This is a genomic window from Pseudoalteromonas sp. CnMc7-15 (assembly GCF_022347925.1).
Taxonomy (GTDB): domain Bacteria; phylum Pseudomonadota; class Gammaproteobacteria; order Enterobacterales; family Alteromonadaceae; genus Pseudoalteromonas; species Pseudoalteromonas ruthenica.
In genome coordinates, this window is the sequence record NZ_JAKRFT010000002.1 from 57,672 (window position 1) to 115,342 (window position 57,671).

General features: G+C 47.8%; 46 protein-coding genes and 1 pseudogene (2 of these 47 cut by a window edge). 27 read left to right on the plus strand and 20 right to left on the minus strand.

Annotation, left to right across the window (positions count from 1 at the left end):
- The 4 genes from MHM95_RS04035 to MHM95_RS04050 form a co-directional block, all read left to right on the plus strand.
- A protein-coding gene (locus MHM95_RS04035) for a 5-oxoprolinase subunit PxpA (RefSeq protein ID WP_239384345.1) crosses the window boundary here: on the plus strand, positions 1–212 show its 3' end. It extends 517 nt beyond the left edge of the window; only the last 212 of its 729 coding nucleotides appear in the window; the start codon falls outside the window, past its left edge; it ends in the stop codon at positions 210–212.
- A 41-nt stretch (positions 213–253) separates the two neighbouring features.
- Positions 254–1,072 carry a glutamate cyclase domain-containing protein gene (locus MHM95_RS04040; RefSeq protein WP_239384347.1) on the plus strand — a complete coding sequence of 273 codons (819 nt, stop codon included), beginning with the start codon at positions 254–256 and terminating at the stop codon, positions 1,070–1,072.
- Entirely contained in the window at positions 1,069–1,926 is an 858-nt protein-coding gene (locus MHM95_RS04045) for a D-amino acid aminotransferase (RefSeq protein ID WP_045980096.1), read from the plus strand. Before MHM95_RS04040 ends, MHM95_RS04045 begins: the two co-directional genes overlap by 4 nt.
- Positions 1,927–2,127: 201 nt before the next feature.
- Positions 2,128–3,348, plus strand: a complete 1,221-nt coding sequence (locus MHM95_RS04050) for an MFS transporter (RefSeq protein WP_239384348.1) — start codon at positions 2,128–2,130, stop codon at positions 3,346–3,348.
- Positions 3,349–3,351: 3 nt separating this feature from the next.
- On the opposite strand, the gene MHM95_RS04055 is transcribed toward MHM95_RS04050, so the two are convergent.
- On the minus strand, positions 3,352–4,023 hold the full coding sequence (locus MHM95_RS04055; protein WP_239384350.1) for a FadR/GntR family transcriptional regulator: 672 nt from the start codon (positions 4,021–4,023) through the stop codon (positions 3,352–3,354).
- Positions 4,024–4,269: 246 nt separating this feature from the next.
- On the opposite strand from MHM95_RS04055, the gene MHM95_RS04060 reads away from it, so the two are divergent.
- Both MHM95_RS04060 and MHM95_RS04065 read left to right on the plus strand, forming a co-directional pair.
- Positions 4,270–5,742, plus strand: a complete 1,473-nt coding sequence (locus tag MHM95_RS04060; protein ID WP_239384918.1) for a dipeptidase — start codon at positions 4,270–4,272, stop codon at positions 5,740–5,742.
- A 200-nt stretch (positions 5,743–5,942) separates the two neighbouring features.
- Entirely contained in the window at positions 5,943–6,815 is an 873-nt protein-coding gene (locus tag MHM95_RS04065; RefSeq protein WP_022945468.1) for a LysR family transcriptional regulator, read from the plus strand.
- Between the two features lie 144 nt (positions 6,816–6,959).
- Here MHM95_RS04065 and MHM95_RS04070 read toward each other — a convergent pair whose 3' ends face one another.
- Together MHM95_RS04070 and MHM95_RS04075 are read right to left on the minus strand one after the other, a co-directional pair.
- Positions 6,960–7,214: a hypothetical protein gene (locus MHM95_RS04070; RefSeq protein WP_052698265.1), complete on the minus strand. Its 255-nt coding sequence runs from the start codon at positions 7,212–7,214 to the stop codon at positions 6,960–6,962.
- Positions 7,215–7,427: 213 nt separating this feature from the next.
- On the minus strand, positions 7,428–8,033 hold the full coding sequence (locus MHM95_RS04075; protein WP_052698264.1) for a DUF2306 domain-containing protein: 606 nt from the start codon (positions 8,031–8,033) through the stop codon (positions 7,428–7,430).
- A gap of 365 nt (positions 8,034–8,398) precedes the next feature.
- Between MHM95_RS04075 and MHM95_RS04080 the strand changes: the two genes are divergently transcribed.
- Positions 8,399–8,884, plus strand: a complete 486-nt coding sequence (locus MHM95_RS04080; protein ID WP_022945464.1) for a hypothetical protein — start codon at positions 8,399–8,401, stop codon at positions 8,882–8,884.
- A gap of 137 nt (positions 8,885–9,021) precedes the next feature.
- Here the strand turns inward: MHM95_RS04080 and MHM95_RS04085 are convergent, their stop codons facing one another.
- The 3 genes from MHM95_RS04085 to MHM95_RS04095 all read right to left on the minus strand — a co-directional run bounded on the left by MHM95_RS04085 (position 9,022) and on the right by MHM95_RS04095 (position 10,050).
- Positions 9,022–9,399: a hypothetical protein gene (locus MHM95_RS04085; protein ID WP_152441809.1), complete on the minus strand. Its 378-nt coding sequence runs from the start codon at positions 9,397–9,399 to the stop codon at positions 9,022–9,024.
- Positions 9,399–9,761, minus strand: coding sequence for a hypothetical protein (locus tag MHM95_RS04090; protein ID WP_171036783.1), 363 nt, complete (start codon positions 9,759–9,761; stop codon positions 9,399–9,401). The genes MHM95_RS04085 and MHM95_RS04090 overlap by 1 nt, the downstream gene beginning before the upstream one ends.
- Before the next feature lie 115 nt (positions 9,762–9,876).
- Positions 9,877–10,050, minus strand: coding sequence for a hypothetical protein (locus MHM95_RS04095; RefSeq protein ID WP_239384352.1), 174 nt, complete (start codon positions 10,048–10,050; stop codon positions 9,877–9,879).
- 86 nt (positions 10,051–10,136) lie between these two features.
- On the opposite strand from MHM95_RS04095, the pseudogene MHM95_RS04100 reads away from it, so the two are divergent.
- The 8 genes and pseudogenes from MHM95_RS04100 to MHM95_RS04135 all read left to right on the plus strand — a co-directional run.
- Positions 10,137–10,424: pseudogene (locus MHM95_RS04100) on the plus strand (integrase core domain-containing protein); the annotation flags it as partial.
- Between the two features lie 346 nt (positions 10,425–10,770).
- On the plus strand, positions 10,771–11,364 hold the full coding sequence (locus MHM95_RS04105) for a restriction endonuclease subunit S (protein ID WP_239384354.1): 594 nt from the start codon (positions 10,771–10,773) through the stop codon (positions 11,362–11,364).
- Between the two features lie 4 nt (positions 11,365–11,368).
- On the plus strand, positions 11,369–12,637 hold the full coding sequence (locus MHM95_RS04110) for an N-6 DNA methylase (RefSeq protein ID WP_239384356.1): 1,269 nt from the start codon (positions 11,369–11,371) through the stop codon (positions 12,635–12,637).
- A gap of 17 nt (positions 12,638–12,654) precedes the next feature.
- The gene (locus MHM95_RS04115) at positions 12,655–13,095 is read left to right on the plus strand and encodes a hypothetical protein (protein ID WP_239384357.1); all 441 of its coding nucleotides are present in this window, start codon (positions 12,655–12,657) and stop codon (positions 13,093–13,095) included.
- A gap of 105 nt (positions 13,096–13,200) precedes the next feature.
- A complete protein-coding gene (locus MHM95_RS04120; RefSeq protein ID WP_239384359.1) occupies positions 13,201–14,871 on the plus strand; it encodes a class I SAM-dependent DNA methyltransferase in 1,671 nt (556 codons plus the stop codon).
- Entirely contained in the window at positions 14,868–16,130 is a 1,263-nt protein-coding gene (locus MHM95_RS04125; RefSeq protein WP_239384360.1) for a restriction endonuclease subunit S, read from the plus strand. Before MHM95_RS04120 ends, MHM95_RS04125 begins: the two co-directional genes overlap by 4 nt.
- A gap of 101 nt (positions 16,131–16,231) precedes the next feature.
- A complete protein-coding gene (locus MHM95_RS04130) occupies positions 16,232–19,603 on the plus strand; it encodes a type I restriction endonuclease (protein ID WP_239384362.1) in 3,372 nt (1,123 codons plus the stop codon).
- A 31-nt stretch (positions 19,604–19,634) separates the two neighbouring features.
- Positions 19,635–20,336: a SprT family zinc-dependent metalloprotease gene (locus MHM95_RS04135; RefSeq protein WP_239384363.1), complete on the plus strand. Its 702-nt coding sequence runs from the start codon at positions 19,635–19,637 to the stop codon at positions 20,334–20,336.
- A gap of 139 nt (positions 20,337–20,475) precedes the next feature.
- Here MHM95_RS04135 and MHM95_RS04140 read toward each other — a convergent pair whose 3' ends face one another.
- The 6 genes from MHM95_RS04140 to MHM95_RS04165 form a co-directional block, all read right to left on the minus strand.
- Positions 20,476–21,435, minus strand: a complete 960-nt coding sequence (locus MHM95_RS04140) for a hypothetical protein (protein WP_239384365.1) — start codon at positions 21,433–21,435, stop codon at positions 20,476–20,478.
- A gap of 17 nt (positions 21,436–21,452) precedes the next feature.
- Complete coding sequence (locus MHM95_RS04145; protein ID WP_239384366.1) at positions 21,453–21,602, minus strand: hypothetical protein; 150 nt, start codon at positions 21,600–21,602, stop codon at positions 21,453–21,455.
- Between the two features lie 45 nt (positions 21,603–21,647).
- Positions 21,648–23,858 (minus strand): catalase/peroxidase HPI, encoded by a 2,211-nt coding sequence (gene katG / locus MHM95_RS04150; RefSeq protein ID WP_239384367.1) that lies wholly within the window; start codon positions 23,856–23,858, stop codon positions 21,648–21,650.
- A gap of 184 nt (positions 23,859–24,042) precedes the next feature.
- Positions 24,043–25,608, minus strand: coding sequence for a sugar porter family MFS transporter (locus tag MHM95_RS04155; RefSeq protein ID WP_239384369.1), 1,566 nt, complete (start codon positions 25,606–25,608; stop codon positions 24,043–24,045).
- Positions 25,605–26,609: a LacI family DNA-binding transcriptional regulator gene (locus tag MHM95_RS04160; RefSeq protein WP_022944808.1), complete on the minus strand. Its 1,005-nt coding sequence runs from the start codon at positions 26,607–26,609 to the stop codon at positions 25,605–25,607. Before MHM95_RS04160 ends, MHM95_RS04155 begins: the two co-directional genes overlap by 4 nt.
- Positions 26,610–26,660: 51 nt before the next feature.
- Positions 26,661–27,995, minus strand: coding sequence for a GH1 family beta-glucosidase (locus tag MHM95_RS04165; RefSeq protein ID WP_239384370.1), 1,335 nt, complete (start codon positions 27,993–27,995; stop codon positions 26,661–26,663).
- Positions 27,996–28,148: 153 nt separating this feature from the next.
- Here MHM95_RS04165 and MHM95_RS04170 point away from each other — a divergent pair, with 153 nt between their 5' ends.
- Both MHM95_RS04170 and MHM95_RS04175 read left to right on the plus strand, forming a co-directional pair.
- A complete protein-coding gene (locus MHM95_RS04170) occupies positions 28,149–29,390 on the plus strand; it encodes a sugar MFS transporter (protein WP_239384919.1) in 1,242 nt (413 codons plus the stop codon).
- A gap of 2 nt (positions 29,391–29,392) precedes the next feature.
- Complete coding sequence (locus MHM95_RS04175) at positions 29,393–31,945, plus strand: exo 1,3/1,4-beta-D-glucan glucohydrolase (protein ID WP_239384372.1); 2,553 nt, start codon at positions 29,393–29,395, stop codon at positions 31,943–31,945.
- A gap of 42 nt (positions 31,946–31,987) precedes the next feature.
- Here MHM95_RS04175 and MHM95_RS04180 read toward each other — a convergent pair whose 3' ends face one another.
- Complete coding sequence (locus MHM95_RS04180; protein ID WP_239384374.1) at positions 31,988–32,539, minus strand: isoprenylcysteine carboxylmethyltransferase family protein; 552 nt, start codon at positions 32,537–32,539, stop codon at positions 31,988–31,990.
- Between the two features lie 278 nt (positions 32,540–32,817).
- Between MHM95_RS04180 and MHM95_RS04185 the strand changes: the two genes are divergently transcribed.
- Together MHM95_RS04185 and MHM95_RS04190 are read left to right on the plus strand one after the other, a co-directional pair.
- Positions 32,818–33,009 (plus strand): DUF3185 family protein, encoded by a 192-nt coding sequence (locus MHM95_RS04185; RefSeq protein WP_022944803.1) that lies wholly within the window; start codon positions 32,818–32,820, stop codon positions 33,007–33,009.
- Positions 33,010–33,320: 311 nt separating this feature from the next.
- The gene (locus MHM95_RS04190; RefSeq protein WP_239384375.1) at positions 33,321–37,700 is read left to right on the plus strand and encodes a putative Ig domain-containing protein; all 4,380 of its coding nucleotides are present in this window, start codon (positions 33,321–33,323) and stop codon (positions 37,698–37,700) included.
- A gap of 268 nt (positions 37,701–37,968) precedes the next feature.
- Here the strand turns inward: MHM95_RS04190 and MHM95_RS04195 are convergent, their stop codons facing one another.
- Positions 37,969–39,315, minus strand: coding sequence for a PLP-dependent aminotransferase family protein (locus MHM95_RS04195; RefSeq protein WP_239384377.1), 1,347 nt, complete (start codon positions 39,313–39,315; stop codon positions 37,969–37,971).
- Positions 39,316–39,473: 158 nt separating this feature from the next.
- Between MHM95_RS04195 and MHM95_RS04200 the strand changes: the two genes are divergently transcribed.
- The 6 genes from MHM95_RS04200 (at position 39,474) to MHM95_RS04225 (ending at position 47,368) form a co-directional block, all read left to right on the plus strand.
- Positions 39,474–40,070 (plus strand): LysE family translocator, encoded by a 597-nt coding sequence (locus MHM95_RS04200; protein WP_239384378.1) that lies wholly within the window; start codon positions 39,474–39,476, stop codon positions 40,068–40,070.
- Between the two features lie 308 nt (positions 40,071–40,378).
- Positions 40,379–41,566: an HlyD family efflux transporter periplasmic adaptor subunit gene (locus tag MHM95_RS04205; RefSeq protein WP_239384380.1), complete on the plus strand. Its 1,188-nt coding sequence runs from the start codon at positions 40,379–40,381 to the stop codon at positions 41,564–41,566.
- Between the two features lie 12 nt (positions 41,567–41,578).
- Positions 41,579–42,310: an ABC transporter ATP-binding protein gene (locus MHM95_RS04210; protein WP_235418428.1), complete on the plus strand. Its 732-nt coding sequence runs from the start codon at positions 41,579–41,581 to the stop codon at positions 42,308–42,310.
- On the plus strand, positions 42,307–44,736 hold the full coding sequence (locus MHM95_RS04215; protein WP_239384382.1) for an ABC transporter permease: 2,430 nt from the start codon (positions 42,307–42,309) through the stop codon (positions 44,734–44,736). Before MHM95_RS04210 ends, MHM95_RS04215 begins: the two co-directional genes overlap by 4 nt.
- Positions 44,737–44,783: 47 nt before the next feature.
- Positions 44,784–46,094: a sigma-54 dependent transcriptional regulator gene (locus tag MHM95_RS04220; protein ID WP_239384383.1), complete on the plus strand. Its 1,311-nt coding sequence runs from the start codon at positions 44,784–44,786 to the stop codon at positions 46,092–46,094.
- Positions 46,094–47,368: an ATP-binding protein gene (locus tag MHM95_RS04225; protein ID WP_239384385.1), complete on the plus strand. Its 1,275-nt coding sequence runs from the start codon at positions 46,094–46,096 to the stop codon at positions 47,366–47,368. Before MHM95_RS04220 ends, MHM95_RS04225 begins: the two co-directional genes overlap by 1 nt.
- On the opposite strand, the gene MHM95_RS04230 is transcribed toward MHM95_RS04225, so the two are convergent.
- Positions 47,355–48,227, minus strand: a complete 873-nt coding sequence (locus MHM95_RS04230; RefSeq protein WP_239384386.1) for a cyclase family protein — start codon at positions 48,225–48,227, stop codon at positions 47,355–47,357. The genes MHM95_RS04225 and MHM95_RS04230 overlap by 14 nt on opposite strands.
- 148 nt (positions 48,228–48,375) lie before the next feature.
- On the opposite strand from MHM95_RS04230, the gene MHM95_RS04235 reads away from it, so the two are divergent.
- Positions 48,376–50,376: a fused MFS/spermidine synthase gene (locus tag MHM95_RS04235; RefSeq protein WP_239384388.1), complete on the plus strand. Its 2,001-nt coding sequence runs from the start codon at positions 48,376–48,378 to the stop codon at positions 50,374–50,376.
- A gap of 34 nt (positions 50,377–50,410) precedes the next feature.
- Here the strand turns inward: MHM95_RS04235 and MHM95_RS04240 are convergent, their stop codons facing one another.
- Entirely contained in the window at positions 50,411–52,210 is a 1,800-nt protein-coding gene (locus MHM95_RS04240; protein WP_239384389.1) for a PKD domain-containing protein, read from the minus strand.
- 189 nt (positions 52,211–52,399) lie between these two features.
- Between MHM95_RS04240 and MHM95_RS04245 the strand changes: the two genes are divergently transcribed.
- On the plus strand, positions 52,400–53,689 hold the full coding sequence (locus tag MHM95_RS04245; RefSeq protein ID WP_239384391.1) for a hypothetical protein: 1,290 nt from the start codon (positions 52,400–52,402) through the stop codon (positions 53,687–53,689).
- Positions 53,690–53,744: 55 nt separating this feature from the next.
- On the opposite strand, the gene MHM95_RS04250 is transcribed toward MHM95_RS04245, so the two are convergent.
- The 4 genes from MHM95_RS04250 to MHM95_RS04265 all read right to left on the minus strand — a co-directional run.
- Positions 53,745–54,458 carry a hypothetical protein gene (locus tag MHM95_RS04250; RefSeq protein WP_239384392.1) on the minus strand — a complete coding sequence of 238 codons (714 nt, stop codon included), beginning with the start codon at positions 54,456–54,458 and terminating at the stop codon, positions 53,745–53,747.
- Positions 54,459–54,483: 25 nt separating this feature from the next.
- Positions 54,484–55,209 (minus strand): hypothetical protein, encoded by a 726-nt coding sequence (locus MHM95_RS04255; RefSeq protein ID WP_239384400.1) that lies wholly within the window; start codon positions 55,207–55,209, stop codon positions 54,484–54,486.
- Complete coding sequence (locus MHM95_RS04260; protein ID WP_053909495.1) at positions 55,209–56,078, minus strand: hypothetical protein; 870 nt, start codon at positions 56,076–56,078, stop codon at positions 55,209–55,211. Before MHM95_RS04260 ends, MHM95_RS04255 begins: the two co-directional genes overlap by 1 nt.
- 257 nt (positions 56,079–56,335) lie before the next feature.
- Positions 56,336–57,671, minus strand: the final stretch of a protein-coding gene (locus tag MHM95_RS04265) for a TonB-dependent receptor (protein WP_239384402.1). Its footprint extends 1,619 nt past the window's final position; the window shows 1,336 of its 2,955 coding nt (coding positions 1,620–2,955); its start codon lies off the right edge, out of view — the gene reads right to left on this strand; it ends in the stop codon at positions 56,336–56,338.

Genomic DNA, 57,671 nt, shown 5'->3' on the forward strand with positions numbered 1-57,671 from the left:
ATCAAGGCACCCTTACCCCACGCTCACAATCAGGCAGTGTGTTGGATAAACAAGCTATGCTTGAGCAAGTTCAATTATTGGTGGCCGAGGCCAAAGTCATCACCGACAGTGGCCAAAGCCTCGCGCTCAATGCCGATACCTTGTGTGTTCATGGCGATAATCTCGAAGCCGTCAATGCCATCAAAGAGATCCGTGCACTGTGTGCCCGCTAACACCGCAACTACAACTCAGTCGACACATTGAAGACTGCCTGGTGGCGCAGAATTTGCGCGGCATGGCGCAGGTACAAAAGGCGCTGCAACCCGGCTTTGTCTATCGCGCCGCTAAGCAGTTATTTGCGGCCCAAGAGCAAATTTTAATTGCTACAGGCTTCCCCGTAGCGGGGACCTTTGAAACCGATGGCCCGGTCGGCGCAATGGCGCTATATCAGGCGCTAACCACACTCGGCAAAGAAGTTAAATTAATCTGCGCAGATCCGCTATACAGGAAGATCGCCGAGGATTATAACTGTATGCCGCTGCCTTTAAATGATGTCGTAGGCGCTCATCAACAAGCCCAGGCCTACTACCACCATCACCGGGTCAGCTGTGTGCTCGCCATCGAGCGTCCTGGGCTCAACGCGCAAGGACGCTACACCAATATGCGCGGTGAAGATATTAGCTCCGGCTGCGCCAGCTTTGACCCCTATATGACGTTGGCCCCTTGTCCAACCTTGGCCATTGGCGATGGCGGCAATGAAATTGGCATGGGTAAGGTAAGCGAAGCCCTTGAACAACTCGCAATTACCCCCAGTGTCACCAGTTGTGATGAGTTGGTTGTGGCCGACGTGTCGAACTGGGGCGCATATGGCTTAATTGCTTTTCTGGGGTTGTGGCAGCAACAAGACCTGTTAGGTGATATTGATAGCCCGGCGTTATTGCGCTACTGCAGCGAGCTTGGCAGTGTCGATGGCGTCACTTTACGCAATGAGCTGACCGAAGACAGTCTCGATGCCAGCCATGGCCAAGGTATCATCAACCAATTACGACAGTTAACGGGCTTTTTGCCCCAAGAGAATGAGGAAACCCCATGAGCCTTGTGTATTTAAATGGCGATTACATGCCACCAGAGCAGGCTAAAATCTCACCGATGGATCGCGGTTTTTTATTTGGTGACGGCATTTATGAGGTGGTGCCCGCCTACCACGGTAAGATGCTCGGGTTTGATGCCCATATCCAACGCATGCAATCGGGGTTAGCGGCCATTGATATTGAGCTTGACTACACGGCGCAGCAATGGCGGCAAATCTGTGACACCTTGATTGCCAAGAACCCGGGCCCAAACCAAGGTATCTATCTGCATGTTAGCCGTGGGGCCGATAGCAAACGCAACCACGCCTACCCGCAAGGTATCACGCCCACGGTTTTCGCCTTTTGTTTTGAGCTGCCCGGCGAGCCGGTTTGCGATCCGGAGTTAGCCACCAGCTACCATGTTTCCCTCGAGCAAGATAAACGTTGGCAACGCTGTAACATTAAGTCCACCGCCCTGCTTGGCAATGTGATGCATTATCAAAGCGGCGCGGCGGCAGGTAACAAAGAGACCATCTTATTCAATAGTGATGAGCAGATTACCGAAGCAAGCTCCAGCAATGTGTTTATCGTCAAAGATGGCGTGATCAGCACCCCGCCGTTAGATCACCAGATTCTGCCTGGGATCACCCGCTGGCTGATCCTCACCATTTTAGCCGAGCACAGCGACTTTGCCGTGCAACAACGCGTGATCAGCAAAGCGGAATTACTTAACGCCGATGAAGTATGGATCACCTCAGCAACCAAAGAAGTCGGGCCGGTGGTTAAAGTCGCCGATCAAGTCATTGGCAGCGGCCAACCCGGCCCGGTATGGCAACAAGTGCAAAGCCTGTTTAGCCAACATAAGTTCGACTACTAACAACAACCTCTTATAGCGCCGGTGTGAGGCTGGCGCTGCATTCGAATTCAAGGTACAAACCTAAGCTCAGCCCTTGCTTGAGGGTGCCACTTTAAATTATCATACAAATAGGCGTCGTACAGTCTCAGACTCAATCTCTCTCCTGTTTTTCTGTCTCCATTGGCGCCGATAATCACAACCAATTACTACAAAAGGGTTCTTATGCACCACCTTGATAGTCAGGGCCGCCAACCTATTGGCGTTATTTTACTCGTGTTGGCCTTGGGGACCTTTATTTTAGGTCTGACTGAATTTTCGATGATGCCCATGTTACCTTTGATCAGTGAGACCTTTGCGGTAACCCCCGGGCAAAGTGGCTATGCCATTAGCGCCTATGCCATCGGCGTCGTGATTGGCGCACCGGTGTTTATGCTCGTGTGCGCAAACATGAATAAGCGAAACGCGCTGGCCATATTCGTTGCCATTATGTTTGTTGCCAATGGCCTCAGCGCAATGGCCCAAACGCTGGAGCAGCTCGTGCTATTTCGGTTGTTAAGCGGCCTCCCTCATGGCGCATATTTTGGTACTGCGCTGTTGCTGGCGGCTCAGCTGGCCCCCGCTCATCGCCGCGCAAGCTTTATGGCTAAGGTATTTATGGGGCTGACCATCGCCACTATTGTCGGTGTGCCGCTCGTTACCTTAATAGGCCAATCACTCTCATGGCGCTATTGTTTAGCTCTGGTGGCCCTACTGGCCTTAATCGCTTTTGTGCTGGTGTTATGGCTGGTGCCAAACCAAGCCAACAAAGAGCACACTCATTTAGGCGATCAGTTAGAGGTGCTTAAGAATCCACTTGTTTGGTCTATTCTCGGAATCATTATCATAGGTTTTGGTGGCGTCTTTTGTATTTATACCTATATCGCCGACACCATTTTACAGGTTACGCAAAGCGCTGCCGTCACCATTTCCATCGCTATGGTGATGTTCGGTATAGGTTGTACCTTAGGCAATTATGTACTGGGTAAAGCCGCCGACCACTCTGCGCTTATCACCACAGGTGCAGCGCTGCTTGGCGCGACCTTGTTTGCGTTGCTGTATGTTAATGTAGCCACAAATATTTATCTGCTGTGTGAGGTGATCTTCTTTATTGGCTTTAGTGTTGGTTTAGGCACGGTGATCCAGTCGCTGCTTATGCAGGTCTCGCCGCAAGGCCATGCCATGATTGGGGCGCTAGTGCAATGTGCCTTTAATACTGCCAATGCAATCGGTCCGTGGGCTGGGGGCATGGCCCTTACTTATGGTCTACAGATGAACGAAACAGGCTATGTCAGTGCAAGTTTGTTTGCCGGTGGCTTGGTGATGTGGGCGCTGAGCGTAGTGTTACTGCGACGTAAAGCTGCGGCACCTGTAGATTACCAACAATATGCGACTCGACGCCTGTAAACGTTACCTGTTAACTTGTTCAATTAATGCAATCGCCTCTTCAATCATACTCACCGATAAAGCCCTTGCCTTGTCGACTTCGCCATTTGCAACGGCAAGGAAGAGGTTTTTGTGCGCCTCAACAACCATATGCGTGTCGCCCTTAATCGGTGTAGTGTAACGAACACTGACATTAAGTGCGGTACTGGTAAAGTCTCTGAGCTGACGAAGAAAGCGGTTGCCACTTGCGTTAAGTAACTCTAGGTGAAAATCTATATCGTAGCGATGAAAGTTACTGTCGCAATCCACAGAGGCTGCCATGTTTTTCCAAGCGTGTTCTATTTTAGCGATAGACTCACTATCAGCACGCTGAGCCGCTAAAGCTGCGGCTTGTGGCTCAATAGCGAGCCTCATTTCCAAGAACTCCTTGAGTATCGATAACGAAGGGTTGCTGTCTAGCATCCAAGTAAGAACCTGCGGGTCGTAAAGATTCCAGTTATCAGCGTCTTCTATGCGTATTCCTTGGCGTGGACGAGAAGAGATTATTCCTTTTGCCGCCAGCATTTTTACTGCTTCACGTACGGCTGTACGACTAATATTGTATTGCTCACATAATTTAGCTTCAGTAGGCAAAGCGTGGGCGCTATTGTAGTGTCCAGATATTATTGCTTTTCCCAGTTCATCGGCTAATTGCATGGACAAACTGGTCTTTCTTAGTGGTGCCATAAATTGAAATGTTACTTATAACTAGTTAAATAAGAGTGTGTGAGATATACCCACGATACAGGTGTTAAGTGTTTAAGTGTACTTGCTTTTGCGCCTTTTGTTTTTTAACTTCAACTCAGTATATTACTGGTTCATATTTTCACTAAAGGTTACCATATACTTCAAAACCTTATCTTAACGGGATCTGCTTTGAAGTCATCACTTTTCGCTGCCGCATTGGCACTGCTAAGCCACGCGAGTTTAAGTCACGCCACCCCCACTTACCACGACGCACTGGCACAGTACGCTGTCGATGAATACCAAGACGCACAAATTCACACTCTCGCGAATATGGTGTCGTTCGCTACGGTTAATACAAGTGCATATAAAACACCTGATAACCCTGAGTTTATTGGCTTCAAACACCTTTTGAAAATGAAGGCTGCGCAGCTCGGCTTGGATTATCAAGATTTAGGCTACACCGTGCTTATTGGCATGGGTGAGCAGCGGGACAAGGTGACTATAGTGACCCATGGCGATGTGCAACCAGCCGATGCATCAAAGTGGGCCAAAAGCCCGTTTGTGCTTGATAGCACGAGCGAGCCGGGCAAACTAATCGCCCGGGGTACCGAGGACGACAAAGGCGCAATCGCCACCGCGTTGTATGCCATGAAAGCCATTAAAGACCAGGGCATACAATTAGATAATCGCATTGAACTGATGATTTATTTGGCTGAAGAGTCCGACTGGCAACCGCTACGCACCTTTATGCAAAGCTATCAGCAGCCTAAATATGCGGTGACCATTGATGCCAGTTACCCTGTGGTGGTAGCCGAAAAAGGCTGGAGCCTAGTGGCCCCCACTTTTAGCGGTACTTATCAGGGCTCACAGATGTATGTCAGTGAGTTAACAGGAGGCGCGTTTGTAAGCCAAATTCCTGAAGATGCCAGCGTGCGTGTGCACAATGCCAGTGCCGAAGTGATAGCTACGCTGCGTGCCAATGCGGCAAAGCTCAGTGACGTTGAGGTTCAAATTGAAGAGCTGGCCGATAATGAAGTGTTAGTGCGCGTCAAAGGCACCTCAGCGCATTCGTCGGAGCCCGAGTCTGGAGTCAATGCCATTGCCCACTTAGGCGCGGTGTTTAATGATCTGGAGCTGGCAACCAATGCCGATGGCCAAGCCTTGCTGTTTATTAATGAGCTTATTGGCTTAGATCTCTATGGCAAGCAGTTTGGCGACATTGCCTATAGCCATGACTTTATGGGCCCAATGACGGTAGCACCGACCTTAATTGAACGCCAAAACGACACGCTCACCCTCTCGGTAAACTTACGTCGGCCAGAGGGCAAGCCTGAGTCGCAGCTGCGTACAGAAATTAACAGCGCTTTGACCAGATGGCAGCGTCATCACCAAGTTGAGCTGGCAGCGGTTGATATCGAAATTGGCACCCCTATGCTATTGGATGACGCTCCGCACGCCGACGCCCTGCTAAATATTTTCAAACACTACACAGGCGATAAGCAGGCGGAATTTGTCTCCATTGGCGGTGGCACCAATGCCAAGCTGTTTGATAACGCCGTGTCTTTCGGCCCATCCATGCCTGGCAAAGCCTATACCGGTCACTCCGAGCATGAGTTTATGACCCCTAAGCAGCTACGTCTCAACCTCAAAATGTACACCGCCATGATGGTGACCTTAGGTAATATGTAGTGCTTCAATGGCAGCCGTTATGGATGACGGCTGCTTGAATGCCAGGTGCACAATAACGATTCGCGCTGCACCGAGTTAGTGCAGCAAGCACATTTTAATTAAGCAATAGCAAAGGCTGCGTGCGCTATACCCTAGTTTAAACACAAGTGTATAGTTGGTTTATAAATTGCTTCTTCTCTATTTTACTCAAAAAAATACTTATGCAGACACCCATTAGAGGACTTCGCGCATTCTGTTTCGCAGCTCGCTGCTTGAGCTTCAAACAAGCGGCTGAGCAACTCTACCTCACCCCCTCGGCTGTCAGTCACCAAATAAAACAACTCGAGCAGCAGCTTGGCTTCGCACTTTTTCAGCGCCGTACCCGGGCAATAATACTGACCAACGAAGGTAAAAACTTCTTCGATGCCATAGAGCCTATTATCACTGATCTTGAGCAGACTATTCGCACCTTTAGTCACAAAGATAATAACGTCACCATTAGCATTGCCTTGCCAGAGTTTTTCGCCAGCGAGCTATTGATGCCAGTGCTCAGTGAATGGACTTCACAGCATCCCGATGTCAATTTAGAGGTCGACACTTTGCGCACCCGCACACAAAAAGTGCGCAGCACCGATTTATCAATTGTTCTCTCGCATGACACTCCGGTCAGTGGCATTGCCACTGAATTATTTGCGTTGGAATATATTCCCGCTTGTAACCGCACTACCTACGAGCAGTGGCAACATAATAGCGAGCAGGCATTAAGTGAGCTGCCACTAATCGTCCATCAGTCGCGACCTTGGTCTTGGCATCAATGGGCTGAATACCATTATGCAGGGGATTTCGCGCCCAAGCAGATCATTCAACTTGATAGTATGTTTGGGGTTGCCCGCGCGGCGCAGCAAGGAATGGGGGTGGCGTTAATCCCCATGCCGATTAGCCGCACTTGGTTTAATGAAGGATTACTATGGCCACTGGTCAACAAGCCCTTATGGACCAAGGATAAATACTATTTAGTTGAGCATGAAGTGGCTGAACCTGACTCACCACTGGCTGATTTTACCCAGTGGGTGATCAATACCTATAAACAGTAACGCGATAAGTCCTCTGGTATCGACAACCAAAGTAGCGTGTTATATCAATAAGTGAGCTGCTAACACTGTTAAGCCATCGCTTAAAAAAACGGGTGCATATTGTGTCAGCAAGCTCGCCTAAAACTTCAATTTATCTTGATAAGATTAAACAACAGCATGGCCTATGGTGATATTGATGGTATTTCCAGCAAAGGCCCACACGCCCAACAGGTAGCCGAAGTGATACATATTGCCATTGTTATTCGTTTCGTAGATGCTGACACCATCTTTAAATAAACTGACAATGAAAAACACAGGCATTAATAAACCATGCCACAGCCCAGATAAAAATCCGGCTTGTGAGGCATCCTCTGCTTTGTATTTTGATTGAAATCCTGGCATTGATAGCGCATAACTCATCGTTTACATCTTCCTTATTATTGTTGTTATCTCAAAGCGGCTCTTACATCAAAAGCAACAACCTTTCGCTTTGTCCTGATATCATTACTTTTACCAAACCTGAGTGATGCTTCCAACGACAGAGTTGTTACAAACTTTGTAAGTGTGTCTGTGCTGTACACAAGATGAGATTGATGCCTTGGATAGGTCAATTAGGGTTGAGAATTTTTGATTTTATCTGGGCGCAGGATGGCGATTGAATAGCCAATCCGCTATGAGAAGATTAGGTACCCAGCTTAACCAGGCAAGTAGCGGATAAAAATCAGTAAAAGGTATGCCTGACGCCATAAACGCCCCCAGATAAATGCGCAAGGTGACAGCAGAGAAAGTGACAGAGAAGTTGCGTATCATCCAACGTCGATGAGCATCAAAATCCTTTTTCATAACACAGAAAAAGGCCATAAACCCAGTGATTAACCACACCAAAGCTGAACCAGTAAACCCAACGATAGACACTAAACCACCAAACGCAGTTTGTGCCAATGCCAAGCCAGCGAGCCCACCTAGCAGTACACCGACTAGTAAATAAACACGGCCAAACCAACGGTGCAGCTGCGGGTAACGCGAACGCAGAGTAGACAAAAATTGCCACGGTCCCAGCGCTAAAGCCGTTAGCGAGCCAAACACATGCACATAAATAGCCAGTTGATGTTGGTTAAACACCACTTGCATATCGGGGTGCACCAACGAGCCGAGAGGCAAAAAGCTGTATGCGTATAACGCATAACCAGCTACACCTAATGAACAAAGTAACAACGCCCACCAGCTTAAAGTTTTCACGGTTGTATCTGCCTCAATTGCAAAAAGTCAGCGCTTAACAGATACCGCGTCAAGCTAGGGTCAAAGCATAGTCCTTAATTTAGGTAAAAACCACCATGCTGATAATTGCTATTTTCAACATTTTTAGCAGGCAATAAAATCCAGACGCGACCATCTAGACAACGGCGATAGCCTAATCAGGGGCTAATTAATTGATTGTATTTATATTATCAGCTTCGCATAGAATTCCGGCTGCACAATGAACTCGCGGACTCATCTATAGATAAATTTTTTTCATTTAACGGTGCGATTTATATCGTTTGTAGAGTAAAAGCTTTAAACCTACAGTTAATACCGAAGCAAACACACAACCCGAGGATAGCACCGTGAAAACGCTCAAATTAGCTCTAGCCATTACGACAGCCACATTTTTAACGAGTAGTTACGCCGCTGACTACAAATTAGCCGTCATCGATGACAACGACACATCAAAAGCAGTACTTGCAGGGCAATACGACCAGGTAATCAACTTAGGCAATGTCACTGAGTTAGACCAGCAAGCTGCATTCGAGAAGTCGGTGAACCAGTGTGCTGCGCACATCCAAGTAGGTAAGGCAGACGAAGCGCTTTCAATGTGTAGCCTCGCGATTGAACTGATCAGTGAGATAGATGTAAATGCCAACAAGCGTCGCGAGCTTACTGCTTACGCCTATGGCAACCGTGGCATCGCCCACTCTTTGAAAAACGAATACCAGGCCGCGCTGGACGATTTCAGCGCCGCATATAAAACAAAGCGCAATACCATTACCCGTGCAAATCTAAAAACGGCGCAATCTAGCCTCAAGCAATTGCAAGGCCATGTAGCACCGTAAGACCCTTCTCATAGTGTGTTGTTCCTGCTCAAAGGAACCCCCAAAAGCGTCCATCTGGGCGCTTTTTTATATTATCAGCCCCGCTCTAAATACTAATAATATTCGCGGACAACTTCACGCAAACCATAGCGTGTAGCCTACCCACTTTTACGGCTGCGCGGTGCGCCGAGCACAATAGCCAGCTGACATAAGCACACACTGAGAAACGCGCTGACCCCGAGGGCGCCGCCATAACCGTGTAAATGCGGCACCAAGTAATGAAATAGCAATGCAAACAACACGGCCGCACTGGTTAAGGTATAGTAGCCAAAGCGCGCCGGGGTACTCATACCCACAAAGGTGCCGCCAAAGAAAACCACTGAATACAGCTCTGCATGAGTGCTCATCAATGAAAACAGCGCATACGCGATAAGAGACAACAAACTAGAGGCACGTAGCGCGTTGAAGTAACGCAGCTTGGAAAGGAAATAGGTGGCAAACGCAGCAGTCACCGCAATAACAATAGTGAGCACCATTAACCTACCCCTCCTTGCACTAACATAAATAGCGCCACACTGACAAAGGCCACGCTTCCAAGTTTACCGCCGAAGCCAGTAAAAAGATTCATCGTCAACGCGTACAACGTTGTGCCAATAAAGGCGATAACGGCTAGTTGCCAGTAACCCGAAATGAGCTCAGCTGAACACATACCCGCAAAGCTCCCAGCATACACAGCGGCATTAGGGTGGCCTGCAAAGCGTTTTGGAAAGGGAATAACGGAGCCTATTAACCCAGTTGCAGCGGCAGCGGGAACGAGCGGCACAGCCCAATGGCTATGTAAAATAAAGCAGCTTAAACAGCCCGATAGAAAAGCAAGGTACTTAACGACAAAAAACAACCACAGCGCCCTTGGATAAAATAAGGTGGGGCATTATGCCACACCTTATCGTTTACCTCGACATCACCTAGTTAAGCAGGCCACCACCGCACAGGAGAGCAGCGATGAGCAAGCACTAGTGTACTTTCTGCCCTTGTTGGTATTGATTGAGCCCGGTGAGCGCATTATACAAACCCGCCGTCATGGTTAGATCATGGGGGGTGTCTGTAAACTCTTCTAATTGCAAAATTAAATCAACAGAGCGATTGCGAGCAATGGTGTTGGTAAAGCCACTATACACACTTTTCATTTCCCCCGCCTCATTGCCGATGCTTAGGTATAAGAAGCTCGGGGTGGTTATTCCGGAAGCTCGGAGTACGAGATGCCCCCACTTCAATAGTGTGTGATAACAGCCCAGAGTTTACGAGTAGAGCTACTCTCTTTTGGTCAAGAGAAACAAGCGTAAAGCTCAGCTTTATCCAGCCAGGGAAGCCAACTCAAAACACATTTGTTTGAAAGCTTAAACGGCACATTCAGGAATGAGTGTTTAAACCAGCGCTGGGTTAGGACGATGGAAGAAGCAAGGTATGAAATCAATTTGTGGCGAGACCAGTATAACCATGTTCGACCACGCAGCTCGCTGAATTTTTATCGCCTGTTGAGTTTGCTAAACGGGCCGCCTAATATGAACTATCTTATTGAATGAATGGTACTAATTCAGAAGAAAGGCCAAGATGCATAGAAACGCTCGCAACTAAGCTTTCTTTAATACGGCCCCATCCGAAACTACCAAGTCCGCAGCTTAACAGCCAACACTGCCCTGCTACCACGACACTCAGAAGGTAGCAGGGAATATCCCCTATCAAATCATAATCTTACTTAATTCGAATGAGAGCCTCCCACTCACAATCATTATTCATACACAAAAATCGTAATTTAATTAGTATTTACTAGTTGACTATTAGCAATGTGATGTCTAATATACTTTTAACACATAAATACTAAGCGATTTACGATTTTAGGAGGTGGTATGTTATCTAAGCAATGTGCAGCTATGTTTGCAGGCGCTCCCAACTCTTTCTTCAACAAAGAGGTATCAGGAACACGTGAAACCTATAAAGCACTCCGCGCATCAGATCTTAGCTCGGATGGCTATATAGCGACTGAAGGGTTACAAGATATCGAAATCAAGGAAGGGAAACAGATCGGTAAATTCCTGCTCAAAGCAGGGGATGTCGTCTTGCTAGCTCGTGGTCAGTCAATGCGTTGTTGTATTGTCGATGAAGACGCAGCGAAACTAAACCTTGTGGTTACTGCAAACTTCATAGTCTTGCGCTTGAAGGAAGAGCAATCTGGTGAGTTTTTGGTTACTTACTTTAACTCTCCTATCGGAAAGCAAGCTTTAAATAGTCCGAGCATTTCCTCTTCAACTAATGCGGTCAAGAGTATTTCATTAGGCTCGTTAAAGAAGCTGGAACTACCTTTCCCATCGATCGTTAAACAGCATCAAATCTCTACTTTGTTTCATTCGCATGTAAAGGCGAAAAGAGCTGCGACGTCTTTAATTGAGGAACAAGAGAAAGCCGTACAGGCGAAGGTTCTTAATTGGATGTGGGAGGAATAACGTAATGGTTAACTATAAGAAATCGCTATGGAAAATGTTAGACCACTGCCGAGGCTCTGTAGAGGTACGTGATGGTTTAGATGTCATTGCGACTATTGCCGCTGGTGCATCTTTAGCACCTGATCAATTCGATAAAATTAAAGATATGGGAGCCAATACACTGGTTCCTGAAATTAAAAAAATGGTTGATGGGGTGCTCTCGCATACTTTTGAACCAAGCATCTCTTTATCGAGGCTACCTGATCAAATTGTTGTTGATATTGTTTACACGCTATCTGAGTTAGAAGACTTAAAACCGTTGGCATCAGCTATCCGAGAGGAGTTGACTGAGAACGTGGGTAAAGCATCAGGAGAGTTTGGCAGCTCTCGCTATACAGAGGCATTGTTGCCAGCACTAATTGGCGATGTTCACGATAAGAGCCTACTAGATGCAGCTTGTGGCCTAGCACGTATGACTTCATTGATTGAAACAAAACATAGTTTTCTTCAAGAGTACGTGGCTTCTACTGCCAGCCTTGCTCAACGCCTCTTGATCATCGAAAACAAGAATGCAGAGCTTTCCATTGGTAACAGCTTACTTGAGCTAAACCATCCCAAACAAAAGTATGACCTTGTTGTTATGGAGCCACCACTTGGCTTGCGGTTAGATAGTGAAATTAGAGAGCAGATAGCAACAATTCCATATGTTCTTGATTTGAATAAAGCACTGCCAACGTCTGCGGGAGATGCATTATGGATTCAGTTTGCTTTGTATCATTTAGAGAGCAAAGGAAAAGCTTATCTAGTGCTGCCTCAGGGCTGTCTGTTTAGAGGTGGATATGACGCTGAAGTACGTGAGTATCTGCTTGATAACGAGTTGGTAGACAAAGTCGTAGCTTTACCATCTGGTTCTCTAAACCATACAAGCATAGAGCCAGTGTTACTGATCTTAGATAAATCTAAAGAAAAAGGCTCACCTATTCGTTTTGTTGATTTGAGAGAAATCGGCAATAGAAATAGAACAACAGTCACCTTAAATGTAGAGGATCTTAAGTTAGCTCGAAGCCTTGTGAATGGTTCCGAAGATAGCCCTAATGCAAGAAATGTAACGGTTCGAGAAATCAGACAGCTAGAGCATGACAACTCAGGTAATAATCTAAATGTAGCCCATTACCTGTCTGCTGAGGAAGAGCTTGTATTGCCTTCTGTTGAAGAGCAGATGATGGCGCTTCAGCAATCAAAACAACAATTCGAAGAGACTCAAGAGGAGTTATTCGCACTACTAAACCAATAACGTATGGGGGGTACTAAATGTTAAAAATCACTGTATCTATTGAGACACAACTACCAAAAGCTGAGTTTTATACATTAGCAAGAAACAAACATTATCGTATAAAAACAGCGAATCAAACTTTCGAGTGGATCCCTGTTCCAGAAAAGCTTTTTTCTGATTTTCAGCACCAGTTTGAGAATGTTGGAACAAGGGAAAAGCAAAATAAGAGGAAAAAAGCCCTGAGTGCAATCGTACAAGCGGCTTACCTGTGCGCTATGGGTGTACGTCCTCTTCAAGCAACAGAAGAGCTGTATTTGTGTCATAACAACGTGAGGATGACGTTCAAAGTAACCCCTGAAGTTAAGTCAATGTTTTTCCATTGGTTTAAGGATGTAAGGCAAGATAAAAATGCAAAGTCACGCTGGTATGTCTTGAACGCTTTGGTTTACTACGCATGGCTTGCAGCGAAACACCCTTAGTTTGACTCTTTATGACAGTAAGCAGCTTAAGCAAGGCTGCTTATTGTATAATACCGACAATTATCTATGACCTCCGCTGTGCGGAGAAATAAACGACAGAATACTATGACAACCCAAACAGTAGAAAAAATCAGCCTTGAAGAGCTAAAAACATGGCTTTGGGGCAGTGCAAACATCATGCGTGGCACTGTAGATAGCTCAGACTTCAAAAACTATATCTTTGGTCTCCTGTTCTTAAAACGTCTTTCAGACGTATTTGACGAGCGTGTAGAAGCCGTGATGGAAGAGGAAGGTTGCAGCGCTGAAGAAGCAATGGCGCAGATTCAGGAAGATAACCCAGAGCAATTCGTCCCTGTATATGCACGTTGGAATAAGCTTATCGAAAGAACGGAAAATATTGGTGAGTACATTGATGAAGCCTTTGCTGAAATCGAACACCAAAACCCATCATTGGAAAAAGTACTCACGGCCATTCAGTTCGGTGATAAAGAGAAACTCAGCAATGATCTGCTAACTCGCTTACTCCGTCACTTTAACCAGCACAAGCTAGGCAATAAAAACCTCTACAAAGCCGACCTACTTGGCGATGCATACGAGTATCTGATTGGCAAATTTGCTGATGATGCTGGTAAGAAAGGTGGCGAGTTTTACACCCCTCATGAAGTGGTAGAACTTATCGTTAAGCTGATTGACCCACAACCAGGTCATGAGATTTACGATTTGACCTGTGGATGTGGCGGCATGTTGGTTGAGTCCGCTCGTCACATCAGAGAAAACTACGAGAATGGCACCATCATGGGTAAGCCTAACTGTAAACTTTACGGTCAGGAGAAGAACCTAGGAACATGGGCGATTGCCAAACTCAACATGTTCTTGCACAACCTAGATGGTGACATCAAGCGCGGCGATACTCTCGTAAACCCATTACATAAAGATGGCGAAGGCCTTCAAACGTTCGACCGTGTGATTGCCAACCCTCCATTTTCAATCAAAAACTGGTGGGAACCATTGGAATTGAATGGCGGCAAGATAGTTGGCGATAACGGCAAAGAAAGAAATGTAAAGTACAGCACTGACCTTAAAGATCCTTATGGCCGTTTTGGTCTCGGCGTTGCACCGCGCACAAAAGCAGATCTAGCCTTTGTTCAGCATATGATTTCCTCAACGAAAGATGATGGTCGTATCGGCGTTGTCGTCCCTCACGGCGTACTGTTCCGTGAAGGTGATGAGGGTAAAATTCGTAAAGGTATGCTTATCGGCAACGATGAATTTAAAGGCGACTTGATCGAAGGTGTAGTTGGTTTGCCGCCAGCACTTTTCTTCAACACAGGCATTGCGGCTGCGGTTTTAATCATTAATAAAGACAAACCTGCTGCACTGAAGAACAAGGTTATTTTCGTTGATGCTTCCGCCGAGTTTGGCGAGGGTAAAGCGATGAACTTCCTTCGCGAAGGCGATATTAAACGTATCACGACCGAGTACAGCAAAGCGAAACAAGCTTTAGTTGAAGCAGGAGAGCAAACGGAAGATACAATTTCGGATCTGCTAGACGCTGCAACAGTGGATAAGTATCTTCGTGTCGTTGATATCGCTGAAATCAAGCAAAATGACTTTAATCTCAATATCAGTCGTTATATTGATACTTCAGAAGATGAAGAGATCATATGTGTAAGTGAGAGCCTTAAACAACTGGAGAAAATCGATATCCAATTAGAACAATTGGATATAAAACTGAATTCAATGCTAGAGAGCCTTCCTGTTGAGGTTGCAAAATGACATTAACACAATGGAAATCTAAGTCACTAGGTTACATCTTAGAAAAAATTGTGGGCGGTGGCACTCCATCAAAAGCTAACCCCCAATATTGGGACGGAGATATTCCGTGGGCGAGTGTCAAAGACTTATCTTCAACAAAGCTTGATGATACTGCTGACAAAATATCCGAAGAGGGCCTAAAAAATAGTTCGAGCAACTTAATTCCTGCTGAGACTATCGTTATTCCAACACGTATGGCTTTAGGTAAAGTAGCAATAACAACTCAGGCGATGGCGATAAACCAAGACCTGAAGGCTCTGTTTCCGAGCAAAGAAGTATGCAAGAGCTATCTTTTTCAGTGGCTGATCTTTCATGCAGAACAAGTAGCTAGTTTGGGAACAGGGTCAACGGTTAAAGGAATTCGCCTTGAACAATTAAAAAAAATTCCTTTTAGCTACCCAACTCTTAAAGAAGAACAACAAAAAATCGCGGAAGTCCTCTCAACTGTTGATAAGAAAATCGATCTTATCGACCAAAAAATTGCAGAAACCGAAAAGCTTAAAACAGGCTTAATGCAAAAACTGTTTTCAGAGGGGGTCGGTGTTCAGGACGAGAATGGAAACTGGCAGCCACATACCGAGTTTCAGGACTCTCCGTTTGGCAAAGTTCCAAAGTGTTGGCTAAAAGTATCTCTTGAAAATATTGCATCCGTTGAGAGAGGTAAGTTTTCAGCTAGACCTCGTAACGATCCTAAGTATTTCGGTGGAAATATCCCCTTCGTGCAGACTGGAGATGTGGTAAATGCTCAGCTTTATGTTGAGTCTTACTCTCAAACCCTTAATGAATTAGGGTTAACAGTAAGTAAAACTTTTCCGCCAGAAACAATTTTGATCACTATTGCCGCAAATATCGGTGATGTTGCTATAACTCAGTTTCCCTTGGCATGCCCTGATAGCTTAGTTGGCATACAAGCAAAGAAAGATATATGTGATTCTTTGTGGTTGTTCTTTTTTATGCAAACACAGAAATCAGAACTTGACTCAAAAGCAACGAAAAGTGCTCAAAAAAACATTAACCTTCAAGTATTGAAACCTTTGACTGTATTTCTACCACCATTGGAAGAGCAAGAGTTTATTGCTGAGATACTGCTAGCTTCTGAACAGAAAATAGCACTATTAAAACAACAAAAAGCCGAAACCCAGCAACTTAAAAAAGGCTTGATGCAGAAGCTACTTACGGGCGAATGGCGAGTTCCTGTTGAGAAAACTGAAGCCGCTTAGCGATTGCTTCATGATGCCTTCAAGCGAAGGCATCTAAAAAGCAAAAAACGTAATTTAAATGAACAATAAAAAATGAATAACAATAAATAAAGGAATAAGGTATGTCAGGTCAGGCTGAATCATTGAGTCCAGAGCTAGTTGGGGTAGAACGCCCAGCAATTGAATGGTTAAAAGCGCTTGGTTATCAGCATATTAAAGGTCGAGATGTAGAACAAATACACAAGACTGAGCCTGTTATTCTAGAGTCGGTGTTAACTGATAGACTACACGCCCTTAACCCTTGGCTGGCCGAGGTTCCGAACGGTGCAAGCAAAGCAATTAAACAGCTTAGAGACATATGGTTTGAGCATAACAGCGACTTAATGCTGGCTAACCATGCGTTCTGGAAGAATGTTCTGTTTCAATCGAACCTGCAACAAAAAGACAAAAATGGTCAACCTCGTAGTATCCGCTTTATTAACCAAACAGGTGCCAAGGGTAACTCATTCCATGTGGTTGATCAGTACGTCGGCAAAAATGCCAACGATGAGCTTTTTAAGCCAGATTTACTGTTATTCATTAATGGCTTACCCCTTGGCTTGATTGAGTGTAAAAACAGCTCAATTAAGCTCAGCAAAGGCATTGCACAAATTGATGGCTATCAAGGCACTTTTACTCAACACTTTGCCTTTAATATGGTCTGTGCTGCCATTAATCGAAGCCAAGCCAAGTATGGCGCGATCTATGCGCCAGAACAGTTCTATCTGACTTACAAATTTGATCCGAAAAAGCCTGACGAGAACATTGTTCTTACAGAATTAGAAAATCAATTAGGAAAGAAACCTACAGAGCAAGACAAACTACTGTGGGCATTATTCGAGCCTTCCCGCTTCGTGCGTTTAGTCTGTTTCTACCCTATGTATGAAATAGAGAAAGGCGTCATGATCAAGAAGCTGCCACGTTACCAACAGTGGCGTGCAGTAGAGAAGACGCTACTCCGTCTACAGGGTAAAGACCCACAGCTATTAGGCCAAGAACTTGGCGGCGTGGTTTGGCATACGCAAGGGAGTGGTAAATCACTGACGATGGCACTACTTGCCCGTTTAATGCGAGCCGAAATTTCTGGTTTCAATAACCCAAGTATTTTGATTCTTACCGACCGCACTGACCTTGACCGTCAGATCCATAATACCTTTACCAATGTCGGTCTTGAGTCGATTAAAGCAGATTCCGTCGCTGGACTAGAAGCCATGCTCAGCAATGACTACGGCACCATTTTCACTTCGACCGTTCAAAAGTTTCAAGAAAGTGATGGTAAGCAGATACAGGCCGCAAAAGAGTCTGAAGATGAGGATTCCATTGCAGACTCTAAAAGTCGCGTCAGACGCGTTTTGAGGAAGGATGATTCTGGGCAAGAGCAGTGCTGGATTTTGAAGGAGAACAATGTTCTTCACGGTCAAACCGATGCTAATGGCAACCCTAAAAAAGCCAAATGGGAACTCGTTAGCGAAGAGAAAGTAGATTTTCGTGTTCTGAGTACCAAGCCAAATTTCTTCGTGATGGTTGATGAAGCTCACCGCAGCCAGTATGGATTCCTTGCTGCATTCATGCGTGCTTCTTTACCTAATGCCAAGTTCATCGCATTTACGGGCACCCCGCTGTTTAAAGACGATAAAGAAACCCTGGGTACATTCGGCGGTAAAGAATACATCGATACTTACCGCCTCGACGAGGCGGTTGCAGATGGCGCGACACTGCCTATTAAATATCTTGAAGGTATGGCGCAATGGGGAAGCGACGGAAAGCTAAAACAAGCTTTTGAGGATGAATTTGGTAATGAGCCTTTAGCCCGTAAGAAAAAGCTAAAGCAAGAGTTACTCAAAAAACGTCGTGTTGCTATCGGTCGTATTGAGGAGAATGCTCACCATCTCGTTGAACAGTTTCTATCAAGCGTGAAGCCTCGCGGCTTTAAAGCAATGCTGGTATGTGACGGGCGTGATATGGCTGTTCGCTATAAAGACGTACTGAACCAAATCATGCAGGAGCGTCAAAACAAAGGTCTGCTGACCTTTGAAAGCCGAGTGGTTATCTCTCTCGGTAGTATGACAGATAAGCGCACAGGTATTAGTGAACAGCAAGCTCACTATGCATCAGGCTCAACCTCAAAACTTGAAACTATCGAAGAGCGCATCAAACGGGAACTCAAACAAGGCCAAACACCGATAGCCGTACCGCCTGAAAAGATCCCAAGCTTGGTGAATGATGAATTTAAGCTGCCGTATGGTGATGAATCCGCTAATACCAAAGAAGAAATCAAGTTTAACAACATTGGGTTAGTCATCGTTTCTGACATGCTGTTAACTGGTTGGGATGCGCCTATTGTCAGCACTTTATATTTGGATAAACCGCTAAAAGAACATACTTTGCTTCAGGCTATTGCTCGTGTAAACCGAACTCGAAAAGGCAAGAAAGCAGGTTACATTGTCGATTATTTTGGTGTGGTTGAGTACCTAGATGAAGCGCTGAAAGTTTATGGGGGTGACGTACAACCCGATCAAGTATGGACGGACGTCGAAGCCGAGCTACCACGCCTTCAATCTGCTTTGACAAAAGTGTTAGACATTCTTCCGAAAAAGCACAACCCAGTGAAACAACCTGAACCTTACAAAGAGGATGCCGATCTCTACCTAGACCCAGATACTCGTCTAGATATTGTTGAAGACTTCTTAGTTGCTCTCGCTGGATTCAATAGCCGCTTAGATATTGTGTTACCTGATGAACGCGCATCTAAATATCAACCTTACTTCAAAGTACTGAATGAGATAAAACTCCAACTGCGCAACAAAATGCCTGAGAGTGCAGATGCTGTTCGCATTACGGCATCTGAATCTGAACTGCTTAAAAACATGCTCGACGAGCATATAGAAGCGAGTGAAGTTAAGAGCTTGCTAGGCCGTGAAGTTTCAATTCTTGATGCTGCGGATATGGATCTACTCCGCAAACAAAAAAGTGCAGGGAGTGCAGCGTTGGTCATGAAGAACAAACTCAAACACACCATTAAGACGGGGAAAGGTAAAGATCCTGCCTTCTTTGGCGACTTGGAAGAAGAGCTAGAGAAACTTATCCAAGATGAACGTGAAGGACGTATTGAACAAGCTCTATTCCTAGAACAGCTAGAGCTTTTTGCTCAGCGTATACGTGATAAAGATGCGAAACCATCTGAGATGGGCTTGGGTACAGCAACAGAGCGAGCCGTGTTCAACTATCTGGAAAAACAGGTAGAGGAAGCTGAAGCTCTAGCATGGACTAAAGGCATCTTTAGCCACCCTGATATCGCTGAAGTCATGTTGTCACCGATATGGAAAAAACAGACTGATATTCATAATGAGATCAAAAAAACAGTCAGAACGATTTTACGTGGTCTTGGAGGCTGGGATATGACAGTAGCACGTCAGCACTCTGCTGAAATTTTCAGTATTATGCTGAACAACTGATCCTTTGCTTCATCAATGACGAAAGAAACACATGCCAATTTTTCAATACGGTACAACTGAAATCGAGTGGGAATTTAAGCTCGACTCAAAACTCAGTCACCACTACGTTACTGTAGAACGAGGTAAGACTGTTCTTCTCAGAGGCCCAAGTGTCTCTGAGGATGAGCAACGTGAGCTGATTCGTTACAGAGCAAGATGGATTAAAGAGCGCTTAGCGGAAGTCAATCAACCGTTAAAAGAAGAAATAGTCACAGGTAGCCGAGCGCCTTATCGTGGTCGTTCTTTCTATTGTGAAGTGATCCCCGCGCCAGAGTTATCGACGGTAGAAGTGAAGTTTAACCAAAGCCGTTTTAAAGTTCTTTCTCCCGAAGGCCAATTCGTTAGTCGTAAGCGATTCAAACCAGCTTTAGAACGTTTCTACAAACAGAAAGCCCTAGAGAAAGTTGCTTCTCGCTTACGCTATTGGCAGCAGGAAACGGGTATGCAAGCCACAACTTTCCACATAAGAAAGTTTGATGCACGTTGGGCTAACTGCACCGAGAACAATGTTCTGGAGTTCCACCCTCGTTGCATGGAGTTTTCCAATAAGGTGATGGATTACATAATCCTTCATGAGCTATGCCATACCGTAGAAAAAAGCCATAGCAAAAACTTTTGGAAACTAGTCGCCAAGTATTGTCCTGACTGGAAAGAGCTGCATGAAGAGATAGAGCGTTCTGGGATGGGGATCTAGCGGAGTCTACCGCACTTTGAAAATATCAGAGTAAGATCACCCCCAGAATGGTGAGGGCAGGTCTTGGATCAAGCATGGTTTTGGCTTTCACCACCATCGTTCAGGTATACACTTTATTCTTCTAGGTCATTAGGCGCTGCTAAGGGCAGTCATTATTCAGGCCTTGCGTGATGGCTTTGCTGTAACTGGCAGCCGTGGGAATGGCACCATCACAGGCGGCTTTATTGCTGAGTACGGCGTCATACTTCCATATAAAGCCACCGGCAAGACCCAGCTCATTCACTGCAGCGAAGGATTGGCAGAACGCGCTAGGGCACAGCTCTGGGTTGGAGTCGCTGGCCCCTTTTACCGCCAAGCCAGCGACCAGGTAAGCGCCGCCCTGCCCTTCACCGACAACGGTCGAAAGCGCATCTAACCAAGGTTGTAAGCGCTCAAGATTACCAAGACCGCCGGAATAACATTGTAGATTCCACCAACTAACGCGGTAGCCCTTATCCCACAAGGTTTGCATATACCCCTGCCACAACGAGGGTTGTTGGTAAGGGCAAAAGGTAACCTGATAGCCTAGATCAAACAGGATTTCGGCAAACTCAGTAATGGTACTTGCTTTCACCACCTCTTCATTATCGAAATCAACGCCATCAATTAGGCACTCGCCATCGACCGTAAGGGCCGCTCGTAATGTTTTAAAGTTAGCTTTAATTTGCTCGCGCATGCCATTTTCCAGCATGTACTCAATGGCTTGAAAATCGCATACTCCCCAACCGCCGATAGAAATAAAGATCTTTTCTACCTTGGAGCCATGTTGTTTTAGCTGCGCCAACTTACTAGGCCAAGCGGCTATGTCGGCGTCGTTATTAGGGTTAAAGGTGTCGCCATCGGTGATGCGGATATTGCCATCATTGAAAACCAGCTCCCCCCAAGATTGGCCGGGCACGGCTTGGCAGTTACTGTTATTTAAATCACCCGCGCGGCCAATATGCATGGCCCATAGAATAAGCGTGGTAAAACCACTTTGCTGCGCGTCGGCAATGCATTCGTTGGTGATCCCGGGACCGAAATCACCACCGCAATAGGCGGCAAGATTAATCGTACTCATAATAAACACTCCTTTGGTTAGGGTGAGGTAGCCATCATGGTCAGTGCGCTGTCGTCATGATGCCATTGTGTAATTACTATGAGGCTAGCTTTGCGGCGTTCACCGCGCTGTGAGGTGTTAGCAGCTGTAACAAAGTCAATGTCTCGCAGTGCAATTCCTGCGACCATAAAAAAGGCCACTCAACAGTGGCCTTGGTGGGTAACATCACAATTTTATTTTAGGTCAAAGCGATCCGCTGTCATCACCTTGGTCCAAGCGGCCACAAAGTCTTCAACAAACTTTTTCTCGGCATCTTTAGACGCATACACTTCAGCGATGGCACGTAGCTCTGAGTTAGAGCCGAAGATCAAATCAACCGGTGTCGCCGTCCACTTTAACTCGCCGCTTTGGCGGTCGTGGCCTTGGTAGATACCTTGTTGTTTATCTGACTTGCTCCATTTCGTTGACATATCCAGCAAGTTGACAAAGAAGTCATTGCTTAATGTGCCTGGTTGGTCAGTAAACACGCCATGATCCATGCCTTTATAGTTGGCATCCAGGGTACGCATACCGCCCAGTAGCGCCGTCATTTCCGGCACACTTAAGTTCAACAGATTGGCACGCTCAACCAGCATACCGGTAGGCGATTTCCAACCACTGTCGTAGTAGTTACGAAACGCATCAGCGGTTGGCTCAAGTACCGCAAACGACTCAACGTCAGTGTACTCTGGCGAAGCATCCATACGTCCTGGTTTAAACGGCACCGTAATGTCATGGCCCGCGTCTTTGGCTGCTTTTTCAATGGCCGCAGCGCCCCCTAAGACGATAAGGTCCGCTAATGAAACCTGTTTGTCGCCGCCTTGGCGATTAAAGTCTCGCTGAATGTCGCCCAGTACCTTTAATACTTTAGCCACTTCTTCAGGGTTGTTCACCGGCCAATCTTTCTGCGGCGCTAAACGTAGACGTGCACCATTAGCTCCGCCGCGCATATCGCTGCCACGGAAGCTAGACGCTGATGCCCATGCCACACGAACAAGCTCTGGCACGGTCAATCCTGAATCTAGGATTTGTTCTTTAAGTGTACTGATGTCTTGCTCAGTGACCAGCTCATGGTCAACCTCTGGAATATAATCTTGCCAGATTAAGATTTCCTCAGGAACTTCGTCGCCGAGGTAACGAGCACGCGGACCTAAGTCACGGTGATTTAGCTTAAACCAAGCTTTTGCGAATGCCAGCTCGTATTGATCTGGATTGGCGCGAAAACGCTCAGCAATTTTGCGAAACTCAGGGTCTTTTTTCAGCGCGATGTCGGTAGTAAACATAATCGGCGCATGGCGTTTACCTTTAACATGGGCATCTGGCACTAAGTTCTTCGCCGACTCATTGGTCGGGATCCACTGTGTGGCACCGGCCGGGCTCTTGGTTTGCTTCCACTCGAAATTAAATAAGTTATCGAGGTAGTTCATGCTCCACTGCGTCGGGGTCACGGTCCACGCACCCTCAAGGCCACTGGTGATAGTGTCTTCAGCGTTGCCTTTGCCACATTTGTTTTTCCAACCAAAACCTTGGTCTTCTAACTCAGCCGCTGCTGGCTCTGCGCCCACGCAATCAGGTTTTTTCGCACCGTGAGCTTTACCAAAGGTGTGACCACCGGCAATAAGCGCCACAATTTCCTCATCGTTCATCGCCATACGACCAAAGGACATACGAATGTCGCGCGCTGCGAGCAAGGGATCGGGTTTGCCATGCGGACCTTCAGGGTTCACATAAATCAGCCCCATTTCAACAGCAGCAAGTGGGCCTTTGAGCTTACCTTTTTTGTCACGGCGCTCGTCGGTCAGCATTTTGCCCTCTGGGCCCCAGTAAACCAAATCTGGCTCCCAGTCATCTTCACGACCACCGGCATAACCAAAGGTTTTAAAGCCCATATCTTCTAGGGCAACATTTCCGGTCAGGGCCATTAAATCAGCCCAAGAGATATTGCGACCGTATTTTTGTTTAATCGGCCACAATAAGCGACGCGCTTTATCCAAGTTGGCGTTATCTGGCCAGCTGTTAAGTGGGTCAAAGCGCTGCTGCCCGCCACCTGCGCCACCGCGACCATCAAATACACGGTAGGTTCCAGCTGCGTGCCAGGCCATACGAATGAAAAAAGGTCCATAGTGACCATAATCTGCTGGCCACCAATCTTGCGAGTCTGTTAGTACCGCACGAATGTCGGCTTTAACGGCGTCAAGGTCGAGGCTTTCAAAGCCCTTAGCGTAGTCAAATTCTTCACCATAAGGGTGTGACTCCACGCCATGAGCCCGAAGGGGGCTTAAATCAAGCTGCTCAGGCCACCAAAATTGGTTTGATTTCGGCTCACTGGCATAAGTCTGCATCGATACGACTGACGACACTGCCATGGCAATGGCAGTCGCCAAAGGAATTGCTTTGTTGCGCATAATCTTCGCTCCTAGTGGGAGGGTTGTTAATCGAGAGTAAATATAGACCAGTTTTCCAATCTATTGGAGCGAGAAAAACAGATTAGGTTAATCGATAATTTTGATAAGGGTTTTATTCCAAATTGCTCTACACTAACGCGGCTTTGAATTTTACCGCATGGGTGTAGGTGGTGGCGTCGTACACTTAGCTGCGCAAGCTCAACTCTAACTGCTCTAACGACTTGCCCTTGGTCTCTGGTAGATAACGCCATACCAGCGCTAATGCAATCAATGCAAAAATACCGTAAATGGCAAAAGTCGCCGCTGCCCCGAATTGGCTAAGCTCCCAGGGGAACACAAGCTGCACCGCAAAACTCACTGCGTTATTCACTACAGTGACCGCAGATATGGCAATCGCCCGCACAGTATTCGGGAAAATCTCCGCAAACATCACCCACATCACCGGCCCAAGAGATAACGCAAATGACGCCACAAAGAGGGTGATCCCCAACAGTACTAAGGTGGCATTCATGGTGATCGCTTCACTGAGGATCACACTTTCATGTTTGCGCGCATCTTGGACCCCTAAATGCTGAGTCAATGCCGCTTTAAAGGTAACATCATCGCTGTAAATATGAGCCCGCATAGGACTTAACTGACTGACCACAGTGGCCGGTAGTTGCTGTTGTAGTGCGCGCAGCTTGGTATCGTCAATATGGTAGCTGGCTTGTTTGAAACCCCAACTACACAAGGCCATGCTGACGATAATGCCGCCCAACCCCAAAAGCAGTAGAGGACGTCGGCCAAAACGGTCAATACACAGCATGGCGGCCACCGTAAACACAACATTCACTAAGCCTATCCACAGTGCTTGGGCAAAGGCCGCATTGGTGCCGACGCCACTTTGCTCAAAAATAGTGGGGGCATAAAAGAAAATAACATTGATGCCGGTGATCTGCTGAGCCACAGCCACCAGCAGGCCAATCAATAACACAAAACGCACTCGCCGCCCGGCTAACAAACGAATACGTTGCGATAGCGGCGCTACTTTATGCTGCAATGAGGCTCGCATACTGCGTAGTTGCTCATCAATACGTTGCCCACTGAACAGGCGAGCGGCAACGCTTTGCGCCTCTTTATGCTGCTGACGCATCAGTAGCCAACGTGGGCTGCGAGGAATAAAGAACAACAACAGCAACCAACACAATGCTGGGGCGATTTCCAACCCGAGCATCCAGCGCCACAAATGCTCATTAATAGCCAGGCTTTGCGCCCAGCCAGCCTCGGATTGAGCTAAGTTCAGTAAATAGTAATTGGTAAAATAAGAAACCGAAAAGCCCAACACGATATTCAATTGATTGATCGACACCAGCTTACCGCGATGCTCGGGCAGGCTAATTTCAGCAATATACATAGGCGCAACCATCAATGAGCAAAATGCCATGCCGCCAATAAAGCGCGCCGCAATCAGCATCCAATAACTTTGTGCAAAGGCCGAAGCCAGCGCCGACACTAAATACAATGCGGCAATTACAATCAAGGTTTTGCGCCGACCGATGGCATCGCTAATGGCACCGGCAAAGCAAGTGGCTAATAGCCCGCCAAGCGTTGGCGAGCTCACGACGAACCCTTGCTCCCAACTACTTAAGTGGAAATCGTCAACAATAAAGCCAACCGCACCGGAGATCACCGACGCATCGAAGCCGAAGATAAAGCCTCCCAAAGAAACAACAAGCGTATAAAATAACGCCGGAGGCAGGGTTTTGATCATGGTGCACTCACCAATGAGTCGCGCGCAACCAAAGAAGGCGCAAACAGATTACGAGGCTCGGCGACCCCCCGCTGCTGGTACACATGTGCCAAGACCCAGTGCGCGGCCGCCTCACCCATCAGCCGAATGGGGTTGTCTATGGTGGTTAATTTTGGATACAAGTAACGGGCAAACAACACGTTATCGAAACCAATAATCGACAGTTGCTCGGGGATCGCGATGCCAAGCTCACGGGCTGCGGTCATCGCCCCAGAGGCCATCTCATCATTGGCGCAAATCAATGCACTGAATTTATGCTTTGCTCTGTAGAGCTGTTCCAGCCCTTGTGCGCCCTCCGCTTCGTGATAGCCGCCCTCAACTAATAGCGCATCGTTAAATGCAATATTGGCTTCAGCCAAAGCACGCTGATGCCCCGCCAAGCGCTCTTTAGCATCGCCTTTGAATAATGGCCCGCTAATATAAGCAATATCCTTATGTCCGGCATCCAATGCCGCTTTGGTAGCCAGGTAACCGCCCAGTTCATTGTCGGTGTAAAAGCAACGCTCGCTAATAGCATCAATTTTGCGGTTAATAAGAATAATTTGTGCATCCCCTTTGGCAAGCTCGAGCAAATACTCATCACTGACCGCTTCGGCATGTAAAATGAGGGCGTCACAGCGACGGTCGAGTAAAAATTCAATGGCCTGTTTTTCTTTTTCTTCATCACTGTGGCCGGCGGTGATCACCACATGCTTGCCTGCTTTTCGCAACACATTTTCAACTGTACTCATCATATCGCCGAAGAACGAACCATGCAGCGCTGACACCAATAAGCCAACGCTGTTGCTGCAATTAGAAGCCAGCGACTGGGCAATGGCGTTGGGTTTGTAGCCCAATTCGGTCATGGCTTTAAGCACTTTATCCCGGGTGCGTTCACTGACCCGGACATTGCCGTTCATCACTCTGGAGACGGTGGCCAAAGACACGCCCGCTGCTTTTGAAACTTCGTAAATGGTTGCCATGTTTATTCTTTTAGATTGTCCTTTGAGGCCTAAAGCTAATATAAAGCGCGCTTAGAGTCTATTCTCAAGCAAGCCTTTATATGCCAGCGCACTGTGTTTCAAGGTGCGTTGCTGCGTGTGATAATCCACATGAACAATACCGAAGCGTTTACTGTAACCAAGCGCCCATTCAAAGTTGTCCATTAACGACCATGCAAAGTAACCACGAATATTGACACCTTGTTCAATGGCATTGTGTACCGCGTTAAGGTGGCTATTAAAGTAATCGATACGTGGCTTATCATAAATGGCGCCATCAACTATCTGGTCATCGAAGGCGGCACCATTTTCGGTAATATACAGTGGCGGCAATGAAAAACGTTGGTGTAAATCAACCAGTAATTTCTCAAATGCCTCTGGAACCACTTCCCAGCCCATGGCGGTTAATGGCGTTTTCGTGGGTTCACACTGAGCGAACCAACCTTTGCCATCACTTGCAAACACCGCACGAGTGTAATAGTTGATACCAATAAAATCGTTTTTAGCGCTGATAATAGCCATGTCATCGGCGCCAATTTCAGGGCGCACATCTTCAGGCAAGAGTGCCAGTACGTCAGGATAACGGCCTTCAAGCAGCGGTTGTAAGTACCATAAATTATGATATTGGTCGGCCAATTGCGCCGCATGTGTATCGGCAGCGCTGCTACTTGCGCCGTAGGCAGTAGAAAAGTTCAGCACAATACCGCACTCACTGCTTGGGACCGTGCGTCTAAGTACCTGCATGGCTAAGCCATGTGCAAGCAGTAGGTGGTGCGCTGCTTGGCGACCATAGCACTGACCCTTTTTGCCAGGCGCATGAATGCCTACCTCGTAACCAAGATACGCAGAGCAAAACGGTTCATTTAACGTTGCGTAAGAATAAACCTGCTCACCGAGCGCTTGAGAAATAACATCGGCATACTCAGCAAAGGCATAAGCCGTTTGCCGGTTGAGCCACCCACCTTGGTCCTCTAAATACTGTGGCAGATCCCAGTGGTATAAGGTGACAAAGACTTTGATGCCCTGCGCCGTGAGTGCCGCCACTAAATTCTGATAAAAACGGATCCCCTCTTGGTTGGGCTGCCCGTGCTCATCCATTACTCTGCCCCAAGCAATTGAGAGCCGATACGCATCGACGCCTAGATTGGCTATGAGCTCGACATCTTGTTGCCAACGGGCGATATGTTCACAGGCGACATCGCCATGACTGCCGTCAACGATGGCACCCGGCTGACGACAAAAGGTATCCCAAATACAAGGTAAGCGCGCTGCTCTTGCCCCCTCTATTTGAAACGAGGACGTCGCGACGCCGTAAATAAAGTCGCGTTGCAACATCTTGGATTCGGTAGGCAAGGTCAATTTAGGCATCTGTGTTACTCAGTCCGTTTGCAACCCTTTTGGGTTTTTATTTGAATTCGTGCGCGCTTTCTGTAATTATCAAATAAAAATGTAAGCGCTTTCATAATTAAATGTAAGCGCTTTCTTTAAAAAGATCAATAGGAGAACACCGTGGCCCTATCCATGCAGCAAGAATCTGCGCAGGCGCAGCCATCGAGCAGCGGCGGCAATTACCGTTTTGCGCTGGTTGCACTGACCTCACTGTTTTTTATGTGGGGGTTCATTACCTGCCTCAACGACATTTTGATCCCTTACCTCAAAGGGGCATTCGAGCTGAATTACACCCAAGCGATGCTGGTGCAGTTTTGCTTTTTTAGCGCCTATTTTATCGTCTCGCTTCCCGCCGGGAACTTAGTGGGGCGCATCGGCTATCAAAAAGGCATTGTCTTAGGTCTGGCTGTTGCCTGCGTTGGCTGTTTGTTGTTTTACCCGGCAGCAAGCAGTGGCGTTTATGCCCTATTTTTAATCGCGCTGTTCGTATTGGCTGCTGGTGTCACGGTGTTACAGGTGGCGGCCAACCCCTATGTCAGCGCGCTAGGGCCGCAAGAGACTGCGCCGGCAAGGCTGACCATGACCCAAGCGTTCAACTCATTGGGCACCACAGTGGCGCCGTTTTTTGGCTCAATCCTTATCTTTACAGAAGGCGCTGAAGTCATAAAAGGAGACGCTTCAGCAACGCAGGTCCCTTATCTTATGCTCGCCGGCGCACTGCTGTTACTAGCAGGTATTTTTGCCAAATTGACGCTGCCCAAGCTAAGCGGCCAAACAGTGGGAGTCGGTGCCGTATCAGGGTCAGCATGGCGTCATCGTAACCTGACCTTAGGCGCACTTGGCATCTTTGTTTATGTCGGCGCTGAAGTGGCTATTGGCAGTACCTTAGTGAACTTCTTTAACCAGGAAAACATCGCCAATATGCATGAGGCGCAAGCGGCGAAATACATTGCCTATTATTGGGGCGGCGCCATGGTAGGACGCTTCATCGGCGCCTTAGTGATGCAAAAAATCTCCGGTCGCACAGTTCTTGCTTTTAACGCCGTCAGTGCCTTTGCCTTGGTACTCATTTCAGTGTTTTTCGACGGCTACTTGGCAATGTGGGCCATTCTTGCCGTTGGTTTATGCAATTCAGTGATGTTCCCCACTATTTTTAGTTTGGCCCTCAATGGTTTGGGCAAGCATACCGCGCAAGGCTCTGGCATTTTATGCTTGGCCATTGTCGGTGGCGCCATTATTCCGTTGCTGCAAGGCATGCTTGCTGATGGGATTGGGCTACAATGGTCATTCCTGTTGCCAGCACTATGTTATGTGTACATTGCCTACTATGGTCTCAAGGGCGCGACTCCCGCCGTTATCGAATCAGGAAAATAACAATGACAGGTAAAATAAAATATCTAGCCGTCAGCGTGGCGGCATTGGTACTCGGTGCTTGCTCTGAGCAACCACACACCAGTGGCTCAGTCGCTACACCAATCAATAACGACGCTATCTGGCCGAAGAGCGAAAGCACCGTGGCTGAACATCACGATGTGGAAGCGCAAGTTGAAAAGATTTTGGCGGGTATGACGCTGGAACAAAAAATCGCGCAGATGATCCAACCAGAGATCCGCGACATCAGCGTTGAAGACATGCGTCGCTACGGGTTTGGCTCTTACCTCAATGGAGGCGGTGCCTTTCCCAATAACGACAAGCACGCCAAGGTCAGTGATTGGGTTGCGCTCGCTGAAAAAATGTATCAAGCCTCTGTCGATGACTCGCTTGATGGCAGCACCATACCGACGATGTGGGGAACCGATGCAGTGCATGGTCACAATAATGTGATTGGTGCGACCTTGTTCCCGCATAACATTGGTCTTGGCGCCGCTAATAACCCTGAACTTATAGAAAAGATTGCCCGTATCACCGCCAAAGAGGTGCTGGCAACGGGTATAGATTGGGTCTTTGCGCCAACGGTAGCGGCAGTGCGAGATGATCGCTGGGGCCGCACCTATGAAGGTTACTCGGAAGACCCAGAAATAATTCGTGACTACGCCCATGCGATTGTCACTGGCTTACAAGGCAAACCGGGCGAGGGCTTTTTGGGTGAAGGCCAAGTGATCAGCACAGTAAAGCACTTTGTTGGCGATGGCGGCACCGTTAACGGCGACGACCAGGGTGATAACATCAGCTCTGAAGAGCAGCTCTTTAACATTCATGCTGGCGGCTATGTTGGCGGTTTAAACGCCGGGGCGCAATCGGTGATGGCCTCTTTTAATAGTTGGCATGGCGAAAAAATCCATGGCAGTAAGTATCTGCTTACTGAAGTACTAAAAGAAAAGATGGGCTTTGATGGCTTTGTTGTCGGAGACTGGAATGGTCACGGCCAAGTAAAGGGCTGTAGTAACGATAGCTGTGCTCAGTCAATCAATGCCGGACTGGATATCTTTATGGTGCCCGGTGATTGGAAAGCATTGTACAACAACACCTTAGCGCAGGTAAAAAGCGGCGAAATTGCCACCAGCCGGATCGATGATGCGGTGCGTCGCATCCTTCGGGTAAAGCTGCGGGCCGGATTATTTTCCAAGCCTAGCCCAGCTCAACGCCAATACGCCAATAACACCGATTTGATTGGCCAGCAAGCGCACCGCGAGGTAGCACGTCAAGCGGTACGGGAATCGCTGGTGTTACTAAAGAACAAAGGCCTGTTGCTGCCGTTAAAAAGGCAACAGCGGGTGCTCGTTGCTGGCGACGCTGCCGACAATATCGGTAAGCAGTCTGGGGGGTGGACCATCACTTGGCAGGGCACAAACAACGAAAATAAAGACTTTCCAGGCGGCTCGTCTATTTGGGATGGAATCCAAGCTCAAGTTACACAAGGTGGTGGGCAGGCCGTGCTCAGTGTTGATGGTAGCTACCAACAAAAGCCTGATGTGGCCATTGTGGTGTTTGGCGAAGATCCCTATGCCGAAGGTCATGGCGACCGTGCAACTCTGGAGTACCAGAGCGGCGATAAGCGCGATCTAGCGCTGCTTAAACGCCTCAAACAACAAGGTATTGCCGTCGTGTCAGTGTTTATCAGTGGCCGACCTATGTGGGTCAACCCCGAGCTCAACGCCTCTGATGCTTTCGTAGCGGCTTGGTTGCCGGGCTCAGAGGGCCAAGCGGTGGCCGATGTGCTGTTTCGCGATGCTCAAGACCGAGTGCAATACGATTTTAGCGGTCGGTTAAGCTACTCCTGGCCAAAAACCCCCACACAGATTGTTAATCGCGGTGATAGCGATTATCAGCCCTTGCTACCTTATGGTTTTGGCCTCAGCTATGGCGATGACAATGTCTTAAGCGATGAGCTTAATGAGCAAGTTAGCACCGAGGGCGCACAACAGAACGATGTCGCCCTATTTACTGGTACCGTGCAAAAACCGTGGCAGATGGCGCTTTATTCTGGCGAACAAGTGCTCCCTGTTAGTGCCAATACTCACACCTTGGGCGCACTGAGCTATCGCACTATTGATAAACAAGTACAAGAAGATGCCCGCAAGTTAAGCTTTGATGGCAGCGCTCGCGCGGGCATGCGCCTAGCCAGCGAAAGCTACTTCCGCGAAGACTTACAAGCCAAGCTAGGCAGCGAGGCGGTATTGAGCATGCAGGTCATGGTTGAACAAGCACCCAGTGCTGCGGTGAAGGTGATCATGAATTGTGAGAGCGAAGGCGACACACCGGGCGCATGCCACAGCGAAGTAGATATCAGTGAGCAACTGCGTACCCTGCCCGCTAATACGTGGCAGGCACTCAGTATTGATAGCCAATGCTTTACAAATCAAGGGTTTAAACTTGCCCACACAGTAGTGCCGTTTGAGCTTACGACGCGAGGCAAGTTGATAGTCAGCGTTGCCGATATTCGGCTGCAGAAAAAAACCGATAAAGGTGCAACCATCAGTTGCCCTTAATCAGCGCTTATAAAAAGAAAGCGGCCTTGAGCCGCTTTCTTTTTATATCCAGCGCCGTACTTGGCGTTGATAAGTTCGGTAACGCTCACCGAATACCGAACATAAATGCGCCTCTTCAGCTTGGGTTTGTCGATACAAAGTGAGCCAACCGACAATAAGACACAACAGTGAGAACGCCGAAGGCAAAGCCATAAAAAAGCCTAGCTGCGCTATGCCAACCCCAACAAACATAGGGTTACGGGAGATGCTATAAACCCCTTGGGTTTGCAGCAGCTGCGGCCCTCGGCGGTCAATACCACTGCGCCAGTGACGATTAAGGTTTAGGTTAATCAGCGCCGCACTAATAAAACCGCCTGTCATCAATGCCGTGCCGATAATAATAACAGTACTGTTTTGATATAGCGGTTGCAAAATTCCAAGATAACTATCCGCTTGCGGCCAAGGCCAGCGGATCAGGCACACTAACCAAATAGTGATCCGAAACACCCGAAAGGCCATGTGATTCCACCAGTCGCCACAATAGGCTTGCCCAGGAAAAATCAACTCTTCGCCATGTTTGCGCTTTGAAAGCACGATGCGCAATGTGTAAAACACAGCCACGCAAGTGAAAAATATCGCTAAATAGCCTCGGGTGAAGGCCTGCAAAGCGTCTAAATTAATACTGAAAATAACGGTCCCTTATCGTAAAAACAACACCCCCTCAGGCATGAGCGGTGCAAGAATTGAAAAGTGTTAAGATACAAAAAGATAGCACGGTTCATTTAAAACATTAAATACATTGCACATTCATCTGCATTGCATACACTGAATATCAGGCGAGCGAATGCTTGTTCGCTGCAATGAACAATAATCAATAACAATGGAGTTCATTTATGAATGGCAAAATTCTTGGCATTATTTTAATCGTGGTCGGTGTTGCCTTAGTTGCCTGGGGTTATAACGTCTATGATGCAGTAGAGGCTCAGCTAACCCGTACTTTTAGTGGCGACACCCCAATAGAGGCATGGATTGGCATGGTCGGCGGTGCTATCTGCGTGGCTGTAGGTGTTTTTAAACTAAAATAACGCCCAGTGCGGGCAACCCAGCCCGCCTTTGACACTTACTTTATTCAGCACCTTTCCTTAATGGCAAAGTAAACACTTTGTTAGCTATACACGCTCACTTCACTATAAAACGCTCGGCAACTCACCACTTGTTAACGAATCAGCGCTGCCCTTTTTTCAACCAAAAAGTAGTAAGTAGTTGTAAAATAACTGCTTGTTAAGCATATACTTTAGTATTGGTTTATTGCAAAAAAGGTAAAACCTTTTGACTATAGAGTCATAACTCTATTCAATACATTTCCTTTTTTTGGAACTTTGAATTGGATTAAGTTGTGAACATAACAATTAAAACAACATTCTTTGTCCTTGCTTTAATAACACTTGCGGGCTGTGGCAGTGGCGATAGTGAGCCCAGCGCAGAACCAACTCCTCCGCCAGAGGAAAATACCGAGCAAGGTGGTAATAATACGGCAGTAATAGAAAAATCATTGCGCCTCAATGACGCCCAAGTCGGGGTCCAATATACGCAAAAAATCGCCTTCCAATTACCTGGCGCTGTGTATCAATATGAAGTGGAATCCCTGCCCAGCTGGGCCACGTTTAACGAGGCCACTAAGGTGCTCTCGGGCACGCCACAAGCCGCTAGCAAAGAACAGGTAGTGATAAATGTGAGTGCCGATGACAACCGTTGGCGCTTCAGTGGTTATCTACAAGTGCAAGCTGCTCAGCCTGTTAACACTGAGACTTTGAATTTGGCAGGAGCCATGACTAATGAGCCGTATTCCTATCAGCTCACTTTAGATTTACCCGAGGGGCAATACACTTATAGTGCAGAGCAATTGCCTGACTGGTTAAGTTTCGATTCGCAAAAACTTACGCTCAGTGGCACGGCTACTAGCAACGAACTAACTCAATTCGTGATTGTCGCAGAGGGCACTCAGGCTACGTGGCGGTTTGAATCGACCTTGCCAGTACGCACTCTAATCGCTAAGCCAATGGCGTTTGCCAGTGGTTTAATCGGCGCGACTTATGAGCAACAGCTGACCTTTGATTTACCCCAAAGCGACTATACATTTAGTGCCGAGACGCTACCAAATTGGCTATCTTTTTCTGAGCAAACACACACTCTCAAAGGCGTTCCGCGCAATGAAGGCCTGTATAACGTTGTTATCGATGCCACCGACCACGCCCATATTTGGCGTCTCTCAGGGGTTATCCCGATTCAACCTCATGGCGATAACGCAGCCACCATCATTACCCTTGCTAACGGCATCAAAAATGAACCTTACTCACACCTCTTGGATCTTGCGTTACCTGCAGGAAACTATGACTACCAGGTCACGAGCAAGCCGCAATGGTTGCAATTTAACACCTCAGAACAGCGCTTGTCCGGCACGCCGACCTCTGCGGGCGTTTTTGTATTTGCCCTTAATGCGTATCAAAATGAACAGACCTTCTCGTTCAAGGGTGTAATTCAAGTGACTGAAGCTCAGTCGATGGCACTGACTCTGCCCTCTGCCTCGGTGGGAGCAGATTATGAGCATACCATTTCAGCTTCTTTGCCTGAGGGTGATTACACTTATACAGCAAAAACACTGCCTTCTTGGGCATCGTTCGATCCCGCCTCGTTGCGCCTGTCCGGGGTTGTTAGCAATAGTAGCAGTCAAGATGTGGTTATCTACGCCAGCAATGGCCTACAGGCATGGCGTCTATACGGTGAAATAGATGTCTCTGGAACAACCACAGTGCTTAACAAACCGCTTGCTCTACCCATGGCTGATGAAGGGCAGGCTTACAGTCATACCGTTGATTTTCAACTGCCATCAGCGCAGTACAGCTATGAGCTTGAGCAAGCGCCGGGGTGGCTTAATTTTAATGCGCAAACGCAGGTGTTATCTGGTGTGCCATTAAGTGCGGGCAATAGCCCTGTTGCGATTCGCGTCACCGGCGATGGCAAAGTTTACCTGTATCGCGGTGAGCTGCAGGTAAAAGCGAAAGCCGATACAATCAACAAGCCCTTAAACTTACCTTCGGGCATTACGACAGCGGCGTATTACGCACAGGTAAACTACGCACTACCCAGTGGCGACTACAGCTATGAAGTGCTAAACATCCCCTCTTGGCTAAGCTATGACCCCCAACATCACACGGTGACGGGCAAACCAACCCACCCTGGGGTGTTTAACATCGAAATAAAAGTGGCCTCTGACGAGCAGCAATGGCTGTTTAGCGGCGAGATAGTAATTGAAGATCACAATACCTACCTAAGCCGCGATGTTATCGATTTCTATGCTCGCGATTACAGTTACCAGCCTCGCCAGCTTCGGGATGATCTAAGTGGTGAGCTGGCAGCAGAAATTCAATTTGTGCAGTCACATGCGGTCGCACCTAACAACAATTATCAGCGCAACAGCAGTGATGAAACACTGTCTCGGTACATGCCGAGTGTGGTTGCTCAGCGTGAGGCGTTGATACTTTTTTTACCACATGATGGCGAAAACATTGACGGTGTCAGCGCCAAAATAGCCTTAGATGGTCAAGCCGTTTTAGACCTTGATTTGAATCACCCCAACACCTTGCCTCGCGCTGATTTTCAAGGCGGTGACGGTGTCGCCTATTCCACTAATGCTTGGTGGGCCATTTTACCTTGGCAGCATGTTAGAAATGGACTCTCTATTGAGTTCTCCTCCGGGCAAGCTTCAGGCACTCTGAGCGCGGACAGTATTGATATCGCCGATGCTTCGCACATGGTATTTAAAAGTATTCGCTTGGGGATGCTGACATACTACGATGAAAGCAATGGTCATTGGACACTGCGCGATCCTATTTCTGCTGCCACCGACTATTTTCAAACGCTGCCTATCTCCAGTCTCGTGCTCGCTAGCTACGACGGCCAAGAACTGGATAAAGTGATCATTCGCGATGGGACCATTTATGACAAAGAGCGTGATGTGTCGAGTGCTGTTGAGGGCGGCATTTACTCCGGTGATATGCGTGGCGATGTTGCAAAATCTCAAGTCAGCGTGGGCATAAATATGGCCGATTATGGCTATACCAGCAACAGCATGAACCAACGCTACAGCCATGTGTTCAAGCAAATCACCAATCATCACGCATGGGGGCAATACACTAACGGACGTATCAAACACGGCTTAAGTGGCGGTAACGGAATTGGCACTCTTGTTTCCTCATGGGGCAATGAGGCCAGCCATGAATGGGGCCACGCTTATGGCTTGGGCCACTACCCTGGGCAAGGACTGACCACCGATGGACGCTGGGCTGTGCATCACAGTGACAGTGGCTGGGGATGGATAGCTCATCGCAAACGTATGCGTGCCAATATCACGGCTATTAATAGCGATAATACCTTTGGCTTTCATAAAGACGCCATGTCTGGCGGGTGGGAGAATTCGCCTTTCTCTGTGTATACCTATTACACCGGATTTACGGCTCGTATTATTCAAAATAATGTCGCTGGCTTCCCTGTACCGGATGCTAGCTACGAGTCTGGCTATAAAAAGTGGGATAGTGACAGCGGTGCTTACACACAGCACATTTCCTCACATCCAGCGCCTGTAAAAGTAGGAGTCCCGGTGGCGACGATTCTTGGGGGGTACGATCCCGATGGCAATAACGCTCTCATCTACCCAGTGTTTCATGGCAATTACGGTAATATATACGATTTACCAGCGCCCGATTTGAGTGCTAGCGACGATCAATGCTGGGTGAGTGTCAGTAATGCGGCCGGTGAGCAGCGGCAGATCAAAGTATCAGCAACACGCCATGCGAGTAATTCCATCAACCAATTGCACTTTAATGTAGAGGCGCAATTTAAGCCCACCCAAGCGGTGCTCACTTGCCGCAGAGATGGCACTGATGTAGAACTCACCCGCACTCAGTTCAACGGGCTTATTCCTGAATTACCGGTCGTTGCCCAAGTTGGTCAAGAACACGGCTTTAAGCAATTGAAAGATCGCGAGTTCGAAGAAATCGAGGCCGAGCTACAGGCGCTAAGCGAGGATGCCAGCTTCTTACCTGCCCGTGTTGCCTATAAAGTGGCAAGCTATGAACTAACGGAGCTATTACCTAATTTGAGTGAGTCTAGCCGTGCCAAGTTAACACGTATTCATAACTTGGAAGCAGCGGTGCAAGGCCTGCGCGCGCTCATTGCCCATGCCCAAGCTCAAGGGTTAGACGCATCGACCTTCAAGCAACGCGTGCTGACGCACTTGTTAGCCGAAGGGTTGAGCGATAGCAGTGACCTGACATTATCAGGCAGTGAGATACATGGTAATAACTACTTTTTTAGTCACGATGGTAACGCAGGAAGCAATGTGCAGTTAGTTGCCCGCACTGACGATAATCAAGGCCAACGCACGCAATGGGTCTTTAATGATTTAGGTCGCCTGCATCCAATCGCTACGCCTTGGCTATGCGCCGAGCAGGTGGGTAGTGGTGTCAATCTAACATCATGCTCAACCAGCAATACCGCCCAACAGTGGCTATTTAATGCAACCAACCCTTGGGTTATTAAAAACGCCTCAACCAGTAAGTGCTTGGACTTTGATCGCACCAACATCAAGCTGATTCCTTACGGGTGCCATGGCGGTTGGAACCAGAAATGGTATAACTTGAGCTTCAATAGTGAGCTGTGGCTCTCTTTATTAAATGCCAATGAGCTCAAAGTGTTGCATGAGCTGTTATTAAACTAGGTATTACACAAAAAAGGAGCATTGGCTCCTTTTTCTTCTTTAAAACAGCACAACTGCCCGCTAAGGCTTTCAATTTAGAAGGCACCAAGAGCGCTCAGCGCTGAAATCGCCCAAAAAGCCTCTTCATTTCTATGTTGAAAATCTATAGATAACCCTGCTTCGCGCTTGGGTAATGGAAAGGGGGTTTACAGTTTATCGCTCTCAGCATACTCCCACCTTAAAGCATACGGATTTCGCGCGTCATATCTACCGAACTCTCATTGTGCGGCTAACACACACAGGAGCGCACGATTTCTAACCCTGCACGCAACTCATCGCGGGTTTTTGGCCCGGTCAGCGAAAGTCGAATAGCATTAGCCTGGCCATAACCGCCAACGCAAAACTGTTGTCCCGAGCGTACCCTCACTCCGAGCTCATATAATTGTTTAGTGACCTGCTCGGCTTGATGCTGTGGCGGTAGTGTTAACCAATAATTGAAGCCCTGGATAACATGATCTGCAGGGCGCTCTAGATGTTGCGTTAGAATCCGGTAGCGAGCCCGCAGTTCCATCGCAATGTGGTTATCAACTTCCTCCATGGCACCGCTACATAGCCAGCGGCAAATAAGATCGATAAGTATCGGACTGACATGCATACACGTGGAGCGAAGTGCTTTTAATAGCGGCACCCGTAAATTAGCTGGCAACACTAAATAGCCGACACGAACACCACCGGCAAAGTATTTAGAGAAGCTGCCAACATAAACAGTAATATCAGGCGCTATGCTAGCGAGCGGCAGCTGCCGCTGTTCAGGTGGGCAGTACATCACGCCATCTTCAATGATCAATACATCAAAGCGCCGGCAAATATCAATTATTTCCAGACGACGTTGCGCACTAAGTTGCACCGCCGTTGGGTTTTGAACATTAGCAGTAAGGTATAGCAATCGTGGCCGATGACGCTGACATTGCAGTAATAAATCCTCTGCTACCAAGCCCTGCTCGTCTATCGCCACGGGCTGAAGGCGGCGCTCTAGTTGCGCACAACTATGAATAAACTCTCCATAGCATAACCCCTCAGTGAGCACCGTATCGCCACTGCGAGTCAAAGCTTGGAGGATAACGCTTAAACCATGCTGGCCGCCATATGTCCATTGCACCCGCTCTGGCGTCAACTTGCTATGCCAACGCTGATTAAGCCACTGTCGCAAGGTATCACTGTGGCCGCACAAACCATCGGCACTGAAATAATCCAAGATGGCTGATTGTGCTTGTGGTTGTCCCAGCATCTGCTGCAAAGCGTTATGTAGGTGCTGCTGTTGACTGACGATCAGTGGTCGGCACAGCGACAGATCAATGCCCTGCTGAGAATCAAGGGGATGGTAATAGCTATCAGCACTATGTGCTTCCTTAACATAAGTACCGCTGCCCACGACTGACAACGTTTTGCCTAATAAAGACAGCTCCTGATAAGCGCGCGTGACCGTGCCTACGGTAACCCCTAATTGGTAAGAAAGGATACGCTGTGAGGGAAGCTTAGTTCCCGCTTTGATTTCACCGTTATCAATCATATCCGCGTAGGCTTCAGCCAACGCTTTATATTTTGGGCCCTTGCGCCCATGCAATTGCGGGAGCACCCTGCCTCCAATGTTACCCAGACACTTTTATTAACTAACAAGAATATGTGAGGGCTGCGTTAAAGTGAATAGTTTAAATGTCATGGTGACGCATCAATGCTCTCTCTTTGCGTAAAAAATTGCTTAGCATAGGCTCGTTCACCCATACAGGAGCCGCTATGACCTTAACCGTTATGTTTTCTTTAGCCCTATTTACGCTTTTTGTTGCTATCACGCCAGGACCCAATAACCTGTTGCTCGCCGGCTCTGGCGCCCAGTTTGGGATACGTAAAACCGTGTCACATTTAATAGGCATTCGCTTGGGTCTGAGTGTCATGCTGCTAGTATGCGCCAGCGGTTTCAGTTCCATCCTAACAACAAGCCCCATACTGGCTGCCACACTAAAATATCTAGGGCTGGGGTATATGCTCTGGCTGGCTTTGGCAATGCTGCGTCACCAAGAGATAGGCCACACACCTAACAATAGCAGTCCATTTTCTGTAACCCAGGCGGCGTTATTCCAATGTGTAAATATCAAGTCCTGGACTGCCAGTATGACCGTCATTGCAGGCTTTAGCCAAAGCACTCACTATTGGCTGTCAGTCGCGTGTATTATCACCCTATTTATCATCGTCGGGCTGTTCGCTAATCTTTGTTGGGTGTGGCTCGGTAAAAAGGCTGCGGCCCTACTGACGACCGTAAAGCGTACACGAATCTTTTACGCCACCTTGTGCGTTCTGACCATTATGAGCATGGTGCCCTTGGTTGTAACCTAATATATCGACATAGCTAACTGAATAACCAGTATATTACGGTGCAGCGGCTGCACGAAGCTAAAGCCGCTCACTCGCTCCCTTTGATGAGTCACTCTATTCCCACTTTTACTATTGCGCTCTCCCACAGGCGGGAAAAACCAGCGCCACATATATAAAATACTTATATATTTCATAGTGTTAAAAACTGGCATAGCTTTCGCTAAAGGCTAGGTATCGAATTCATTAACCTGTTGTCACCTATGGACATCAAGCATAGCTTAGCGAAAAACAAAACCTCCTCGCGCCGGCCTTTAATCTATGGGACAGCCTTGGCTGTTCTGATCATCATAACGGCGAGTATCGGCTTTTCATGGCGCAGCCAAAGTATTGATCTCAATGCCCTGACGCTTGCCACCGTGCAGCAAGGCCCTCTCAATACGCAGGTATCGGGGTATGGCGAATTGCGCTCTAAATACACACGGTTTTTAACCGCCAACCACCAAGCCCAAGTTGAGCAGGTGGTATTACGCCCCGGCGCACGCGTCACCAAAGACGATGTTATTTTACGCCTTAGCAACCCGAGCTTGGAGCAGCAATTAAACCGAGCCCGTCTTGCTTTAGCACGACAACGAGCCAACTTTGAGGCATTAAAGCTTGCCCAGCAAAGCGAGCAACTTACTGCCCAAGGTAACCTCACCTTGCTAAAAAGCGAGCTCGCCGGAGCCAAGTTGCGCGCCCAAGCTGAAGGTCAACTCATAGCCGAGGGCATCGTCTCGATGCTTGATCATAAGCGCTCGCAGCTACGCGTTGCGCAGCTGAGTGAGCGGGTAGCGTTGAGCGAACAACAAATGCAGCAGATGCAGGCTTTACATCAAAAGCGCTTAGATGTTGAGAGTGAATTGGTTGAGGAGTTTAGTTTAGCCTTTGCCAGTGCCCAAGCCGATGTCGACAAATTGCAGGTGCGTGCCGGCATCAATGGCATGCTGCAACAACTGCAGGTGGAACAAGGTCAATCGGTTCAAGTGGGCGCACCGCTGGCCGTGGTTGGCAGTGAACATGAATTGCTAGCCGATTTGCTGGTCAACGAGCGCGATGCCAGTCAGATCGTGGTCGGCCAGCAGGCGATCATCGATACCTTTACGGATACAGTAGCTGCACAGGTCAGCCGCATCGACCCTATTGTCCGTGACGGCCGCGTTGCCATCGAGCTGGAGCTGGCAGCGGATTTACCTAGCAACGCCCGCCCAGCGTTGACCATCGAAGGCGAGATCATCACCGATACCTTAGAGCATGCTCGGCACTTGCGCCGCCCCAGTTATGTCGATGCCGAGCAAAGGCGTCCGTTATTTATCGTTGACCCCGCCGCAAATCAATTAGTCCAAGCCGAGCTGGAGTTTGGTAAACTCGCAGGAGACAGCATAGAGCTGCGCAGCGCGTTGCCTGCTGGCACTCAAGTTGTGATTTCGGATATGGGCGAATACATGCACTTACAAAAACTAACAACCGTTTCCCATTAACAGGATGTCATTATGCAAACCAAGCCAATCATTGAATTACAACAAGTGTCGAAGGTATACACCAGCGACGATGTCGAAACCCATGCGCTACGCAATATCGACCTCAAAATCTATAAAGGCGATTATGTTGCCATCAGTGGCCCTTCTGGCTGTGGCAAATCCACCCTATTGAGTCTAATGGGGCTGCTCGATGATATTAGCGCTGGCCGCTATTACATTGAGGGCGTGGATACCCAAAGCCTCGATATGGATACCCAAGCCGAACTAAGAAACTTGCATATAGGGTTCATTTTTCAATCGTTTAACCTTATTGATGAGCTGAGTGTCTTTGCCAATGTGGCTTTACCCTTGCAGTACCGCGAGCCGGCCTTAAGTAAAGATGAAATACGCCAACGTGTGGAGCACGCGCTCGCCCAAGTGGAGATCAGCCACCGCTCTGGGCACCGCCCAAACCAACTCAGTGGTGGTCAGCAGCAGCGTGTCGCCATCGCTCGGGCGCTGGCGGGCACACCCAGTATCTTGCTGGTCGATGAGCCAACCGGCAACCTCGATTCTAAAAATGGCGATGCGGTAATGGCTTTGTTGAGCGAGCTAAACCAGCAAGGCACCACCATATGCATGGTCACCCACGACCCCCGCTATGCCGGTTACGCCAAAAAACAAATCAAATTACTCGATGGCGAAATGATGCATCGTGATGCAGGCCTGAGCAGTGAGGCCAATACCGAGCTGGAGGCCGTATGATGACCCGCTTACGCATGCATTTACATATGGCTCTGCTGTCGCTGCGCCAAACGCCCGGTTTTGTTGCTGCGGTAGTCGCAACCTTAGCCATCACTCTGGCGTGTTTTTTCGTGGTGATGAGCTTATTCAGTAGCTATTTTGTGGCGCCCCTCAATGTTGAACAAGAATCACGTTTAGTCATTGTCGAGCAAGACAATATCTACCCGGATTACAACAGCCCGGGGTTTCAAAGTTTTCAATCGGTGCTGCATTGGTATGAAACACAAACCTCCTTTAGCCGCCAGGCCTTAGTGAACTCCGGTGAAGATGTCATCAGTAACCTGCCAGGGGAGCCACGTATCGCCATCACCTATGCCAGTGACGGCTACTTTGAGCTGTTTCGTGTGCCTTTAGCATTAGGACAGCATATGAGCCGACAACAGCGTGTGCAGGAGCCGCTGGATGAAGTGCTGATCTCTTATGACTTTTGGCAACGTTATTACGGCGGCGATGACAATGTGATTGGCCAAACCTTGGTGAAGCTAGACAAGCACTATCGCATTGTCGGTGTGGTTGCCAAAAACTACCAAGATCCCTATATGTTCAACCGGGGTGACAATCAGCTGTGGTTCAAGTTTAGCGCCGATGCGCGCTACTTTAACGATGACAACCCAAGCGCTTGGTGGAACCTATTTCGGGGTATGAAACTAGTGGGCGTGCTTAAACCTGGGGCCACCAAAGCTTCAACTGAAGCCGAGCTTTACCAAAATATTCAGGAAATTAAAGCGCAGTGGAAAGAGGAGTTTGATGAACTGGATGACCTCAAACCCATTGTCACTCCCTTTCGCCAAGCCGAGTTGGGCGACAACGACGATTTGGCGATTATGCTCCTTGCCGGAGTCACAGGGTTAGTGCTTATTGCGCTGTTAAATGTCAGCAATTTATTCATTGCCCGCGCCGTAGCCAAACATAAAACACTGGCATTGCAAGCGGTGTTAGGGGCTAAACGTAAAACCCTCTTTGCCAGTATTTTAAGTGAAACCTTCGTGCTTATGGCCTCCGCCGTAGCCATCGCCTTATTTATCGCCGCCTGGGGCGTGAAGCTCTTTAAGTGGGTGAGCAGCGGGCATTTGCCACTGGTTCACACCGTCGGCATTGATATTACCGTGGTTTCCAGCGCACTGATTCTCTGCATCTTATTGGCCTTGCTCTTTGCTTGGATCACCAGTCGCCTGATTAACTTTAAGCAGTTACGCTCACAGGTACAGTCCTCTGGTAAAGGGGCGGTCAGCCAAGTCAGCATGCGCACCGTAAAATGGATGATTGCTATTCAGCTGTTCCTCGCCACCAGTTTAGTGATAACGGCGACCATGGTGCTGCACAAAAGTGTGGAAACATTGCAGCGGCCACTGGGTAGCCGAGTTGATAACATTTACCAAGTGATGGTGTTTATCGAAAAAAATCGGGATGAGCTCAGCAAACGCTACGATGATTTACAAAAATTCCTTCACGCCGCAGAGCAAATTCCCGGAGTCAAAGCAGTTGCACACGGGCAAAGCCCAGTTGATAGAGGCAAACGCGCCAGCACCATTACCGATATGTCCGGCAAAGGCTCTATTTTCATCCCGCAAACTTGGGTTGGCCAAGATTACTTCGAATTTACCGGGTTGAAAATTATCGAGGGCCGTAATTTTAGTGAGGCGGCTATTCGCGGCGAAAAGCATGAGTTCTTGGTCACCAAGGCAGTGAATGATTTGCTTAAGCCGGAAGGCTCACTGATTGGCGAGAAGTTTTACAGCTTCGACCCTGACAACCCAGTAGAAGTGGTTGGCATCACCGAAAACTTTAACCACCCCAAGTTCTATGATGAGGACCTAGGACGGCATTTATGGTGGCCTGCTCAGCCTTATGGCTTTGCGATCATGATAGAGATGCAGCCCGGCCAGCAGCTGCAAAGAGAAACAGTATTTCAAGCCATGCAGCAGGTCAGTAACCGTGCCGGCATATGGACTTTTAAGTCTTTAGAGGAGCAATACGCAGCCATCACTCATTTAGACAAAGTGACCTTGATGCTGTGCACTGCACTGGGCATATTTACCCTGTTGCTCGCCGGTATCGGTATTTATGGGGTGCTCAGTTATAACCTCAGATTACGTCGCTATGAACTGGGTATGCGCATGGCCTTAGGTGCCAAACGTAAATTGTTATATCGTCAACTTATTAAGGATACTATTATGCCGTTGGTTGCTGCATTTTTATTGGCCCTGGGAGTATCCTTGGGCGGTTACATCCTATTTCAACAGTCGGTGATGCTGTGGCTGTCTCTCAATCCGCTGTGGTTGCTTTTCGTCAGCGCTGCAATTATCGTTTTCGCACTGGCTTCGGTCATCTGGCCCATGCGACAACTAATACACGACAAGCCCATGGCGGCATTAAAACAACAATAAAGAATCAGGGGGCCCTGCGCCCCTTAGTTATTAGGAATACCCTGTACATGGCACGTATACTTATAATTGACGATCAGAGCGATGTGCGCCTAAGCGCCCGCATTGCGCTTGAGAGTGATAATCACCACTGCATAGAGGCTGACTCTCCCACAGCCGCGCTCAGCCAGCTTAACCGCCATCAGGTTGATTTAGTCTTACTGGACATGAATTTCACCAAGGACACCACCTCTGGCAAAGAAGGCTTGGCCTTTCTCGATAGCTTACGGCAATGTTCTCGGCGCATCGCAGTGGTGGTGATCACCGCCTATGCCAATGTCGAATTAGCCGTCAAAGCAATGCAATTAGGGGCTTGTGATTTTGTTGAAAAACCCTGGCAAAACCGCCGTTTAGTCAATGCTGTACGCAAGCATTTGCCTCATGACAATAGCGAGGCCAATGACCGCTTTCTGGCCTTTTCAAAAAAGGCGCAAACCTTGATTGAAAACGCCAAGCGTATTGCTGCAACCAACGCCAATGTACTCATTACCGGTGAGAATGGCACCGGTAAAAGTATGCTGGCCAAGCTCATCCACCAGCATAGCGATAAAGCTGATGCGCCCTTTGTCAGCGTCAATATGGCCGCTATCCCGGAGAACCTCTTCGAAAGTGAGTTATTCGGCCACAGTAAAGGCGCGTTCACCGATGCCAAAGAAGCGCGTACCGGGCGCTTTACCCTGGCGCAATCGGGCACTTTGTTTTTAGATGAAATAGGCACCTTGCCCCTGGCGCTGCAAGCGAAGTTATTACGGGTATTAGAAAGTGGCGAATACGAAGTGCTTGGCAGCTCCACCACCTTGCACAGCGATGCGCGGGTGATCTCTGCCACTAATGCAGATTTACAAGCAGCCATTGCTGGCGGTGATTTTCGCCAAGACCTACTGTACCGACTCAATACCTTGGTCCTTACTTTGCCGCCGCTGCGCCAACGCAGTGACGAGCTCGCCAGCCTTGCCGAGCATTTTATTCGCATCCACTGCCAGCGTTACCAGCTGCCTGTAAAAACCTTAAACCGCTGTGCCCTAGACAAACTTAGCGCCTATCAGTGGCCAGGAAACATGCGCGAGCTCTCACATGTGTTGGAGCGCAGTGTGATCATGAGCGACGCTGATAGCCTCAGCGCTGAGCATATCGCCTTGCAACCTCACCAAGATATTGATTCGAGCCTGCCGCTAATGAACTTAGAGGAAGCGGAAAAACGCATGATCAGCAATGCCATCGCTCATTTTGACGGTAATGTAGTCGCCGCCGGTGAGTTTTTAGGGTTGAGCAAATCCGCCATGTACCGACGCTTAGATAAATATCAGCTGGGCAACCAATAATGGCGCGCTCAAGCTCTTTAGAGCGACGCTTTATCATCCTTGCAGCCATCCCGCTAGGCACCCTATTGGCGCTGTTATTGGCCATAGGTGTTTACCTGCAATTGGATACACTGAGCCAAGTAACGCTGCTATTGTTGGTTTTAGGTCCCTGTATTTGGGCACTCTGTAGTTTGTACCAAACCGTGTTTGACGCTTTTGATAGCGTCGCGGTGCAGCTAGACAGCCTCGCGAATGAGGAATTTACAGTGTGGCATTTTGCCCGGTATCGACATGGGCGCATTTATGCTCTGAAAGAGGATTTGCGCCGTATTGCTACCCGCATTAGTAATAAGCGTGCAGAATACGCGCACCACGAAAGCTTTGTGTTTGACTTGGTAAACGAGCTGCACTCGCCGGTGGTGGTGCTTGATGGCCATGCTCAGGTGTATCATGCCAACCCAGCGGCATTAGCTCACTATCATCAAGACTCACTGCTAGGTGTAGCGACCAAAGAGCTTGGCTTATATCGTCATCAGCATCAATGGCAGTTGCATCAAGGGCAGCATCAAACACGCTACAAAATTGACTGTCATAGCCTAAAGCGAGGCGCTCGTCATTATCAACTTTTGGTCTATGTGTCGATTGAACAGCCCCTAAGAAGCACCGAAAAAGAGGCCTGGCAAAAGCTGGTCAAAGTACTGAATCATGAAGTGCGTAACTCGCTGACGCCAATTTATTCGTTAACCCAGTCGCTGCGCGAGCAGCAACAGGCGCACTCATTGCAAGCGCAAATGCTTGAGGTGATAGAAAAACGCGCGCAACATCTACTCAACTTTGTTGCCAGTTATTCAAAGCTATCGCAGCTGCCACAACCGCAACTGCAAGCGATACCAATCACCGAGCTGGTTAGCCGCTTACAGGTGCTGCTGCCGCACATAGACATTGACTGCCAAAGCCACACCGGCCGTTTATTAATCGACCCAGAGCAACTGGAGCAAGCGTTGCTTAATTTGGTGCGTAATGCCGAGCAGGCCAATACCCTTAGCGGCACCGAAGGCATACGCTTAGCGATTAGTAAGCACAACCAGTGGCAACTCAAGCTGTATGATAATGGCCCTGGCATAGATAATCCCGATAACCTATTTGTGCCATTTTACTCCACCAAAACCCAAGGCACTGGCATTGGATTAGTATTGAGTAGAGAGATAATTAGAGCGCAAGGCGGTGAGTTAACACTTACCAACCACCCTCAAGGAGGGGCGTTAGCGCAAATATGTTTACCTAAGGCAAAATAGCAAAAGCGTTCACCGCCATTCCCGTAGCTCCACGAACACGAGGCGGGTTTAGCACCAACATAAACTCATTGCTTTTGCCCTTTGCAAGCGCCTCGCTGAGCGCTTCTAAGTTAAGGTTTTCAACAATATAAATACCATGTTGTGCGAGTAAAATGCGGTGTGCGGGAAAACGCGTTCCACTCTCAGGCACCACCTCGAAACTCAGTTGATCAGAGCCTGCTAAGAATACGTGTTGCTTTGCTAGCCACTGTGCCGCACTCTGCCCTGGGCCAGGGCGAGGCCCGAGGTAAGTTGCATTGTCAGTATTAAAAAACTGGCCAAAACCGGTGCGGATCAACACCGACATCCCAGCTTTAATGCGAACCTGTTGTGCTTTGGCTGTATCCTGCAAATCCTGTACGGTAATTTCATATCCGCCAGGTAAGTGTGACACCCCTTTAAAACGCGCCACATCAAGTAACGCTGCACGATTCAGTAAGCGCTCGCGAGGATATTGCTCAATGCCAAGTTCCTTAAGGCCCCGAGCGCCATCGATAGCATCGGTGCTGATGCCACCATAGGCCTGGCCGTTGTGGCCAATATGGCCAATGGCATCAAGGTTGGGCGCGCCATGCTGGCCGCTAAAATACATAATGTCGGCGGCAAAAGAGAGCTCGGGGATCATCCCTTGGGTATCTTGATGATTATCCATCAGCGCCAACGCATAAGGAGGATTAAAACTCAAAAGCGGTGAGTTATGATCCCACACATGATTGAGCTCAATAATGCGTGCTTTGGATAAACTCTCCAATAACTTAGCTTGGGCACCTAAACCGCTGTGAGTAAACATCAATGCAGCGAGTAACAGTATATATTTCATAGCGTTTCCCTGTTGTGATTGTGACATCCTGCTTGAGTATAGGCCAAAGCAAGAGCAACATGAGCGACTGTGCAGCTCCTTTTCCCCATTATGGTTAAACATGGTACATTAGCGGGCGTTTTTTCGCTCACGTACTCATTCACCCCCTATGCTTGCAATTATTCTTGTATTTCTCAGTGCTTTTTTACTGTTTCAAGTCCAGCCGATCATGGCCAAAATGCTGTTACCCAGCTTTGGCGGCGGCACCCAAGTATGGACCGCTTGCCTGTTGTTTTTTCAAGCCTTTTTATTGGCTAGTTACGGCTATGCGCACCTACTCTCAAGCCGCTTTAAGTTAAAGAATCAGTTTATTGTCCACGGCTTGCTGCTGCTCGTAGGAGCTCTAGCATTACCTATTGGCACCCAAGCCTTAGCCGCCCCGGGTGCTCACCCAGCTTGGCAGGTGTTATTGCAACTAAGTATTGCTGTAGGCTTCCCCTACTTTGCCCTCGCCGCAACGGCCCCATTGATGCAAAGCTGGCAGGCAAAGGTCGATAACGAGCATGCCTATAAACTCTATAGCTACTCTAATATTGGCTCGTTTTTAGCCCTACTTTCTTACCCCTTTGCTATTGAGCCTTGGTTCGCTTTAGGCCATCAATCGTGGCTCTGGAGTGGGTTATTTGTGGCATTTGGCGTTGTTTTTTATGGCTATATGGCGCGCTTTTATAATCAGGCGAAGCGTTTAGGTACTACCGAGCAAAGTGCGTTTCGCGGCGGGCTGCACCACAAATGGTTACTATGGTTGGCCCTGAGCGGCTGTGGGGTGATGATACTCACTGCCAGCACCAACGCCATTACGCAAAATGTCGCCCCGGTGCCGTTTTTATGGCTTTTACCGCTGGCGTTGTATTTGCTTACCTTTGTTTTATGTTTCCACTCAACCAAGCTTTACCATCGGGTATTTTGGTTGGCGACCCTTTCGGTGTGCGCGCTTATCGCCTGCTTTTTGTTCTTCATTGGCAGCCAGTTCGATATTGTCAGCCAAGTAGCCCTGTATTCCTTAGTGCTGTTTGCCGCTTGCATGGTGTGCCATGGTGAGCTGGTTAAAGCCAAGCCTAATACAAATTATCTCACCCAGTTTTACTTGTTAATGGCCCTAGGTGGGGCCTTGGGCACAGCGGCCATCACCTTTGTTGCGCCCCTCGTATTCACCTTGTATTACGAATACCCATTAGCCATTGCCATGGCCTTGATACTGTTTGCTGTCGCCGTGCTACTTGATAAGCAGCACCAAAGATCGTCATGGTTAGCCGGCAGTGCTGTTGTTGGCGTGGCCATCTCGGCGCTGTTATTTCTATGGCTAGACAGTCAGTTTAAAAGTAATGATATTACCCGTTTGCGCAACTTTTACGGCTTGTTAACCGTGACTGAAGTTAATATCGACAACCGCGTTGAACGACGTCTGATTGATGGCACCACCACCCACGGTGTGGAAGTGTTGAGCGGTCCAGGACAAGGCGAGCCACAGAGTTACTACCGACAGCAAACCTTGGTCGGGCAAATGCTCTCAGAGCTCTCGGCAAACGCCAAAGTCGGTTTTATCGGCTTGGGAGCGGGGACGTTGGCTGCTTACGGCAAGCCAGGCGATCACTACTATTTCTACGAGCTTAATCCCAATGTACTGACAACGGCTAAAAGCCAATTTAGTTACTTAAACGCTTCAGCTGCGCAGCAGCATTATCACTTAGGTGATGGTCGCGTGACCTTATCGCAGCAACCCGCGCAGCGCTTTGATGCACTGGTGCTGGATGCCTTTAGCGGCGATGCCATCCCCATGCATTTGCTAACACAAGAGGCCACCGACCTGTATCTTAGCCATCTCAAGGATGACGGCTTGCTGGCGGTGCATATTTCCAATACCCATTTGGATTTAACACCTTTGATGCGTGGCTTGGCTGAGCATTTTGAATTAGCCATTGTTTACAACGAAAGCAAATCGCAACAGCGCCATGGTCACGATGTACGCTGGGTCGTGCTTAGCCGCAGCGCTGAGCGTTTGGCATCGCTGCGCTCTAGTCAATCTCCTTGGCCAAGTACAACCACACCCTTTGTGTGGCGTGACGATTACAGTAACTTGTTGCAGGCGATGAAATTTATGGGCGATTAACTTAAAAAGGCGGGAGTTCCCGCCTTTTCTTTGCCTACTCGACTATCAGTAACTTGGCATGCGGATAGGGCGTACGCACTATGCCATCATCGGCATAAACCTCAACTAAATACCAACCTGGATCACTGACCGTTATCGTGGTCTGTGCTGTGCTTGTCGATGAGAAGGTAGCAGTGGCATTTGTTGGCGGCTCGACTCGCCATTCGTAAGTCAGCGGATCGCCATCAGGATCGCCTGCGTTAACCACTAAGCGAATGGGCTGATCCGCTTTTAGCTCATCCAAGACCTGCATGCCAAGAATATAGGGCTGGCGATTGGTGCCCGCTTTAACCTGTACCGACATAACATGAGGCTCGCTCGAGAGTTCACCATCAGAGGCCGTTACGCTCAGCGTATAAGTACCTGCCTTATCGAATGTGAGGCTTACTTCATTGTTTTCTATATTGCTAAGCTGCGCCTCACTTTGTGCTGGTTTATTTATCAACTGCCACTGGTAAGTGAGTACATCACCATCTGGATCTTGGCCTTTGGCGATAAAAGAGGCTGTTTTATAAAGCTTCACTTGGCCCGATGATAGCTCGATTTGAGCACTAGGCGCACTATTAGACGATGTGACACGATGGATCAGTGACTTTTGGCTCGTTAAAGCCCCATCAGACGCCTGCAGCGTTATTTTGTAATCGCCTGGGTCTTGCGCTAAAAAGGTGGCTTTGGCGCTGGTTTCATTTTCAAGACTGTATGTAGCGCCTTCTGGTGCTTCTATTTGCCATAAAAAGTCTAAGGTATCGCCATCAGGGTCTGTAGTTGCTGAGCCATCGAGCGTCACTTGCTGATAGGTTTTGCTTGAGCTTGGAGTGTTTAATAGGCGCACAAAGGGCGCGCCATTGTTAGCTGTTGCGGTGATCTTTTTGGTTGCCACAACATATTCTCCAGTGCTTGCCGTGAGTCTCAGTTGTACTAAATAAGTACCGGCGGCATCTGCGGTGAAAAGCGCTTCAACAGCATCGTGAGTAGAGAGTTCGGCGCTGCTACCTTGGGGTTTACTCTTTAACTGCCAAGTAATTCCCACCCCTTCATACAGCTTGCTATTTGCTGCGCTGAGTTTAATTTCGGTGCCCACCTTTACGCTGCTAGGGGCAGAAATCACCGGCTCTAAGGATTGTTCTTGAACAGTAACTGTGCCTTCGGTGCTGTGCTGTAACTCACCGTCATCAACAGTTAAGCGAATGGTATACTTACCCGCTGATTGAGCCTTAAATAATGCCTGAACGCCGGTATGGGCACTAAGTTGAAACTCGGCAGAGCTATTATGAGGCTGTGCTTGCCACTCATAATTTAGCGTATCGTTATCCGCATCGAAGCTTGCTGAAGCATCTAAATGAATAGTTTCGTTCTTACCAAAATGTGTTTGCGCCAATTCAAAGCGCGCCACCGGCGCAATATTATTGCTACTGTCAGCGACTGTAATGGTGGTTAGCACTTCACTGCTATTATTGTTGCCAGCGTCTACCACCAGCTTGAGCTGATAAGTCCCCGCGACAGTGGGTATAAAGGTAGGCTTCAACGTCTCTTTGTCAGTGAGTTCAACTGCGCCATCTTCAGGCACACTGTGCCATTGCCAAGAAAAACTGCCGCCACGAGGGATCACACTTTGGGTCGCATCAAGCTGTATTCGTTGTCCTCGCTGAGCCTGAGTGACCGCAGCAACATGAGCCTTGGCCGATTGCGAGGTGTTCTCTACAACAGGTGTCGCATCCTTGTTACTGTCGCTTCCTCCACACCCCGATAGTGTTAAACAAAATAATGGGCAAAACAAAGCAAGTCCTTTGTACATTTCTATATCCTTATAAAGTTCCTATAAAAGGAATGCTATATTAAATTTATTTTAATTTCCATTGCAGTATCAATAAGATGATTAATTATTGATACTAATTCAAATCTGAAAAATACTAGATATATTGACTTTAATTATCACTGTGTAAAAGATAGACATTAGTGACTTTGATAAAAAGGGATTGCCGTTATGGTTAAGTACTTATTGGCATTAGCTGTTGTATATTCATGCTCGTCATACTCACACAGCGTGTACTCCAGAGCCAGTGAGTGCGATGTTGACGAGCGTTCGGCGCAATCTGTACAAGTAACATATCGAGCCCGTATGGGGTCATTCAGTGACGATGAGCTAATTACACAGACTAAAGAAAAGCTGCTGCATAAACTGCAAGATATCGCCGACAATACCGATGCGGGTATCATGGAAACGGCTGTCAGCTTTAAACGTGATCCGAACTCATCCAATATTGATGCAATTGCGCAAATCGCATCAGTCACTGAATGCTACGGTGATAGTTTTAAAATAACGAAAGAGAATATTGATTATTTATCATCAACAGTTTTCAAATATACGAGTAACGACCTTGATATAGAAACTTCATTCACATTACCAGCGGCCCCCCTAAAACAGCTTCAGCAGTTAACACCGACTTTAATTATCACCGAGGATTCTATATTTACTTTTAAAATGGGTGATGAATTCGCTCAAGTACTCGAAAAGCTGGGCCGTTTTACTATGTTATGGCCGATAAATGACACAAAGTTACTGGCTTTTATTGGTCGCAATCATGTTTTTAGTTTTCACCAAGGTAAGTTAGTGGGTTATCAATACAACCAATCTTTGTTACCTATTTCGTTAGCTAACCAGTTGGAAATTGTTGCCGAAGACTTTACATTCTCCTTAAATGGAGCACAGTTTGCTTCTACAGCAACCCTTAATGGCCAGCAGGCAGCACTCATTGACTCGGCTTATAGCGAACCAAAATTTTTAACACTACAACAAGTTAGCGACCTTGATGAAACGGCGCAGAAGTTAGCTGGGTTTAGTGTAGGCAAGCCCTTCACCGACTTTAGCAAGGTGCAAACCTCTCCTTGCTACCAACACGCCATGAGCATTGACGAGTATATTAGCACCTATGGAAACAGCCTAATTCAACTAGTCGATGCCGATAATAAGCGTGCTTTTTTTACCCCTTGTCGGCAAAAAATTGTGATGTCTACTGCAGAGCAAGTGGACCATATTAAACTCATGGAAGACTTCTCCGCCCGCAGGGCAGGCATCTACGGCAAAAACGAGCTCTTCGATAACTTTTCAAAATGGCAGTTTGCTGGCCTTGGCCAAGGAGACCCTTATGCCAAGCTTGAAGCCATGGGCAACACTAATCTAGAGTGGGATACCGCTTATGTCACTACAGAAAAATGGCATGGGCAGTTTTTGGTGATTGATGACACCTTGATTAGTGGCAAAGTGTTCCATTAGCTGTGCCATGGTGTGGGAGCAACATTGTGGGAGCAGCTAAGCTGCTCCTTACCTATTACCACTTCGCCAGCAGCGTTATCGGTGCCCCTTGCTGCAAGCGAGTCACAATATAGGTGTTCACACTGGAATAGCTGCCGCCATCGACGCCATTTTCCATATAGAAAATAGCATCTTCGATGCCATCGCCATTGTAGTCGCCTTGGGCCATGAGCGTTAAACGCTGAATACTGCCATCGGTATCGTAATACACCGCTTGGTCTTCACTCGCAGGTTCGACTTTTTTAATTGTGGTCACATCACTCCAGTGCTCGGACTGCGTCACCCACTCAACCGTATCATTAGAGATAGCGAGGGCGAATTCGGCAGGTAATTCCTTGGCCACTTCTTTACCATGGGTAAAGTTGATCCAACTGCTGTGAGAGGCTTCTAATTTCGCCATCGCCTGCCAGGTGTTGCAGATATGTTTGGTTGCTATTACCGCCTCTTGATAAGAGTATGTATCTGCCTCGAAGCCTTCCGCTAAAGCCTTTTTGAGCTCTAAGCAATTCGATACCTCGATAAAGTCCACCCCCTTATTGAGAGTATCTTGGTAATACCACTGTTTGTTGTGAAGTGCGGCAACCTCTGAGCTGTTCTTCAGCTCAATGCGTTTATCAAAGAAGCTACGGGCTTTGTTATCTAAAGTATAACGAGGCTCTATACCTGTCTTTGCACACACGCTCAGTGAACCAAAAAGAGCGGTCACTGTTATGAGGTTTAATCTAGTCACTCTGAGTTTGCCACAGGAGACCTGATTACCACTTCGCCAGCAGCGTTATCGGTGCCCCTTGCTGCAAGCGAGTTACAATATAGGTGTTCACACTGGAATAGCTGCCGCCATCAACGCCATTTTCCATATAGAAAATAGCATCTTCAATTCCATCGCCATTGTAGTCGCCTTGGGCCATGAGCGTTAAACGCTGAATACTGCCATCGGTATCGTAATACACCGCTTGGTCTTCACTCGCAGGCTCAACTTTTTTGATTGTGGTTACATCACTCCAGTGCTCGGACTGCGCCACCCGCTCAACCGTATCATTAGAGATAGCGAGGGCGAATTCGGCAGGTAAATCCTTGGCCACTTCTTTACCATGAGTAAAGTTAATCCAACTGGTGTGAGAGGCTTCTAGTTCCGCCATCGCCTGCCAGGTGTTGCAAATTAGCTCGAGCGCTTCAATAGCGCCTTGCATTGAAAAGTCTTCGCCCTTGAAACCTTGAGCCTGGGCTTGCTTTAATTGCTCACAGCTTGCAATTTCTGTGCTCTTGCCAGAATCATTTATTAGCGGGTAACTAAAAAACCACTTACCACTTGCTAGCGCTTCCACATCCGCTCGGCTATCTAGTGATACGGGATCGACAAAACGCCCCTCAGTTTTATTGGTTTCGCTATAACTTGGAGCAATACTTGGTTGCTCTGTATTTGCGCAGGCTGCAACAGAGAGCAGCATGGCCCCAGATAATAAAAAAGTGCTTTTAGTCATTATGAGTTTGCCAATAAGTTACGAACATACATATTGCGCTCTTCGGAGATGTCTTTACGAGACGACTCGAGCGCGGCATTTTTATAGTCACCCGCGTTAATATAGCGGTTAAAGTTAGGGAAGGTGTTTTTAAGCTTGGTCATACCCAGGTTAAAAATCATATCGAATAGCGCCAATTTGACGTTGTCTGGGAAGGCAGCGAACTTATCGGCCCCGTATATTCTTTTTAGCTCCGATTCAAACTGACGAATATGCTTCTCAATCTGTGCATCCATAGTTTGCTCAGACAGGTGTAGTTTGGTTGCTGATTTATAAATGGAAGCGGGGTAATCTTTACCAAAGGGCATTTTCTTTAAGCGTGAGAACTCTTCTTCTATTTGCGCGGCAGTAGCCGGCTGCCCGGTGGCATTGACAATAAAAGGTAGCTTCTTGGCTTCATCTACGTTACTCAGTAGGTGGCCCACACCAACGGTCGCAAAGCCTTTGGTATCCAAATACATGTGCTCTACGCGGCCCTCATAGCGCTCAATATTACGATAAAGCGACACTTTCAAGGCTCCAGAAACCGGTGTCTGCGCACTGGCGCTCGCTTGAGAGAGCTTTTCATTTACTTTGCGATGGGTGCGCCCATTTACATCCACTTTGCCGTCGGGACGAACCATACCCACCACTTTTTGTTGAAATAGGTTTATCGCGGCAACGGTTTTTGACTGCTCAGGACGGCTTCCTAAACGACCGTCAACGACTAACCGCTGAGTGGGCGCAATGAGTCTCAGTAGAGCGTTTAATGCTTGTTGTACCGCTTTAATGTCATTGGGATTATTGACACCGTTGATGCCGACAGATTGGGAAATACGCATGGTTGTCATGAGTTCATCCTTGTTAAAAGTATTCCTAAGGCACCTATACGACCATGAAATTAGGCGCTAATTGGGGCAATATTAAACAAAACAGTTAAAAATAGCCAGTTGTCCGTTTAGGTACTTGACGCGCAGCGACATCAAAGCCCCCTTTCTACTCACTGACATAAGCTCAAGTGGTTACTGTATATAAATAAAAAAAGCCGCTCGGTGAGCGGCTAGGTTGGTTCTAGGGATAACCCCTGTCGTGAAGCTAAAATTAATGGCTAAAAGCTATAGCGCGCACCCAAGGTGTAGCGCGGCCCATATTGACGTGCAAATAAGAACTGCTCTTCATATCGACCGTAACCACGTTCAGTTTCATTATTGAGATTCACACCTTCGACAAACACAGTAATGTGCTCGTCAATGTCATAATTAACACTGATATCCCATTGCCCATAGGTGTCGCTATACTGCGGTGGCGCATCTGAGGAGCCCTGGTCTTGGCCCACACCAATAAGATACGAATCACGCCACGCATAAGTGACCTTCACCGATAAGCCATCTTTTTCATAGAAGGCCTGGAAGTTTGCAGAGTCGCTCAAGCCAGTAAGTGGAGCTTGTTGCACCAAGCTTTCACTATCAAACTCGACATCGCCGTCAACAAAAGTCGCGTTTACACCAACACCAAAGCCCGATTCCCCGAACAGGTGCTGCAGCGCCACTTCAAATCCGTCTACCGCTTTGCTGTCGGTATTTTGCGGCTGGCTGATGTTCCAAACAATAAGCGGATCATCACTGCTTGGCTCAATTTTACCTTCGCCATTACCATAGCCTAACGCCAGCATTTCATTATAGATTGCATCGCTGGTCGCCTGCTCGCCACGTCCTTCAATTGCAGCCACCGCCTCACGGTAACGAGGACCATCAAGAATGTCGTGCAAACCGTCTATGGTGGTTTCAGTGATGGTTGTTTGGATAAAGTTATCCACGTCTTTTTTGAAGTAACCCACCGACGCGTAGCTGCCTTCGCTGTAGTAATACTCTAGAGACAAGTCCAAGTTAGTGGACTCAAATGGCAATAGATTGGGGTTACCTTGGGCACCAGTTCGCGAGCCTGGCTTAGGGCTGCCCGTTAAACTACGGCCGCCGGCCAAATTACCCAAAGGTGCACGTGACATGGTTTTACCCCATGATACCCGCGCTACCAAATCGTCGGTCAAATCCACTTTAGCATCAATCATCGGCAGTAGGATGTCGTAGTCACCCTCTTGAGTCAGGAAGTTATTCGTGCCGCCTTCGGTGTATTGCATAATCCACTCTGACGCACTTTCCCAATTCACTTGTTGCTCGACACGCTGGCGTACAATGCTAGTTACATCGGTTTGCTCATAACGTAAACCGGCATTCACTTGCACGTAGTAATTGGCGACGTCGAATTCCCATTGCGTTTGCAAGTAGAGGCTTTGCGTTTGCTCTTCAACGGTATTCTGACTATCAATACCATCAAAGAAAGGATCGATAGAGTATACATTGTCACCTACTACATCTTCAGTAAGGTAAGCCAGCTGGCGAGCAATGGCCTCATCAAAGTCGTAGGTGTAGTAATAGCCCGGTTGT

What these genes read in the sequence shown, in the direction of transcription:
- MHM95_RS04140 (WP_239384365.1), bottom strand. Translation starts at nt 21,435, where the DNA reads ATGAGTACGATTAATCTTGCCGCCTATTGCGGTGGTGATTTCGGTCCC.
- MHM95_RS04050 (WP_239384348.1), top strand. Translation starts at nt 2,128, where the DNA reads ATGCACCACCTTGATAGTCAGGGCCGCCAACCTATTGGCGTTATTTTA.
- MHM95_RS04055 (WP_239384350.1), bottom strand. Translation starts at nt 4,023, where the DNA reads ATGCAATTAGCCGATGAACTGGGAAAAGCAATAATATCTGGACACTAC.
- MHM95_RS04105 (WP_239384354.1), top strand. Translation starts at nt 10,771, where the DNA reads ATGTTATCTAAGCAATGTGCAGCTATGTTTGCAGGCGCTCCCAACTCT.
- MHM95_RS04240 (WP_239384389.1), bottom strand. Translation starts at nt 52,210, where the DNA reads ATGTACAAAGGACTTGCTTTGTTTTGCCCATTATTTTGTTTAACACTA.
- katG (WP_239384367.1), bottom strand. Translation starts at nt 23,858, where the DNA reads ATGCGCAACAAAGCAATTCCTTTGGCGACTGCCATTGCCATGGCAGTG.
- MHM95_RS04115 (WP_239384357.1), top strand. Translation starts at nt 12,655, where the DNA reads ATGTTAAAAATCACTGTATCTATTGAGACACAACTACCAAAAGCTGAG.
- MHM95_RS04085 (WP_152441809.1), bottom strand. Translation starts at nt 9,399, where the DNA reads ATGGTGCTCACTATTGTTATTGCGGTGACTGCTGCGTTTGCCACCTAT.
- MHM95_RS04095 (WP_239384352.1), bottom strand. Translation starts at nt 10,050, where the DNA reads ATGAAAAGTGTGTATAGTGGCTTTACCAACACCATTGCTCGCAATCGC.
- MHM95_RS04045 (WP_045980096.1), top strand. Translation starts at nt 1,069, where the DNA reads ATGAGCCTTGTGTATTTAAATGGCGATTACATGCCACCAGAGCAGGCT.
- MHM95_RS04110 (WP_239384356.1), top strand. Translation starts at nt 11,369, where the DNA reads ATGGTTAACTATAAGAAATCGCTATGGAAAATGTTAGACCACTGCCGA.
- MHM95_RS04175 (WP_239384372.1), top strand. Translation starts at nt 29,393, where the DNA reads ATGACAGGTAAAATAAAATATCTAGCCGTCAGCGTGGCGGCATTGGTA.
- MHM95_RS04070 (WP_052698265.1), bottom strand. Translation starts at nt 7,214, where the DNA reads ATGAGTTATGCGCTATCAATGCCAGGATTTCAATCAAAATACAAAGCA.
- MHM95_RS04065 (WP_022945468.1), top strand. Translation starts at nt 5,943, where the DNA reads ATGCAGACACCCATTAGAGGACTTCGCGCATTCTGTTTCGCAGCTCGC.
- MHM95_RS04155 (WP_239384369.1), bottom strand. Translation starts at nt 25,608, where the DNA reads ATGATCAAAACCCTGCCTCCGGCGTTATTTTATACGCTTGTTGTTTCT.
- MHM95_RS04170 (WP_239384919.1), top strand. Translation starts at nt 28,149, where the DNA reads ATGCAGCAAGAATCTGCGCAGGCGCAGCCATCGAGCAGCGGCGGCAAT.
- MHM95_RS04225 (WP_239384385.1), top strand. Translation starts at nt 46,094, where the DNA reads ATGGCGCGCTCAAGCTCTTTAGAGCGACGCTTTATCATCCTTGCAGCC.
- MHM95_RS04215 (WP_239384382.1), top strand. Translation starts at nt 42,307, where the DNA reads ATGATGACCCGCTTACGCATGCATTTACATATGGCTCTGCTGTCGCTG.
- MHM95_RS04145 (WP_239384366.1), bottom strand. Translation starts at nt 21,602, where the DNA reads ATGGTCGCAGGAATTGCACTGCGAGACATTGACTTTGTTACAGCTGCT.
- MHM95_RS04260 (WP_053909495.1), bottom strand. Translation starts at nt 56,078, where the DNA reads ATGACAACCATGCGTATTTCCCAATCTGTCGGCATCAACGGTGTCAAT.
- MHM95_RS04200 (WP_239384378.1), top strand. Translation starts at nt 39,474, where the DNA reads ATGACCTTAACCGTTATGTTTTCTTTAGCCCTATTTACGCTTTTTGTT.
- MHM95_RS04160 (WP_022944808.1), bottom strand. Translation starts at nt 26,609, where the DNA reads ATGGCAACCATTTACGAAGTTTCAAAAGCAGCGGGCGTGTCTTTGGCC.
- MHM95_RS04130 (WP_239384362.1), top strand. Translation starts at nt 16,232, where the DNA reads ATGTCAGGTCAGGCTGAATCATTGAGTCCAGAGCTAGTTGGGGTAGAA.
- MHM95_RS04210 (WP_235418428.1), top strand. Translation starts at nt 41,579, where the DNA reads ATGCAAACCAAGCCAATCATTGAATTACAACAAGTGTCGAAGGTATAC.
- MHM95_RS04185 (WP_022944803.1), top strand. Translation starts at nt 32,818, where the DNA reads ATGAATGGCAAAATTCTTGGCATTATTTTAATCGTGGTCGGTGTTGCC.
- MHM95_RS04245 (WP_239384391.1), top strand. Translation starts at nt 52,400, where the DNA reads ATGGTTAAGTACTTATTGGCATTAGCTGTTGTATATTCATGCTCGTCA.
- MHM95_RS04255 (WP_239384400.1), bottom strand. Translation starts at nt 55,209, where the DNA reads ATGACTAAAAGCACTTTTTTATTATCTGGGGCCATGCTGCTCTCTGTT.
- MHM95_RS04125 (WP_239384360.1), top strand. Translation starts at nt 14,868, where the DNA reads ATGACATTAACACAATGGAAATCTAAGTCACTAGGTTACATCTTAGAA.
- MHM95_RS04120 (WP_239384359.1), top strand. Translation starts at nt 13,201, where the DNA reads ATGACAACCCAAACAGTAGAAAAAATCAGCCTTGAAGAGCTAAAAACA.
- MHM95_RS04235 (WP_239384388.1), top strand. Translation starts at nt 48,376, where the DNA reads ATGCTTGCAATTATTCTTGTATTTCTCAGTGCTTTTTTACTGTTTCAA.
- MHM95_RS04220 (WP_239384383.1), top strand. Translation starts at nt 44,784, where the DNA reads ATGGCACGTATACTTATAATTGACGATCAGAGCGATGTGCGCCTAAGC.
- MHM95_RS04165 (WP_239384370.1), bottom strand. Translation starts at nt 27,995, where the DNA reads ATGCCTAAATTGACCTTGCCTACCGAATCCAAGATGTTGCAACGCGAC.
- MHM95_RS04230 (WP_239384386.1), bottom strand. Translation starts at nt 48,227, where the DNA reads ATGAAATATATACTGTTACTCGCTGCATTGATGTTTACTCACAGCGGT.
- MHM95_RS04135 (WP_239384363.1), top strand. Translation starts at nt 19,635, where the DNA reads ATGCCAATTTTTCAATACGGTACAACTGAAATCGAGTGGGAATTTAAG.